At 55.3% G+C, this 56,387-nt stretch carries 54 protein-coding genes (2 of these 54 only partly in view); 30 read left to right on the top strand and 24 right to left on the bottom strand.

The window, feature by feature from the left end; translation table 11 throughout:
- Positions 1-570 carry the 5' portion of a ribonuclease PH gene (gene rph, locus AC5EFR_RS08375; RefSeq protein WP_493575393.1) on the bottom strand. The gene continues 144 nt to the left of window position 1, outside the view, so only the first 570 of its 714 coding nucleotides appear in the window; it begins with the start codon at positions 568-570; its stop codon lies beyond the left edge, outside the window.
- Between the two features lie 103 nt (positions 571-673).
- On the opposite strand from rph, the gene hrcA reads away from it, so the two are divergent.
- Together hrcA and AC5EFR_RS08365 are read left to right on the top strand one after the other, a co-directional pair.
- Positions 674-1,738: a heat-inducible transcriptional repressor HrcA gene (gene hrcA, locus AC5EFR_RS08370; RefSeq protein WP_493575392.1), complete on the top strand. Its 1,065-nt coding sequence runs from the start codon at positions 674-676 to the stop codon at positions 1,736-1,738.
- 9 nt (positions 1,739-1,747) lie between these two features.
- Positions 1,748-2,311, top strand: a complete 564-nt coding sequence (locus AC5EFR_RS08365; protein ID WP_493575391.1) for a nucleotide exchange factor GrpE — start codon at positions 1,748-1,750, stop codon at positions 2,309-2,311.
- Between the two features lie 34 nt (positions 2,312-2,345).
- Here the strand turns inward: AC5EFR_RS08365 and mutS are convergent, their stop codons facing one another.
- Positions 2,346-4,973, bottom strand: coding sequence for a DNA mismatch repair protein MutS (mutS, locus tag AC5EFR_RS08360; protein WP_493575425.1), 2,628 nt, complete (start codon positions 4,971-4,973; stop codon positions 2,346-2,348).
- A gap of 122 nt (positions 4,974-5,095) precedes the next feature.
- Between mutS and AC5EFR_RS08355 the strand changes: the two genes are divergently transcribed.
- Positions 5,096-7,351, top strand: coding sequence for an NADP-dependent malic enzyme (locus AC5EFR_RS08355; RefSeq protein WP_493575390.1), 2,256 nt, complete (start codon positions 5,096-5,098; stop codon positions 7,349-7,351).
- Between the two features lie 71 nt (positions 7,352-7,422).
- On the top strand, positions 7,423-8,286 hold the full coding sequence (locus AC5EFR_RS08350; RefSeq protein ID WP_493575389.1) for a ribokinase: 864 nt from the start codon (positions 7,423-7,425) through the stop codon (positions 8,284-8,286).
- A 16-nt stretch (positions 8,287-8,302) separates the two neighbouring features.
- On the opposite strand, the gene msrA is transcribed toward AC5EFR_RS08350, so the two are convergent.
- Positions 8,303-8,953 carry a peptide-methionine (S)-S-oxide reductase MsrA gene (gene msrA / locus AC5EFR_RS08345; RefSeq protein WP_493575388.1) on the bottom strand — a complete coding sequence of 217 codons (651 nt, stop codon included), beginning with the start codon at positions 8,951-8,953 and terminating at the stop codon, positions 8,303-8,305.
- 127 nt (positions 8,954-9,080) lie between these two features.
- Here msrA and AC5EFR_RS08340 point away from each other — a divergent pair, with 127 nt between their 5' ends.
- Both AC5EFR_RS08340 and AC5EFR_RS08335 read left to right on the top strand, forming a co-directional pair.
- Positions 9,081-9,977 (top strand): D-amino acid aminotransferase, encoded by an 897-nt coding sequence (locus tag AC5EFR_RS08340; RefSeq protein ID WP_493575387.1) that lies wholly within the window; start codon positions 9,081-9,083, stop codon positions 9,975-9,977.
- On the top strand, positions 9,974-10,669 hold the full coding sequence (locus AC5EFR_RS08335) for a sulfotransferase-like domain-containing protein (RefSeq protein ID WP_493575386.1): 696 nt from the start codon (positions 9,974-9,976) through the stop codon (positions 10,667-10,669). The genes AC5EFR_RS08340 and AC5EFR_RS08335 overlap by 4 nt, the downstream gene beginning before the upstream one ends.
- Here the strand turns inward: AC5EFR_RS08335 and AC5EFR_RS08330 are convergent.
- Together AC5EFR_RS08330 and AC5EFR_RS08325 are read right to left on the bottom strand one after the other, a co-directional pair.
- The gene (locus AC5EFR_RS08330) at positions 10,659-10,943 is read right to left on the bottom strand and encodes an SCP2 sterol-binding domain-containing protein (protein ID WP_299936375.1); all 285 of its coding nucleotides are present in this window, start codon (positions 10,941-10,943) and stop codon (positions 10,659-10,661) included. The two genes, AC5EFR_RS08335 and AC5EFR_RS08330, sit on opposite strands and share 11 nt — an antisense overlap.
- Before the next feature lie 135 nt (positions 10,944-11,078).
- On the bottom strand, positions 11,079-12,305 hold the full coding sequence (locus AC5EFR_RS08325) for an argininosuccinate synthase (RefSeq protein ID WP_493575385.1): 1,227 nt from the start codon (positions 12,303-12,305) through the stop codon (positions 11,079-11,081).
- Positions 12,306-12,431: 126 nt separating this feature from the next.
- On the opposite strand from AC5EFR_RS08325, the gene AC5EFR_RS08320 reads away from it, so the two are divergent.
- Both AC5EFR_RS08320 and ilvA read left to right on the top strand, forming a co-directional pair.
- A complete protein-coding gene (locus AC5EFR_RS08320; protein ID WP_493575384.1) occupies positions 12,432-13,193 on the top strand; it encodes a hypothetical protein in 762 nt (253 codons plus the stop codon).
- A gap of 36 nt (positions 13,194-13,229) precedes the next feature.
- On the top strand, positions 13,230-14,456 hold the full coding sequence (ilvA, locus tag AC5EFR_RS08315; RefSeq protein WP_493575383.1) for a threonine ammonia-lyase IlvA: 1,227 nt from the start codon (positions 13,230-13,232) through the stop codon (positions 14,454-14,456).
- Positions 14,457-14,481: 25 nt separating this feature from the next.
- On the opposite strand, the gene AC5EFR_RS08310 is transcribed toward ilvA, so the two are convergent.
- A complete protein-coding gene (locus tag AC5EFR_RS08310) occupies positions 14,482-14,817 on the bottom strand; it encodes an Hpt domain-containing protein (protein ID WP_493575382.1) in 336 nt (111 codons plus the stop codon).
- A 132-nt stretch (positions 14,818-14,949) separates the two neighbouring features.
- Between AC5EFR_RS08310 and AC5EFR_RS08305 the strand changes: the two genes are divergently transcribed.
- Complete coding sequence (locus AC5EFR_RS08305) at positions 14,950-16,257, top strand: PP2C family protein-serine/threonine phosphatase (RefSeq protein ID WP_493575381.1); 1,308 nt, start codon at positions 14,950-14,952, stop codon at positions 16,255-16,257.
- Here AC5EFR_RS08305 and AC5EFR_RS08300 read toward each other — a convergent pair.
- A complete protein-coding gene (locus AC5EFR_RS08300) occupies positions 16,254-16,685 on the bottom strand; it encodes an NUDIX hydrolase (protein ID WP_493575380.1) in 432 nt (143 codons plus the stop codon). The genes AC5EFR_RS08305 and AC5EFR_RS08300 overlap by 4 nt on opposite strands.
- A gap of 80 nt (positions 16,686-16,765) precedes the next feature.
- Between AC5EFR_RS08300 and hslO the strand changes: the two genes are divergently transcribed.
- The 9 genes from hslO (at position 16,766) to AC5EFR_RS08255 (ending at position 26,497) form a co-directional block, all read left to right on the top strand.
- On the top strand, positions 16,766-17,740 hold the full coding sequence (gene hslO / locus AC5EFR_RS08295; RefSeq protein WP_493575379.1) for an Hsp33 family molecular chaperone HslO: 975 nt from the start codon (positions 16,766-16,768) through the stop codon (positions 17,738-17,740).
- On the top strand, positions 17,727-18,329 hold the full coding sequence (locus tag AC5EFR_RS08290) for a CoA pyrophosphatase (RefSeq protein ID WP_493575424.1): 603 nt from the start codon (positions 17,727-17,729) through the stop codon (positions 18,327-18,329). Before hslO ends, AC5EFR_RS08290 begins: the two co-directional genes overlap by 14 nt.
- Positions 18,326-19,489 carry a CCA tRNA nucleotidyltransferase gene (locus AC5EFR_RS08285; protein ID WP_493575378.1) on the top strand — a complete coding sequence of 388 codons (1,164 nt, stop codon included), beginning with the start codon at positions 18,326-18,328 and terminating at the stop codon, positions 19,487-19,489. The genes AC5EFR_RS08290 and AC5EFR_RS08285 overlap by 4 nt, the downstream gene beginning before the upstream one ends.
- 165 nt (positions 19,490-19,654) lie before the next feature.
- Positions 19,655-21,532: an ABC transporter ATP-binding protein gene (locus tag AC5EFR_RS08280; RefSeq protein ID WP_493575377.1), complete on the top strand. Its 1,878-nt coding sequence runs from the start codon at positions 19,655-19,657 to the stop codon at positions 21,530-21,532.
- On the top strand, positions 21,529-23,364 hold the full coding sequence (locus AC5EFR_RS08275; RefSeq protein ID WP_493575376.1) for an ABC transporter ATP-binding protein: 1,836 nt from the start codon (positions 21,529-21,531) through the stop codon (positions 23,362-23,364). Before AC5EFR_RS08280 ends, AC5EFR_RS08275 begins: the two co-directional genes overlap by 4 nt.
- Positions 23,361-23,888, top strand: a complete 528-nt coding sequence (locus AC5EFR_RS08270; RefSeq protein ID WP_493575375.1) for a P-loop NTPase family protein — start codon at positions 23,361-23,363, stop codon at positions 23,886-23,888. The genes AC5EFR_RS08275 and AC5EFR_RS08270 overlap by 4 nt, the downstream gene beginning before the upstream one ends.
- Positions 23,889-23,895: 7 nt before the next feature.
- Entirely contained in the window at positions 23,896-25,125 is a 1,230-nt protein-coding gene (locus AC5EFR_RS08265; protein WP_493575374.1) for a class I SAM-dependent RNA methyltransferase, read from the top strand.
- Positions 25,126-25,141: 16 nt separating this feature from the next.
- The gene (locus tag AC5EFR_RS08260; RefSeq protein WP_493575373.1) at positions 25,142-25,933 is read left to right on the top strand and encodes an ion transporter; all 792 of its coding nucleotides are present in this window, start codon (positions 25,142-25,144) and stop codon (positions 25,931-25,933) included.
- A gap of 66 nt (positions 25,934-25,999) precedes the next feature.
- The gene (locus tag AC5EFR_RS08255) at positions 26,000-26,497 is read left to right on the top strand and encodes a L,D-transpeptidase family protein (protein WP_493575372.1); all 498 of its coding nucleotides are present in this window, start codon (positions 26,000-26,002) and stop codon (positions 26,495-26,497) included.
- A 24-nt stretch (positions 26,498-26,521) separates the two neighbouring features.
- Here the strand turns inward: AC5EFR_RS08255 and dalA are convergent, their stop codons facing one another.
- The gene (dalA, locus tag AC5EFR_RS08250) at positions 26,522-27,100 is read right to left on the bottom strand and encodes a divisome-associated lipoprotein DalA (RefSeq protein ID WP_493575371.1); all 579 of its coding nucleotides are present in this window, start codon (positions 27,098-27,100) and stop codon (positions 26,522-26,524) included.
- Between the two features lie 169 nt (positions 27,101-27,269).
- Between dalA and AC5EFR_RS08245 the strand changes: the two genes are divergently transcribed.
- The gene (locus tag AC5EFR_RS08245; protein ID WP_493575370.1) at positions 27,270-27,869 is read left to right on the top strand and encodes a L,D-transpeptidase; all 600 of its coding nucleotides are present in this window, start codon (positions 27,270-27,272) and stop codon (positions 27,867-27,869) included.
- 142 nt (positions 27,870-28,011) lie between these two features.
- On the top strand, positions 28,012-28,203 hold the full coding sequence (locus AC5EFR_RS08240; protein ID WP_493575369.1) for a ferrochelatase: 192 nt from the start codon (positions 28,012-28,014) through the stop codon (positions 28,201-28,203).
- A gap of 65 nt (positions 28,204-28,268) precedes the next feature.
- On the opposite strand, the gene hemH is transcribed toward AC5EFR_RS08240, so the two are convergent.
- Together hemH and AC5EFR_RS08230 are read right to left on the bottom strand one after the other, a co-directional pair.
- A complete protein-coding gene (gene hemH / locus AC5EFR_RS08235) occupies positions 28,269-29,306 on the bottom strand; it encodes a ferrochelatase (protein ID WP_493575368.1) in 1,038 nt (345 codons plus the stop codon).
- A gap of 54 nt (positions 29,307-29,360) precedes the next feature.
- A complete protein-coding gene (locus AC5EFR_RS08230; protein WP_493575367.1) occupies positions 29,361-30,185 on the bottom strand; it encodes a methyltransferase domain-containing protein in 825 nt (274 codons plus the stop codon).
- Between the two features lie 29 nt (positions 30,186-30,214).
- On the opposite strand from AC5EFR_RS08230, the gene AC5EFR_RS08225 reads away from it, so the two are divergent.
- From AC5EFR_RS08225 to AC5EFR_RS08210, 4 genes are read left to right on the top strand one after another with little or no spacing between them, the layout of a single operon-like run.
- Positions 30,215-30,928 carry a ComF family protein gene (locus AC5EFR_RS08225; protein ID WP_493575366.1) on the top strand — a complete coding sequence of 238 codons (714 nt, stop codon included), beginning with the start codon at positions 30,215-30,217 and terminating at the stop codon, positions 30,926-30,928.
- 38 nt (positions 30,929-30,966) lie between these two features.
- Entirely contained in the window at positions 30,967-31,224 is a 258-nt protein-coding gene (gene grxC / locus AC5EFR_RS08220; protein ID WP_299921909.1) for a glutaredoxin 3, read from the top strand.
- Positions 31,224-32,057: a carbon-nitrogen hydrolase family protein gene (locus AC5EFR_RS08215; protein WP_493575365.1), complete on the top strand. Its 834-nt coding sequence runs from the start codon at positions 31,224-31,226 to the stop codon at positions 32,055-32,057. Before grxC ends, AC5EFR_RS08215 begins: the two co-directional genes overlap by 1 nt.
- Positions 32,054-32,512, top strand: a complete 459-nt coding sequence (locus AC5EFR_RS08210; RefSeq protein ID WP_299921913.1) for a MarR family winged helix-turn-helix transcriptional regulator — start codon at positions 32,054-32,056, stop codon at positions 32,510-32,512. Before AC5EFR_RS08215 ends, AC5EFR_RS08210 begins: the two co-directional genes overlap by 4 nt.
- Positions 32,513-32,524: 12 nt before the next feature.
- On the opposite strand, the gene AC5EFR_RS08205 is transcribed toward AC5EFR_RS08210, so the two are convergent.
- Together AC5EFR_RS08205 and ubiG are read right to left on the bottom strand one after the other, a co-directional pair.
- Positions 32,525-32,842: a YciI family protein gene (locus tag AC5EFR_RS08205; protein ID WP_493575364.1), complete on the bottom strand. Its 318-nt coding sequence runs from the start codon at positions 32,840-32,842 to the stop codon at positions 32,525-32,527.
- A 17-nt stretch (positions 32,843-32,859) separates the two neighbouring features.
- Positions 32,860-33,609 (bottom strand): bifunctional 2-polyprenyl-6-hydroxyphenol methylase/3-demethylubiquinol 3-O-methyltransferase UbiG, encoded by a 750-nt coding sequence (gene ubiG / locus AC5EFR_RS08200; protein WP_493575363.1) that lies wholly within the window; start codon positions 33,607-33,609, stop codon positions 32,860-32,862.
- Between the two features lie 35 nt (positions 33,610-33,644).
- On the opposite strand from ubiG, the gene pip reads away from it, so the two are divergent.
- The 5 genes from pip (at position 33,645) to AC5EFR_RS08175 (ending at position 40,199) form a co-directional block, all read left to right on the top strand.
- A complete protein-coding gene (gene pip / locus AC5EFR_RS08195) occupies positions 33,645-34,622 on the top strand; it encodes a prolyl aminopeptidase (RefSeq protein WP_493575362.1) in 978 nt (325 codons plus the stop codon).
- Between the two features lie 101 nt (positions 34,623-34,723).
- Positions 34,724-35,719, top strand: coding sequence for an ABC transporter permease (locus AC5EFR_RS08190; RefSeq protein WP_493575361.1), 996 nt, complete (start codon positions 34,724-34,726; stop codon positions 35,717-35,719).
- A gap of 8 nt (positions 35,720-35,727) precedes the next feature.
- The gene (locus tag AC5EFR_RS08185) at positions 35,728-36,912 is read left to right on the top strand and encodes an ABC transporter permease (RefSeq protein ID WP_493575360.1); all 1,185 of its coding nucleotides are present in this window, start codon (positions 35,728-35,730) and stop codon (positions 36,910-36,912) included.
- A 4-nt stretch (positions 36,913-36,916) separates the two neighbouring features.
- On the top strand, positions 36,917-38,587 hold the full coding sequence (locus tag AC5EFR_RS08180) for an ABC transporter ATP-binding protein (protein WP_493575359.1): 1,671 nt from the start codon (positions 36,917-36,919) through the stop codon (positions 38,585-38,587).
- Positions 38,588-38,657: 70 nt separating this feature from the next.
- Positions 38,658-40,199: an ABC transporter substrate-binding protein gene (locus tag AC5EFR_RS08175; protein ID WP_493575358.1), complete on the top strand. Its 1,542-nt coding sequence runs from the start codon at positions 38,658-38,660 to the stop codon at positions 40,197-40,199.
- Between the two features lie 75 nt (positions 40,200-40,274).
- Here AC5EFR_RS08175 and AC5EFR_RS08170 read toward each other — a convergent pair whose 3' ends face one another.
- From AC5EFR_RS08170 to hslV, 4 genes are all read right to left on the bottom strand, one after another.
- A complete protein-coding gene (locus AC5EFR_RS08170) occupies positions 40,275-40,952 on the bottom strand; it encodes a D-lyxose/D-mannose family sugar isomerase (RefSeq protein ID WP_493575357.1) in 678 nt (225 codons plus the stop codon).
- Positions 40,953-41,113: 161 nt separating this feature from the next.
- Positions 41,114-42,421 (bottom strand): ATP-dependent protease ATPase subunit HslU, encoded by a 1,308-nt coding sequence (gene hslU / locus AC5EFR_RS08165; protein ID WP_493575356.1) that lies wholly within the window; start codon positions 42,419-42,421, stop codon positions 41,114-41,116.
- Positions 42,418-43,443 (bottom strand): aldo/keto reductase, encoded by a 1,026-nt coding sequence (locus tag AC5EFR_RS08160; RefSeq protein WP_493575355.1) that lies wholly within the window; start codon positions 43,441-43,443, stop codon positions 42,418-42,420. The genes hslU and AC5EFR_RS08160 overlap by 4 nt, the downstream gene beginning before the upstream one ends.
- Positions 43,444-43,448: 5 nt before the next feature.
- Positions 43,449-44,006 (bottom strand): ATP-dependent protease subunit HslV, encoded by a 558-nt coding sequence (hslV, locus tag AC5EFR_RS08155; protein ID WP_493575354.1) that lies wholly within the window; start codon positions 44,004-44,006, stop codon positions 43,449-43,451.
- A gap of 93 nt (positions 44,007-44,099) precedes the next feature.
- Here hslV and AC5EFR_RS08150 point away from each other — a divergent pair, with 93 nt between their 5' ends.
- Entirely contained in the window at positions 44,100-45,062 is a 963-nt protein-coding gene (locus tag AC5EFR_RS08150; protein ID WP_493575353.1) for a phosphotransferase, read from the top strand.
- Positions 45,063-45,171: 109 nt separating this feature from the next.
- Here the strand turns inward: AC5EFR_RS08150 and trxA are convergent, their stop codons facing one another.
- From trxA to regB, 8 genes are all read right to left on the bottom strand, one after another.
- Positions 45,172-45,492 carry a thioredoxin gene (gene trxA, locus AC5EFR_RS08145; RefSeq protein ID WP_431372987.1) on the bottom strand — a complete coding sequence of 107 codons (321 nt, stop codon included), beginning with the start codon at positions 45,490-45,492 and terminating at the stop codon, positions 45,172-45,174.
- 76 nt (positions 45,493-45,568) lie between these two features.
- Entirely contained in the window at positions 45,569-48,973 is a 3,405-nt protein-coding gene (gene addA, locus AC5EFR_RS08140) for a double-strand break repair helicase AddA (protein ID WP_493575352.1), read from the bottom strand.
- Positions 48,970-51,894, bottom strand: a complete 2,925-nt coding sequence (gene addB, locus AC5EFR_RS08135; protein WP_493575351.1) for a double-strand break repair protein AddB — start codon at positions 51,892-51,894, stop codon at positions 48,970-48,972. Before addB ends, addA begins: the two co-directional genes overlap by 4 nt.
- Positions 51,887-52,558, bottom strand: a complete 672-nt coding sequence (locus AC5EFR_RS08130) for a nucleotidyltransferase family protein (protein WP_493575350.1) — start codon at positions 52,556-52,558, stop codon at positions 51,887-51,889. The genes addB and AC5EFR_RS08130 overlap by 8 nt, the downstream gene beginning before the upstream one ends.
- Entirely contained in the window at positions 52,543-53,514 is a 972-nt protein-coding gene (locus tag AC5EFR_RS08125; RefSeq protein ID WP_493575349.1) for an aminoglycoside phosphotransferase family protein, read from the bottom strand. The genes AC5EFR_RS08130 and AC5EFR_RS08125 overlap by 16 nt, the downstream gene beginning before the upstream one ends.
- Entirely contained in the window at positions 53,511-53,984 is a 474-nt protein-coding gene (gene tsaE, locus AC5EFR_RS08120) for a tRNA (adenosine(37)-N6)-threonylcarbamoyltransferase complex ATPase subunit type 1 TsaE (RefSeq protein ID WP_493575348.1), read from the bottom strand. Before tsaE ends, AC5EFR_RS08125 begins: the two co-directional genes overlap by 4 nt.
- A 40-nt stretch (positions 53,985-54,024) precedes the next feature.
- Complete coding sequence (locus AC5EFR_RS08115; protein WP_493575347.1) at positions 54,025-55,539, bottom strand: PAS-domain containing protein; 1,515 nt, start codon at positions 55,537-55,539, stop codon at positions 54,025-54,027.
- Positions 55,540-55,629: 90 nt separating this feature from the next.
- Positions 55,630-56,387, bottom strand: the 3' portion of a protein-coding gene (gene regB / locus AC5EFR_RS08110) for a sensor histidine kinase RegB (protein ID WP_493575346.1). The gene runs 640 nt beyond the window's last position; 758 of the gene's 1,398 nt are visible here — the last part of the coding sequence; the start codon falls outside the window, past its right edge; its stop codon occupies positions 55,630-55,632.

Here is a 56,387-nt window from a genome sequence, read left to right as displayed (position 1 = left end):
GATAAAGTTGCCATCAACACCGGCTTCGCTGTCTTCAGGATAGTCGAGATCAAGCACCGGCTGACCGGCGTAGATACCGCAAGACACAGCCGCGACAGGGGAGATCAGAGGATCGGTGATAATATCGCCCGCTTTGATCAACTTGTTAACCGCCAAACGCAGGGCAACCCAACCGCCGGTGATCGACGCGCAACGCGTCCCGCCATCCGCTTGGATCACGTCACAATCAACGGTGATTTGACGCTCGCCAAGGGCAACACGATCAACACCAGCGCGCAGCGAGCGGCCAATTAGACGCTGGATTTCAACGGTGCGGCCACCTTGTTTGCCGGATGTGGCCTCGCGACGCATGCGCGACGAGGTCGAGCGAGGCAACATGCCGTATTCCGCGGTTACCCAACCAAGGCCAGAGCCTTTGATAAAGGGCGGTACGCGGGCCTCTAGCGACGCGGTGCAGAGCACATGTGTATCGCCCATACGGATCATGCAAGATCCTTCGGCGTGCTTTGTTACGTCCGTTTCGATTGAAACGGCGCGCATTTCGTTTAATTCTCTTCCCGACGGTCTCATGGCGATCCTCTAAGCTAAGTTGGGGCAGGGATAGACGTGCTGCCCCCATGGGCGCAACCCTGATCCGGCTTTGGTTGCTGTGCAGACAAAAGAAGAGGCGCGTATGAGCGAACCAAATGAAGTTTTGACCGATATGAATGAACGCTCTCGCGAGGTGTTTCGTTTGGTTGTCGAATCCTATCTTGAAACCGGGGGGCCAGTAGGATCGCGGACATTGACCCGCGCCTTGTCAGAAAAAGTATCTGCTGCCACCATTCGCAATGTGATGCAGGATCTGGAGTTTCTCGGCCTTCTTGATAGCCCACATGTCTCGGCCGGTCGTATTCCGACCCAGCAAGGGTTGCGCATGTTTGTTGATGGTCTGCTTGAGGTTCGCGACCTCGACATGCAAGACCGCGAGAAACTCGATGCGACGGCTGGAAGCAATGCGTCAGATGTGGGTGGTTTGTTGGATCAAGTCGGTGCCGCTTTGTCCGGTGTGACCCATGGTGCCTCTCTTGTTCTCACTCCGAAACAAGAAGCTCCGCTTAAACATATCGAATTTGTCAGCCTCGCCCAAGATCGGGCGTTGGTGGTCATTGTGTTTGCAGATGGTCAGGTCGAAAATCGTGTTTTCGCGCCACCTCCCGGTCAAACACCAAGTTCGATGCGAGAAGCAGCGAACTTCGTCAATTCCTGGATCGAAGGGCGCACCTTGTCCGAGCTGGGCAAAATCATGGAAGAGGAAATCACAAAACGCCGTCAGGAGCTGGATGCAAAAGCTGCGCAACTTGTCGAATCAGGTATCGCCGTGTGGGAAAGCCCGGATGACAAAACCGGCCGTCTCATCGTGCGTGGCCGGTCGAATCTTTTGGGCGATGACACCGCAGAAGAGCAGCTCGAACTGATCAAAACCCTGTTTGATGACTTGGAACGCAAGCAAGATATTGCTGAATTTCTTGAACTGACCGAACAGGGCGAAGGCGTTCGCATTTTTATTGGCTCAGAGAACAAACTTTTCTCACTTTCGGGTTCCTCTTTGGTGGTGTCTCCCTATATGAACGCTGATCGAAAGATCATTGGCGCTGTGGGCGTGATCGGCCCAACGCGTCTAAACTATGGCCGCATTGTTCCGATTGTGGACTACACGGCGCAACTGGTTGGGAAGCTGATAACCGACCGGAGTTAGAGGTAGAGAATGGCTGATCAGAATAACGACGATTTCCTCGACAACATTGACGAGGCAGAAGCGCAAGAAACGGCTTTTGAGACCGAAGAGATTGATGAGGTCGCAATGGCGGTTGAGCAAGTGGTTGCTGAGCGCGATGAATACAAAGACCGGTTTATGCGGGCTTTGGCCGATGCGGAAAACGCCCGCAAGCGTGCCGACAAAGATCGCCGCGAGGCCAACATGTATGGTGGCACGCGCATCGCCCGCGATTTGATCCCGGTTTATGATAACCTGAATCGCGCTTTGGCAGCCGCCAAAGAAGCCGAAGGCGAAGCCTCTGCTGCACTGATTGAAGGTGTTGAACTGACCCTAAAAGAGTTGCTGAGCGTGTTTGAACGCCACGGCGTGAAACGCCTATCTCCCGAAGTGGGTGACCGTTTCGATCCCCAGCTTCACGAAGCGATGTTCGAGGCACCACTTCCCGGAACCAAAGCGGGCGACATCATTCAGGTGTCCGCAGAGGGGTTCATGCTGCATGATCGTTTGCTGCGCGCTGCTCAGGTCGGTGTTAGCTCGATGCCTGCAAGCTAAACGGGCTTCATTTTGGAATAGGGAAGGGCGGGGTTTACCCCGCCTTTTCTTTGAGTAATGCCTTGAGATCGTAGATTGCCTGAAGCGCCTCGCGCGGTGTCATCTCGTCGGGCAAGAGATCGGCAACCTTGTCTTCGACCTCGGATGGGCCCGTTTGCACCGCCATAGGCTCCGGAGCTGCGGCAACAGCAAACAGAGGTAGATCGTCGATAAGCGCCTTTGGTGAGGTGCGATCCCGTTCGCCGGCTTCCAAGGCTTCAAGAACTGAACGGGCGCGTTTGATCACCGGCTGTGGAAGGCCCGCCAATTGCGCAACTTGAACACCATAAGACCGATCGGCGGCACCATCCCGAACCTCGTGCAAAAAGATGACCTCGCCGTCCCATTCTTTGACAGCAACCGTTGCGTTTTTCACGCCGGTCAATTTCCCGGCAAGGGCGGTCATCTCGTGATAATGCGTGGCGAACAAACCCCTTACGCAGTTTACTTCATGCAAGTGTTCAAGAGTGGCCCACGCGATAGACAAGCCATCATAAGTGGCCGTGCCGCGCCCAATTTCGTCCAAGATTACGAGAGCGCGGTCATCAGCTTGGTTCAAAATCGCAGCGGTTTCGACCATTTCGACCATAAAGGTCGACCGCCCACGGGCGAGGTCGTCACTTGCTCCCACGCGCGAAAATACTTGACTAACAATGCCAATATGGGCCGACCGCGCGGGAACATAGCTGCCCATTTGTGCCAGCAATGCGATCAAGGCATTTTGCCTGAGGTAGGTTGATTTACCGGCCATGTTCGGTCCGGTGAGCAGGGTTACAGAGGCTGTTTCTCCGGGTGCTGACAACGCACAATCATTGGCGATGAACACATCCCCGGCGGATTTCAGCGCGGCTTCGACAACCGGGTGGCGCCCGCCTTCGATGTGGAACGCGCGGCTGTCGTCGACCTTGGGCATACACCAATCCCGTTGGCGCGCCAGTTCGGCCAATCCTAGCGACAAATCGAACTCTGCAAGGGCTAGAGAAAGGTCCGACAGGGCCGGAGCAGACTCTATTACAGCACCTTTCAGGCTTTCATAGAGCCGCTTTTCAATCGCCAAAGCTTCGGCACCGGCGTTGAGGATACGTGTTTCCAGTTCCGACAGCTCTACAGTCGTAAATCGAACCTGATTGGCTGTGGTTTGCCGGTGGATGAACAGCTCAGACAGCGGAGGATTCAGCATTTTCTGCGCATGAAGCGCGGTTGTCTCAACAAAATACCCTAACACATTGTTGTGTTTTATTTTTAGGGAGTTGATACCGCTTTCATCGGCATATTTCGCCTGAAGCCCCGCAATCACACCGCGCCCTTTGTCGCGAAGCTCGCGTTCACTATCAAGCTGCTCGTTATAGCCAGAGGCGATGAACCCACCGTCGCGGGCCAACAACGGCGGATCGGCAATAAGAGCCTCATCAAGAAGGGTGAGCAGGTCTTGGTGACCCCGTAGATCGGCAAGTGATTGCTTTAGCAACTCTGGCAAATCGGCCCGATCCAAGCGTTCAGAAATGGCTTCGGCCTGACCAATGCCATTGCGGATGCTCGCAAGGTCACGGGGACCACCGCGATCAAGCGCCAAGCGTGATAGGGCGCGATCCAGATCCGGAACTTGACGCAAAGCGTCACGAACCCCATCCGCAGCAACGGATTCAGTGCCCCAACGAATAGCTTCGTGACGGGCGTGAATGACATCTAGTTCGCGCGACGGCGACGAAAGCCGGCGCTCCAACAACCGCGCTCCGGCTGATGTGACCGTCATATCGACCACCGAAAGGAGTGAGCCAGCGCGGCCACCTTGCATGCTTCGGGTCAACTCAAGATTCCGCCGCGTTGCTGCATCAATAGACATCAAGCGCGACACCGCCTCTTGCCGTGGCGGGCGCAGCATCGGCATTTGGCCTTTTTGCGTGATGTCGAGGTAGTCGGCCAAGGCGCCCATGGCGCTTAGTTCGGCGCGTGCAAATGACCCGAATCCGGCCAAAGTCTTGACGTTGAACACTGAGCAAAGGCGGTCTTGGGCTGCTGAACTGTCAAAGGACGCATTGCCCAACACGGTAACCTCGATGCCAAGGTCATTGAAAACCTCGCGTAGGTCTTCTTCGACCGTCTCGGATGTCAATAATTCGGACGGTGCCAAGCGCGCGAGCTCAGCCCCGATCCGTGATTGACCAACAGGCATCACGTGAAACGTCCCAGTCGAAATATCGGACCATGACAACGCCCATTCGTCTCTAACCCGGCCTAAAGCGGCTAGAAAGTTGTGACGCCGCGCTTCCAAAAGATTGTCTTCTGTCAAGGTTCCGGGCGTGACCAATCGCACAACTTCACGCCGGACAACCGATTTTGCCCCGCGTTTTTTGGCCTGTTCGGGTGTTTCCATCTGCTCGCCAACGGCAACGCGAAACCCCTTGCGGATGAGGGTGAGGAAATACCCCTGTGCCGCATGGTGAGGGACACCGCACATTGGTATCTCTTCACCGTTATGCTTTCCGCGTTTGGTCAGCGCGATATCAAGTGCCTCGGATGCAGCGACAGCATCGTCAAAGAACAATTCGTAAAAGTCACCCATGCGATAGAACAACAAAGCATCGGGATACCCGGCCTTGATTTCCAAATATTGCGCCATCATGGGCGTCACGGTACTTTTATTTCCTTTGTTAGCGCTCACTGCACTTTCCCTTGTCGTTCTGCCGTGACATTAAGCTGGCTGAGTCTCGGGTAAAACCCGCAAATTTATACCGGTAGGAAGACATGTCCAAACCCAAGTTTACCCGCGAAGAAGCGCTGGCATTTCACATTGACCCAACTCCGGGCAAATGGGAGGTGCAAGCCACCGTCCCAATGACAACACAGCGCGACCTGTCCTTGGCATATAGTCCTGGTGTTGCCGTACCCTGTGAGGAAATCGCCGCCAACCCTGAAACTGCCTATGACTATACGAACAAGGGTAACCTTGTGGCCGTAATTTCAAACGGTACGGCCGTTTTGGGTCTTGGCAACCTTGGTGCTCTTGGCTCGAAACCGGTGATGGAGGGCAAATCTGTTCTCTTCAAACGTTTTGCCGATGTGAATTCCATCGATATTGAGCTGGACACCGAAGACCCGGATGAGTTCTGCAAAGCTGTGCGCCTTATGGGCCCGACTTTTGGTGGCATCAATCTCGAAGACATCAAGGCGCCCGAGTGTTTTATCATCGAGCAGCGCCTGAAAGAGGAAATGGACATTCCCGTCTTTCATGATGACCAGCACGGGACTGCGGTTATTTGTGCGGCTGGTTTGCTGAATGCGCTGAAAATTTCCGGGAAAAAAATCGAAGACGTAAAGATCGTTCTTAACGGCGCGGGCGCGGCGGGCATCGCTTGTATCGAGCTGTTGAAATCTATGGGTGCGCGGCACGACAATTGTATTGTTTGTGACACCAAAGGGGTCATTTACCAGGGTCGCACCGAAGGGATGAACCAATGGAAATCCGCCCACGCGGTTGCAACTGAACATCGTACCCTCGAAGACGCGATGGTTGGTGCGGACGTGTTCCTTGGTGTGTCGGCCAAAGGTGCCGTGACACAGGACATGGTCAAGGCGATGGGTGACAATCCGGTCATTTTCGCCATGGCAAACCCCGATCCAGAGATCACACCAGAAGAAGCGCACGAAGTGCGTGTGGATGCGATCGTTGCCACGGGCCGAAGCGATTACCCCAATCAGGTAAATAACGTTCTAGGTTTCCCATACCTGTTCCGTGGCGCGCTAGACATTCACGCCCGCGCCATCAATGACGAGATGAAGATCGCTTGCGCCCAAGCTTTGGCTGATTTGGCGCGCGAAGATGTGCCCGATGAGGTGGCGTTGGCGTATGGCAAAAGCCTGACCTTTGGTCGTGATTACATCATCCCGACTCCCTTTGATCCGAGACTAATCCACCGCATCCCGCCCGCAGTCGCGCGGGCAGGCATGGAAACAGGTGCTGCGCGACGTCCAATTATCGACATTGATGCCTATGAAGAAGGGCTGAAATCGCGGATGGATCCGACCGCGTCGATTCTGCGGTCTATCAACACGCGTGCCCGTGCGGCACAGGCTAGAATGATCTTCGCCGAAGGGGATGACCCAAGGGTGCTTCGCGCAGCGGTGATGTATCAGCGCTCCGGGCTTGGCAAAGCTTTGGTTGTTGGACGAGAAGACGACGTAAAAGCCAAACTTGAAGCAGCCGGCCTTGGCGACGCTGTTCGTGAGCTTGAAGTCGTGAACGCCAAAAACACCCCGCATCTGCAGACATACAAGGACTTCTTGTATGATCGCTTGCAGCGCAAAGGGTTTGACCGTCAGGATGTGCACCGTATGGCGGCGCGTGATCGACATGTTTTTGCGTCGCTGATGCTAGAACACGGGCATGGCGATGGTTTGATTACCGGGGCAACCCGCAAATCCGCGCATGTGATGCAGTTGATTAACCATGTGTTTGATGCCGACGCCGAACATGGTGCGGCTGGCGTCACAGCGCTTTTGCACAAGGGCCGGATTGTCATGATCGCGGATACGCTTGTGCATGAATGGCCGGATGAAAATGACCTTGCCAATATTGCGGAACGCGCGGCTGATGTTGCTAAACACCTTGGGTTAGAGCCTCGTGTCGCCTTTGTAAGCTTCTCAACCTTTGGCTATCCGGTTTCGGAGCGGGCCGAGAAAATGCACCTTGCTCCGGCAGTCTTGGATCAACGCGGCGTTGATTTCGAATACGAAGGTGAAATGACCGTAGATGTTGCGCTTAACCCCACTGCGCAAGAGGCCTATCCGTTCCAACGCCTGACCGGTCCCGCCAATATTCTGGTTGTTCCGGCCCGGCACTCGGCGTCGATTTCGGTGAAATTGATGCAGGAAATGGCGGGTGCGACGGTTATCGGCCCAATCTTGGCTGGCGTCGACAAGTCGATCCAGATTTGCTCCACCAGCATGACGGCCAATGACATTCTCAATATGGCGGTCTTGTCTGCTTGTAAAGTCGGCTAAGCAAGGAAAGTGCATTGCGCATGGTGGAGGTTTCTTCCACCATGCCCTTTCTGTGAAGAAAGGGCAGCGCCATGACGATCTACAACCTCGGCTCTATCAACATTGATCTAGTGTATCGCGTTCCGCATCTACCTGGTGCGGGCGAAACTTTGGCGTCAACGGGGTATAACAAGGGCCTTGGCGGCAAAGGGGCCAATATGTCTGTCGCGGTCACACGCGCCCAAAGCCAATGCGTGCATATTGGTGCAGTTGGGGCGGACGGGATTTGGGCCAAAAATCGGCTGATTAACTACGGCGTGATAGGCGATCATATCACCGAGTCAAAGGAGGCCACAGGGCACGCAATAATTGCGGTCGACGCCGCCGGTGAAAACATGATCATTCTGCATCCCGGTGCAAATCATGCCTTGTTAGAGACTGATATTGCTTTGGCTCTGTCTACTGCAAAACTCGGCGACACCTTTCTTTTTCAAAATGAAACGAATGGCTTAGAACACGGGGTTAAACTTGCACGTGAACTTGGCTTGCGTATTGCTCATGCAGCGGCCCCGTTTGAGGCGGACGCCGTCATTCCGGTCCTTCCGTTTCTCGATCTATTGGTTCTGAACGAAGTCGAGGCAGAGCAATTGCAATCCGCAACGGGGCAGGCGCTTGCCGAATTGCCAGTTGCGGATGTGGTGGTGACGCTTGGGGCCAAGGGATGTCGTTGGCATTCCGGCCCAAACACCCGCGCATTTCCGGCGATTTCGGTCACCCCAATCGACACAACGGGGGCAGGGGATACATTCACCGGCTATTTGATTGCGGCCCTTGATCAAGGGATGTCGATGGATCAGGCCATTGAACTGGCTGGCAAGGCCGGTGCATTGATGGTGACCCGACTTGGAACGGCGGACGTCATTCCGACGCTCCAAGACGTACAAGAGGCATTTTAAGCCATGTTAGAGCCTTTTATCCTGCGAAAGGTGCGGCCGAACCCCAAAGCTCTTTGACCCGTTGGTCACGGCCACAGGATTCGCGATACTTCTTGTAAGCATCCTTTTGCTTGATCGGACCAAAGCGGGTCAAAACGCGTTTGGTGCCCTTGTAGTAATCCTGATGATAACCTTCGGCGTCATAGAACTTCTTCGCAGGCAAAATTGGGGTCACAATTGTACGCCCCAATGCCTTGGCAGCGGCGGCCTTAGCCGCCTCTGCATCGGCTTTTTGGGCAGGGTTAGAGAAAAAAATGGCGGTGCGATAGCTTTCTCCGCGATCACAGAACTGGCCGGTTGCATCCGTAGGGTCGACCGATCGGAAAAACAGATCGTATAGCTTGCGTTGTGAGACCTGAGAGGCGTTGAATTTAATTCGAACCGCCTCGTAGTGTCCGCTCCCGCCGCGTGTGACTTGTTTGTAGTTCGGGTTGGCGACGTGGCCACCGGTGTAGCCGGATACGGCACCCGTAACTCCCTTAACCGATTCAAAATCGGATTCGACGCACCAAAAGCACCCTCCGGCAACGATGATTTCATCCGCCATGGCACGGTTGGCCTGAGCGGTAAAACCGAGCGTCATGAGAGCCATGAGGGCGAGGGGCTGAGCACGATTAAACAAGCGCATGTGTATCTCCTTTTGACGACAGCCTGCATAAAAGCGAGACACCAGACAATGCACTGTCATGTGATCTCACCAACAGGTGAGCGGGTGTGAAGCTTGCAAAGCCAAATCCCGCCGATAGGGTGTGCCTATGACAGACGTATCAACACATCAGGCGCAAGAAGATGCGCGCAATGACACCATCCAAATTTGGGTGAATGGCACATTGAAAACCCGCGCCGACGCAACGGTTAGCGTTTTTGATTCCGGCTTTATGCTCGGCGATGGCATATGGGAGGGGTTGCGGCTCTATAATGGGCGCTGGGCGTTTCTAGACGAACACATGGATCGGTTGTTTGAGGCGGCCAAGGCCATTGACCTTGATATTGGGATGGACCGGGCGGCCGTGATCGACGCGCTGGAACAAACGCGTCTAGCAAACGGGATGGAAAGCGATGCTCATGCCCGCTTGATGGTAACGCGGGGTGTGAAAACGCGGCCCTTCCAACATCCGTCGCTGAGCCAGCAAGGCCCGACTGTGGTCATTATCATGGAGCATTCGCGCCCGTCGATCCCGCGCCCGCTGAAGCTCGCCACAGTTCCTCATATTCGCGGCCTGCCAATGACGCAGGATCCAAAGTTGAATTCCCATTCGAAATTGAACTGCATTCTTGCCTGTATCGCCGCCGGAAAGGCCGGGGCGGACGAAGCGCTGATGCTGGATATCAATGGATTCGTGAACACCACTAATGCCTGCAACTTCTTCATCGTGCGCAAAGGCGCGGTTTGGACAAGCACCGGGGATTACTGCATGAACGGTATTACCCGTCAAAAGGTGATCGACCTATGTCGCGCCAACGACATTCCGGTGTTCGAACGCAACTATAGTTTGGTCGACACTTACGGGGCAGATGAGGCTTTTTTAACCGGGACTTTTGGGGCGCAAACCCCGATTTCCGAAATTGACGGTCGTCGGATTGGCACAGGCGAAGCGGGGCCAATGACGCTGCGTTTACGCGCTCTATATAAGGATCTTGTCGAACCATGAAAATCGCAATGTGGAGCGGGCCGCGCAACCTTTCGTCGGCGATGATGTATGCCTTTGGCAATCGGGCGGATTTCGCCGCTTGGGATGAGCCCTTTTATGCGCCCTATCTGAAACGCACCGGAATTGATCACCCAATGCGCGACGAGATCATCGTCGCACATGACGCCGATCCAGTCTCTGTTGCAGCCAAATGTGCCGGATCTGTACCAGACGGAAAACCGCATTGGTACCTGAAGCACATGGGTATTCATATGGATGAAACGCCGCTGGGCTGGGCCAAGGATTGCGTGAATATCCACCTGATCCGCCATCCTGCTCGGGTCATCGCGTCCTATGCGGCAAAGCGTGAAAACCCGACATTGCATGATATTGGCTTTGCTCAGCAGGTTGAGATATTCGAACGATTTCCCGGCCCAGTGGTCGACAGCGCCGACATTCGCGAAAACCCAGAGCGCATGTTGCGCAAGCTTTGCGGTGCCATTGATTTGGATTTTGATCCGGCAATGCTATCTTGGGCCGCGGGGCCCCGCGATTTCGATGGCATCTGGGCCGCGCATTGGTACGGCGCCGTCCATCAAAGCACCGGTTTTGCCGGGGCAGAGGGGCCTTTGCCGGTTCTAGAAGGGCAAGCTGCGGATTTATGTGCTGCTGCTATGCCCTTTTATGAAAAATTGGCCGCTCTCAAGCTTTGAGTAAATCAGCCAATTTCATTGCCACAGCCGGATTGCCGCTGATCTTGATCTTGCCCATCATGACGGCGGTCATTGGGTTCAAATTGCCTGACAGAAGCTTGATCAGATTGTCGGATGACAGTTTCAGCGTGCAATCTGTGTCCTGTTCCTGATCGCTTGCTGTGCCATCCGCCAAAACGATGACCCCGTCCTCGCCGCAATCGAACTTCAACGAGCCTTCAAAGCTCTTGGTTTCTAGCCCTTGCTGAAGGCGCGGTAGCAGGTCTTGTAACATCTCATCCCCCTTGGTTTCCCAAACCGGTAGAGGGCGCGCTTGACCCAATCAAGGGTAACGTAAGGTCTTACGCTGCGGCACAAAAAACGCCCCGAGGTTTCCCCCGAGGCGCGTTTGTTTCACGTTAAACAGGCCTTAGCCTTTCAAGCGACGACTCCGAGCAGCCAGCAGTTTCAAACGCAGGGCGTTCAACTGGATAAAGCCAGCGGCGTCTTTCTGATCATAGGCACCTGCGTCATCCTCAAACGTCACGTGCTCTTCGGAGTAAAGCGAATGATCAGAGGCGCGCGCCACGGTAAAGGCAGAACCTTTGTACAGTTTGAGCGTCACAGTCCCGGTTACATGTTCCTGCGACTTATCAATCGCGGCCTGAAGCATTTCGCGCTCGGGCGAATACCAGAACCCGTTGTAAATCAGCTCGGCGTAGCGTGGCATCAGGCTATCCTTGAGATGGCCTGCGCCGCTGTCCAATGTGATCTGTTCGATACCGCGATGCGCTTCGAGAAGGATCGTGCCGCCGGGTGTTTCATAGATACCGCGGGATTTCATGCCAACAAAACGGTTTTCAACAAAATCAAGACGCCCGATCCCGTGCTTACGGCCATAGTCGTTCAGCTGGGTCAGAATGGTCGCTGGCGACATCGCTACGCCATTGATGCTAACCGCGTCGCCTTTTTCGAAGCCGATTTCGATGATCTCTGGTGTGTCTGGCGCATCTTCTGGGGCGACCGTGCGCTGATACACATATTCAGGGGCCTGATCGGCTGGGTCTTCAAGAACTTTGCCTTCGGACGAGGTGTGCAGCAGGTTTGCATCAACCGAAAACGGCGCTTCGCCGCGCTTGTCTTTGGCAATCGGAATCTGGTTCTTCTCGGCAAAGTCGAGCAGGGACGTGCGTGAGTTCAGATCCCATTCACGCCATGGCGCGATGCATTTGATGTCAGGGTTGAGCGCATAGGCGGCCAGTTCGAACCGAACCTGATCGTTACCCTTACCGGTTGCGCCGTGGGCAACAGCGTCAGCGCCGGTTTCTTCGGCGATCTCAACCAAACGCTTAGAGATCAGCGGGCGGGCAATCGACGTGCCCAGCAAGTACAGACCTTCGTAAACGGCATTGGCACGGAACATCGGGAAAACGAAGTCACGCACAAACTCTTCGCGCACATCTTCGATAAAGATGTTCTCAGGCTTGATGCCCAGCATTTCGGCTTTGGCGCGCGCTGGCTCAAGCTCTTCGCCCTGACCAAGGTCGGCGGTAAATGTCACAACTTCGCAGCCATATTCAGTCTGCAGCCATTTGAGAATGATCGAGGTATCAAGGCCGCCGGAATAGGCCAGCACAACTTTCTTGGGCGCGGTCATGGAACTGTCCTTTAATGGGATTTTTCGCGGGTTATCCGGTTTTCGCCTCCGGGGCAAGGCTGACAGGTTGACAGAATGCTGCGGCGTGTTAGCCATTTGCCAAATATTTCAAAGAGTGAGGCTGCCATGAAGGGCTGGTTGATTTTTAAACATTCGTTTTCGATGGTTCTGCGCAATTGGCAAGAGGCGGTAAAAATAGGGCTTCTTCCGGTGTTGATGATCGTTGGCTTGGCCATGCTCGTGCTGCGCGGAGCAGCATTTGAATTGATACAGGGCACAAACCCCGAGGACATGGAGCATGTCTTTATGCAACCGGGTTTGATCGGCGGATTCATTGCCGTTTGGTTGTTCGCTTTGTTTGCCTTGCTATCCGTGGTCGTAAATTGGCACCGCTTTGTTTTGCTTGAAGAATATCCCGAAAATTGGATTCCGAAAATTAGGGCAAATGTTGTGTTGGGGTATTTGGGTCGGATTATTCTTATCGCAATTCTGTCCTTGGTTTTGATGATTCCCCTCGGGCTTGTCGCCGGAATGATGATGGCGATACCCGGTCTCGGCTGGATTGCTCTGATCGCGGCCTATCTGTGTGTTGCGATTGTGATGTATCGGGTCATCGCAATTTTGCCCGCCGCGGCGATTGGAGAGCCAATAACTCTTGGTCAAGCTTTTGAATCAACAAGAGGGTCGAACATGGATATTTTTGTGCTGATGCTTGTGTCTTTTGGGGTGAATATTGTGTTCCAACTGGCTGTTGGTGCTGTTGCAGTGGTCTCGCCGATCTTAAGTGGGTTGCTGTCGATTCCGGTGTCTTTGGCACTGGCCTTGGTCAATGTCAGCGTTCTGACAACGTTTTACGGTCACTATATTCAAGGTCGTCCGATTGACTGACTTGCGCGCGGGCGGCGTCTGCGGCACTCATCGTGAATGAGTGATTTTCAGGACAAAGCCCGCCAAGCCACAGACGCGATGCGCGATGTGTTTCCCGCAACGCCACTATTGCGCAACGATCACCTGTCTCATCGGTTTGACGCCGATATTTGGTTGAAACGCGAAGACATGAGCCCGGTGCGCAGTTACAAGTTGCGCGGCGCGTTGAATGCAATGCGCAAACAACAGGACAAAGGGCTGTTTGTCTGCGCCAGCGCGGGAAATCATGCTCAGGGCGTCGCCTATATGTGCAAGCATTTTGATGTGCGCGGTGTGATTTTCATGCCTGTCACAACCCCACAGCAAAAGATCCAAAAGACCGGGATGTTTGGCGGGGAAAATGTCGAAATTCGCCTAGTTGGGGACTATTTTGATGATTGCTTATCGGCGGCTCAGGCGTTTTGTGCATCCGAAGGCGGACATTTTTTGTCACCCTTCGACGATGAAGATGTGATCGAAGGTCAGGCCAGTGTCGCGGTTGAAATTGAGCAACAGCTTGGTCGTGTTCCTGATCATATGGTTATCCCGGTCGGCGGCGGTGGTCTAAGCTCCGGTGTGCTGAGCTATTTTGGTACTCAGACTCAGTATACATTTGTCGAACCGTCTGGTGGGGCATGTTTGCGCGCAGCGTTGCAGGCCGGAAAACCGGTTGCCCTTCCAAAGGTTGATACCTTTGCGGATGGCGCGGCGGTTGCCCGAATTGGTGAAAAGACTTTTGCCATTCTCAAAGGGGTTGGCCTGGCCAATAGCCTGACCATTCCAGAAGACCGGCTTTGCACCACGATGATTGAAATGCTCAATGTCGAAGGCATTGTTTTGGAACCAGCCGGTGCCCTGTCGATCGATGCATTGCAAGATTTGGGCCAAGCGATTCGCGGTAGAAGCGTTGTATGTGTGGTGTCGGGCGGAAACTTTGATTTTGAACGACTGCCTGAGGTCAAAGAGCGTGCCCAGAGGTATTCCGGGGTCAAAAAATATTTTATTTTACGGCTACCGCAACGGCCGGGCGCTCTCAAAGATTTCCTAAACTTGCTGGGTCCGAATGATGACATCGCGCGTTTTGAATATCTGAAAAAATCAGCCCGGAACTTCGGGTCTGTCTTGATCGGGATTGAGACCAGCGAACCAGAACAATTTACCCGCCTGTTTGAGCGGCTCGACACAAATGGGTTTACCTACCAGGACATCACGGAGGACGAGATCCTGGCGCAGTTTGTCATTTGATTTCTGTCCTGTTGGGCAACGTTGATCAGGCTGCCAAACGTCCGGGTAAATCCGCCTGAAACTGAACCCTCGAAGTTTCAAATGTGTCTCTGATTTCTGCCGGGCTAACAACCTCGGGTCGGCCGGTTGATGCGGCCTTCTCACCTTTTAGACAAAGCTGGGCGAGGCTTTCGAACCCAAGGTTCAAAGCGGCACCCTTGAGAAAATGCATCTGTTCTTCGGCAATGACTGAATCCGTTGCGCCATTTTCAAAAATGGAAATGGCGCTTTCCACTTCTTCCAAAAACAGGTCGACAACTTCTCCAAAATCTTCGGCTCCGATCTCTTCAACCAGTTCTTCTACGCGTGACCAATCGATCATAGGGCACCTCCTGAATAAGAAATTACAGGCCAGAAAGTGAACAAGTCGTTTCTGTTACAAATGCATTCAGTTGCATTTTAGATTTCAGTCACCGTTAAGGGTCTGAGGGTACCACCAAGCTGTGATTAATCCATGCGCAAGGGAATCGCCGTGCAACCTGACCCTGTCAACATACCAGCTACACAAACGGGCGCCGTCCGTGTGGTACTGATCGTTGATGATAGCAGACTGCAATTGCGGATCATGACCGCAATGCTTAGCCGTATGGGATTTGAGGTTCTTTCGACCGATTCCGGCGCGGAAGCCTTGGAGATTTGTGCCAAGCAAAAACCTGATTTGGTCTTGTCCGACTGGATGATGCCGGAAATGGATGGCCTTGAGCTTTGCCGTCGCTTTCGAGAAATGAAAAGCGAAAGCTATGGGTATTTCATTCTGTTGACGTCCAAAAGCGAAAAGGGGGATGTCGCTGAGGGCTTAGACGCTGGTGCCGATGATTTCCTAACCAAGCCTGTTAATTCTCATGAACTTCGCGCTCGTATCAACGCTGGTGCACGGGTTCTATCAATGGAACGTCAGCTTTCGGACAAAAACCGCCAAGTATCCGAAGCGTTGAATGAGCTTCAGGAAATTCATGAGGCGATCGACAAAGATTTACGTCAGGCACGGACAATTCAGCAATCATTGGTGCCCGAACGCGTCTGTGAAATTGCCACGTCTCGGGTCAGTTTGCTTTTGCGCCCTTGTGGCCATGTTGGTGGCGATCTTGTTGGGATGTTTCGTCCGGGTTACGATCGACTAGGGTTATATAATATTGATGTTTCTGGACACGGGATTACCTCTGCGATGGTGACTGCCCGTGTGGCTGGGTATCTTTCTAGTAACTTTCCGGATCAAAACGTCGCACTCGAAAAACGTTTTGATCGTTTTTATGCCATGCGTGAACCGGCTGAAACTGCCTGTTTGCTCAACCAGCGCTTGGTTGCTGATCCGGGTGTCGAGGAATACCTCACGATGGCTTATATTGCCACCGATTTGCAAACTGGTCGGGTGCGCATGGTTCAGGCTGGGCATTCGCCGCCAATGGTGCTCCGGGCCAATGGTGATGTTGAGTTTTTCGGAAATGGCGGTTTGCCCATCGGTCTTGTTGACCATGTCGACTATGAACAGCATGAGTTTCAGATGCATTCCGGCGACATGCTCCTTCTTTACTCCGACGGCTTTACCGAAGCGGTGATGAAAGATGGTGAGATGCTGGGCGAAGAAGGGCTTGCCCGGCTTTTCAAAGAGGCATCCAAATGCGGCCAAGGGCCAGATTTAGTCGAAGATATGTTTTGGCGTCTTACCTCAGAAATGGAAGATTCATCGAAACTCGGTGACGATGTTTCGGCGGCATTGCTTGAGTTTGATATTCTGAGCGAACGGGTTGAGAACCCGTCTTAACGGCAAAACTTTTGGACAAAAAACGCATCGCCCGCGTTTTCAAGATTTGAGATGGCGTCACTAATAGTATGCCAAACTGCTGTATGATCCGGTTCAGGGGGGGGCTCTAACTGCGTGATCGGTGCGGCACAGAAAATGGTACATAATTTTTCTGCCCAAAGATCATACTCAGGCATATAGGTAAATCGACGATAGGCTCCCAATCGCGTGATGCGCCCAATGCGCCACCCAGTCTCTTCGTACACCTCACGGTGTAGCGCAGCAATTGGATGTTCCCCGGAATCAATGCCGCCTCCTGGCAGTTGCAGCTCTGGTCCGGGGGCTTGTTCCGTCAATAGTAGGCGACCGGCTTTGGGCAAAATTGCGTATACGCCGGGGCGGATTCTGTATCGCCGCCCGGTTTCGGGCGGGGTTCCAAAACGCATCATCGCGACTAACCCCTTTGCGTTTGCCTTGATCGTCCCTATATGGCTGCGATATGCCAGTCTCCGGCAGATAAGGAAACCCCATGAGCATAGGCAACAAAATCGCTTGGGACGACACCGTCCTGCCCTTTCAGCTTGATCGCACCGACATGCGTGGCCGCGTGGCCCGATTGGATGGCGTGCTTTCTGGCGTTCTGAAACAACACGAATACCCGGAACCGGTTGAGGCGTTGGTCGCTGAAATGGCGTTACTGACGGCGTTGATCGGGCAAACCATTGATCTGCGCTGGAAACTGTCCCTTCAGGTTCAAACAAAAGGTGCGGTGCGTATGATTGCCACCGATTATTATGCGGCGGAAAAAGAAGGCGAAACGGCGCGTATCCGTGCCTATGCCAGCTTTGATGCCGATCGTTTGACCGATGACGCACCGTTTGAACAGTTGGGCGCCGGTTACTTTGCGATTCTGATTGATCAGGGCAATGGCACCAAACCGTACCAGGGAATTACCGACCTGACGGGTGACAGCCTTGCTGAATGCGCAACCGCCTATTTTGCCCAATCGGAACAATTGCCGACTAGGTTCTCATTGTCCTTTGGCAAATCCCAAGAACCGGGCGTGCCCGAACATTGGCGCGCTGGGGGAATCATGTTGCAACACATGCCCAAGGCGTCGCCTCTGATGAAAGGTGCGGAAAACGTCAAGGTGGTGGCCGAAGCGACAAGCGCCGAGATGGAAGAGAATTGGAACCGTGTCAATTTCCATTTGGATACGGTTGAAGAGCTGGAAATGATTGGGCCAAGTGTGACGCCAACCCAATTGCTCCTTCGATTGTTCCACGAGGAAGAGCCGAGGGTTTTTGATGCTCAACAGGTTAAATTCGGGTGCACATGCTCTGAGGATCGCGTGCGCCAAAGCCTGTCGATCTATTCGGCCAAGGACATCAAGACAATGACGACCGAAGAAGGCACTGTTACGGCGGATTGCCAGTTTTGCTCAACCCATTATGTTCTCGACCCAAAGACAGTTGGGTTCGAAGCAAAAAATGACGGTGCATGACCAAGTAAACACGTTGAAGATGGCGCTGGGCACGGGCTCTGCGCCATCTTCTGATTTTGATTTGAACCCGGATGTGGTCTTGCCCATGGGGCGCAAGCTTCGTCCCGCCGGTGTTCTGGCGGCTTTTCAGGTTGGGCCACGGGGGCTTGACTTGATCCTGACCAAGCGGTCCTCGCGGCTTAAACACCATCCCGGACAAATTGCCTTTCCGGGGGGCAAGGTGGATGACGGCGATGCCGATGTCATCGCCGCCGCCCTTAGAGAAGCCGACGAAGAAATCGGTCTTTGTCCAACAAACGTTGAGGTGTTGGGCACGTTACCGGGCCATGAAACCGTCACGGGGTTTGACGTCACGCCGGTGATCGGATTGGTCAAAGCCAAATTTGATCCGGTGCCAGAACCGGGTGAAGTTGACGAAGTCTTCTCTGTGCCCTTCACACATGTCGCCAACCCAGGCCTGTTTTCGGTGCAATACCGGCGCTGGCAAGGGCGTCGTCGGCATTATTATACCGTGCCATTTGGTCCCTATTATATTTGGGGTGCGACGGCTCGAATCCTGCGTGGATTGGCGGATCGGATCGCCGAATGACGGTTGCCACGGGAGAATGGCTGACGGCTCCCGGTGCCCAACAGGTACTGGGGTTGCTCGAAACCGCTGGGTTTCAGGCTTACGCCGTTGGCGGCTGCGTGCGAAATGCTCTTTTGAATGAACCTGTGGCGGATGTTGATATTTCGACCGACGCTCGCCCTGAAACAGTCTCTAGCCTTGCAAAAACTGCTGGTCTCAAGGTTGTCCCAACCGGGATCGAACATGGTACCGTGACTGTTGTCGCCGATGGGATTGGTTACGAAATCACCACTTTCCGAGCGGATGTTGAAACCGATGGCCGTCGCGCCGTTGTTCGGTTTTCTGATGACATCGCAGAAGACGCGCGCCGCCGCGATTTCACGATGAACGCGCTTTATGCGAACCGGCACGGTAGGGTTTTGGACCCGTTGGGTGGGGTGCCTGATTTGTTTGCTCGGCGGTTGCGATTTATCGAGGATGCAGAGCGGCGCATCAAAGAAGACTATCTTCGAATTCTGCGATTTTTTCGGTTTTTCGCGTGGTACGGTGATCCGTCCCAAGGGATGGATGCCGATGCGCTTGCCGCAATTGCCGGAAATATAGATGGGCTTTTACAACTGTCTCGGGAACGGGTTGGCACCGAGCTTATCAAACTATTGACTGCTACCGACCCAGTTATGGCCGTGGCCGTGATGGAGCAGACCGGGGTTTTGAACGCTGTGCTGCCCGGTGCGGTTTCAAAACCACTGGGTCCTTTGATCGTCAACGAAACAAGTCTGAATTTGCTGCCAGATGGTCTTCGGCGTTTGGCTGTTTTGGGATATTTTGACGGACCGGCTTTGCGGTTGTCCAAGGTCAAACAAAGGCAACTTGCGCAGTATCAGAGCCTAATGTCGAGTGTCGAGAGCCCAATTGAAATGGCTTATCGGCACGGGGTTTCAACCGCTCTTGACGTGATTGCTCTGCGTGCGTCGAGTATGGAGCACCCCGCTTGTTCTCCCGGCCTGCAAGTGCTCAAATCAGCGTCGGAGCAGCGGTTTCCTGTCAAAGCAAAAGACTTGATGACCGATTTTTCCGGGGCGCACCTTGGCCAAAAGCTGAAAGAGCTTGAAGAACGTTGGATTGCATCTGATTTCAGCTTGGACAAGGACGCTTTGTTGGCGATGCGCAACGAGGGGTGACAAATGTATCTTTCTGCGCTATCAGGGGGCGGACCTTAGGAGGATAGATGATGGATCGAGACAGGATTTTTACCAGCTTTAGCTGAGCCTGTCTGCGTTTGTGGTCCGGCTTAGCCAGACCCGCACCACCATCATGATTACCGCTCTATTTCCGAGGGCCCCCCTATGTTCCGTTATTTCGAAAACCTTGTAGATCCCTATTGCGACTACGCCCAAGACGACACTCCACCCCGGCGCGTTCTGCCCTTTCTCATGTCTTACAGCCGACCGTTTTACCGGCTCTTTGCTGCTGCTTCGATCCTGTCAATCTTTGTTGCCGCCGTTGAAATCGGTTTGATCTGGGCGATGGGTTGGGTTGTTGACATCCTCTCCGGTGATCCGGCAGAGGTTTGGCAAGCCCATGGCACGCATCTACTTTTGCTCGCCGTGTTCGTTTTGACCCTTCGCCCGGCCATTCAGGCGCTTGATGTGTTATTGCTTAACAATGCGGTGCTGCCCAATTTGGGAACGCTCATCCGATGGCGGGCGCATAAACATGTTTTGCGTCAATCCGTTGGTTGGTTTGAAAATGATTTCGCGGGGCGGATATCTAACCGTATCATGCAAACCCCTCCCGCCGCCGGTGAGGCTGTGTTTCAAGTCTTTGACGCGATTACCTTTTCAATCGCTTATGTGGTTGGTGCCTTGGTTATGTTGGGCGACGCAGATCCGCGTTTGATGGTGCCTTTGCTTGCGTGGTTGGTGCTCTATGGTCTGTTGCTGCGTTGGACTGTGATCCGCGTCGGAAGCGCATCCAAAGCGTCATCAGATGCGCGTAGCAAGGTCACCGGCCGTGTCGTCGATGCCTATACCAACATTCACTCGGTCAAGATGTTCTCGCATCACGAGAATGAGCTGGACTACGCAAAAGAGTCGATCGAGGCTTCGCGGCAAACCTTCTTTCATGAAATGCGCCTCTATACCTTTATGGACGTCGCATTGGTTACGCTGAACGGTTTGCTGATTGTTGGTGTTGTCGGCTGGGCCTTTTCGCTTTGGATGCAGGGCGAGGTGTCTGCTGGTGTGGTGGCTGCGACGACTGCGTTGGCGCTGCGTTTGAATGGGATGACCGGTTGGATCATGTGGGCGCTGACAACGTTTTTCCGCGAACTTGGTGTCGTGGCCGAAGGCATGGAGACGATTGCCCAACCGATTGATCTTGTTGATGCACCGGATGCGCGGCCTCTTGATCTGATTGATGGGAAAATCGAAATACAGTCTCTAACACACCACTATGGGCGTGACTCCGGTGGGCTTGAGGATGTGTCTCTTACCATCCATCCGGGCGAAAAGATCGGGTTGGTTGGGCGGTCAGGGGCCGGTAAATCAACTTTGGTCAAGCTGTTGCTGCGGTTCTACGATGCTGAAAAAGGCGCGATCCTTATCGACGGACAGGATATTTCCCAAGTCACCCAAGATAGTTTGCGTGCCCAAATCGGGATGGTCCAACAGGACAGCTCGCTGTTGCACCGTTCGGTGCGTGACAACATCCTTTATGGCCGCCCCAATGCGACCGAAGCCGAAATGCTCAAGGCGACACAACAAGCCCAAGCTCATGACTTCATCCTGGAACTAGAAGACCCAGAAGGGCGCAAAGGCTATGACGCCCATGTTGGTGAGCGTGGCGTGAAACTGTCTGGCGGTCAGCGTCAGCGGATTACACTGGCGCGGGTTGTTTTGAAAAACGCTCCGATCTTGATGTTGGATGAGGCCACGAGTGCGCTTGATAGTGAGGTCGAGGCCGCAATTCAGGAAACCCTATATGGGATGATGCAAGGCAAAACCGTTATTGCCATTGCGCATCGCCTAAGCACCATCGCCCAAATGGATCGCATACTGGTCATGGATAAGGGGAAAATCGTCGAGCAAGGCAGCCATGACGTGCTTTTGGCGCAAGGTGGATTATATGCGAGTTTCTGGGCGCGGCAGTCGGGCGGGTTTTTAGACCCGGATGAGCCGGCGGATGGGTCTGAAAAAACCAAAAAGACAAGGGCAGCGGAATGAACGTAAAAGATTTGATCAAGCCGTTTCAACGCGATGAAAGGCCACCGCCAACAACCCTGATGGCGTTCATTCGGTGGGCGTTGAAAGGCGCTTGGCCGATGATTGTTGTGGCGGCGATTCTGTCCGGGACTGCCGGCGCAATGGAAGCGGTCACCGCCTATTTTATGGGGTCGGTTGTGGACCGCGCCGTTGAACTTGGGCCGCAAGCGTTTTTTAGTGTCCAAAACGTCGGATTTTTGCTCGCTGTCACCGGGTTCTTTTTGATCGTTCGCCCGATCACTTTTGGGCTGTCATCGGTGGCCAACAACTACGTGGTGATGCCGAACATCCCGCCTTTGGTGCTGTCGAAACTCAACCGCTGGACTCTCGGGCAATCGGTTAGCTTCTTTGACAATGATTTCGCCGGTCGGATTGCCCAAAAACAGATGCAAACGGCGACCTCACTGACAATGGTGGTTTCCGAAACCATTAGTGCGATAGTCTTTGCCTTTGCGTCTTTGGTGGGGTCACTGCTGTTGCTTGCGACCATCGACTACCGCGTTTTGATCGTTTTTGCGGTGTGGTTGGTGGCTTATTTTGCCCTGATCCGGTGGTATCTGCCGCGTATTCGCACTCGTTCGGCGGCGCGGGCTGGGGCGCGAGCCAATGTCAGCGGTCAGGTTGTGGATACGATCACCAATATCAAAACCGTGAAACTCTTTGCCTCTGATCGTCACGAAGAACTTGCGGCGCAGGATGCCATGGTCGGTTTGCGGGAAAAATCGCTGGCCTTTGGGGCTTTGTCGGCCAGCTTCCGGTTCTTTCTGATGATCTTGGCCGGGGCATTGCCGGTGATCTTGGCCGGGGCATCGTTGCTTTTGTGGCGCAATGGATTGGCCACAACCGGGGACGTGGTGGCCACGGCAGCGGTCGCGGTGCGCGTGTCGCAAATGACCGGCTGGGTCAGTTTCACCTTGATGGGGCTTTATGCCAATGTCGGCGAAGTTGAAAACGGCATGAAAACCCTTGCCCCGGCTATTCGGGTCGAGGATCAGCCCAACGCCCAAGCGCTTGCTGTTGCCAAAGGTGAGATCGACTTTGATCAGGTGACCTTTGCCTATGGCGGTGAAACTGGCGGTGTCAAAGACATCAAGCTAACTGTGAAACCCGGCGAAAAGCTGGCTGTGGTAGGCGCATCAGGGGCGGGAAAATCGACGCTGGTTTCACTGTTGCTCCGGCTGTTTGACCGTGAAACAGGGTCTATTTCCATTGACGGTCAAGACATCGCAGAGATCAGCCAAGACAGCCTTCGCGACGCGATTGGAATGGTCACCCAAGAAACCGCGATGTTTAACCGATCCGCGATGGAAAACATCCGATATGGCCGCCCAGAAGCCACAGACGAAGAGGTGTTCGAAGCTGCGCGGCGCGCCTCGGCGCATGAGTTCATTCTTGAGCTAAAAGATCACGAGGGACGTGGCGGTTACGATGCGCGTCTCGGCGAGCGAGGCGTCAAACTCTCCGGTGGTCAGCGACAACGCATCGCCTTGGCCCGTGCCATCCTTAAAGATGCGCCGATCTTGGTGCTGGACGAGGCCACCAGCGCCCTTGATTCAGAAGTCGAAGCCGAAATTCAGGAGGCCTTGACCGAGGTGATGCAGGGCAAAACCGTGTTGGCCATCGCCCACCGCTTGTCGACCATCGCGCAGATGGATCGCATTGTTGTGCTGGAACAGGGTCACATTGTGGAACAAGGGCCGCACGATCTTTTGTTGGCGCAAAATGGCCTTTATGCGCGCTTTTGGGCCCGTCAATCGGGTGGGTTTCTTGATCCGCAACAAGCGGCCGAATGAAACGCGTCATGATTGTGGGCCAGCCGGGAGCAGGAAAATCTTGGCTGGCGCGGGCGCTCGGGGAACGGACGGGCCTGCCTGTTCAGCATATCGATCTGATCCATTGGCAACCGGGTTGGCAGGAACGTCCCAAGACCGAAAAGCTGACACTGATCCATCAGGCCGAAATGCGGGACAGCTGGATTATCGAAGGTGGCTTGTCTGCAACCTACAAGCACCGCCTGGCGCGGGCTGATACACTGATCATTCTGGATTTCACTCTGTGGTTTCGGGCGTGGCGGGTGTTTGTGCGCACGCTCAAAGACTATGGGCGAAGCCGGGCGGACCTTCCTGAGGACTGTCCGGAACGGTTTAGCTATGAGTTCTGGAAGTGGATTTGGGACACGCGCCATACCGGGCGGGCGCAGAACCTTGCCCTCATTGAACAAGCAAGGCCGGATGTGGCGGTTTTTCACCTGTGCTACCGGCACCAAGTGGCGTCGTTTGTAAAAAACCTCGACCTGCCCGACAATTCAGGGCAATAGGCAGCGCATGCAGCGTTTGATCATTGAAAGATTGGGGCACAAGGGCGACGGGATCGCTTTGGACCCTGCCATTGGCCAGATTTTCGTCCCCGGCGTTTTGCCCGGCGAAGAAGTCGACGGCATTGTTGAGGGCGGCATCATGACCGCGCCCAAAATTGTCACGCCATCAGATCAGCGGGTCAAAGCGCCGTGCCGTCATTCAAAATCCTGCGGCGGGTGTCAGCTCCAACACGCGCATGATGATTTTGCCAGCAACTGGAAAACCGACGTGGTTCGGCGCGCGCTTGTTGCGCAGGGGCTTGAGACCGACATTCGCCCATGTATCACTTCCGCCCCCCAAACCCGTCGCCGCGCGTCGTTTTCCGCGAAACGCACCAAAAAGGGCGCGCTTGCGGGGTTCCACAAAAAGGGGTCGAATGTTGTCATCGCCGTGCCCGATTGCCAGTTGGTGTCACCGGCGATTGCTGCGTCCCTGCCTTTGGTCGAAGAGCTTGCCGTCTTGGGCGCAAGCCGCAAGGGCGAGATTTCGGTTCTTGTCACCGAAAGCCTCTCGGGGCTTGATGTCTCGGTAACCGGCGGCAAACCGGTTGATACACCGCTGCGCGAGGCGCTGGGCGGGTTGGCGCGCAAATACAATCTGGCGCGTGTGACATGGGATGACGAAGCCCTAACCCGTTTGCCTCCAATCCAACGGTTTGGCACCGCCGATGTGACACCGCCCCCCGGTGCGTTCTTGCAAGCCACGCCAGATGGCGAAGCGGCGCTTTTGTCATCGGTGCGAGAGGCGCTAGGCCCGGTGAAATACGTCGCCGATCTCTTCGCAGGATGCGGCACCTTTGCCCTTCCTCTGGCCCAAGATTCCCGCGTTCATGCGGTCGAAGGTGACAAGGCGATGACTGCTGCGCTTGATCACGGTTGGCGCAATGCGCAGGGGTTAAAGCAAGTCACTCACGAAGCGCGCGACCTGTTCCGAAACCCGTTATTACCGGATGAGTTGGACAAGTTCGACGGCATCGTCATCGACCCGCCGCGTGCCGGTGCCGAGGCGCAGGTGGAACAATTATCACGTTGCAAAACCCCGCGTATCGCCTTTGTGTCCTGCAATCCGGTGACATTCGCCCGCGATGCAGCGCGTCTTGTTGCCAATGGGTATCGGTTGAACTGGGTGCAGGTGGTTGATCAATTCCGCTGGTCTACCCATGTCGAACTGGCTGCGGAATTTGAATACACCGTCTAAGAGATAGGGAAAACTGATGGGCCTGCGCAAACGCCTTGGCGATTTTCTAGATGAACCCCGGACTCAATACGCAATCATTGCGGTTATTTTGCTCAATGCGGTTGTGCTTGGGATGGAAACGTCCGAGCCATTGATGGCGCGTTGGGGTGGGATCATCACCTTTATCGACAAGCTGTGTCTTGCGATTTTCGTTTTTGAGATTGTGATCAAACTGATCGCGCGTGGTTGGCGGTTCTTCCTGAATGGTTGGAACCTCTTTGATTTTGTGATCGTTGGGATTTCCTTGGTTCCAGCTGGGCAAAGCGTATCTGTACTGCGGGCGTTGCGTATCTTGCGAGTGATGCGTGTGATTTCCGCTGCCCCGCGTTTGCGGCGCGTTGTCGAAGGCTTCATCACCGCGTTGCCTGGCATGGGCAGTGTGTTTTTACTGATGGCGATCATCTTTTACATCGGCGCTGTTATTGCGACCCGGCTCTTTGGGGAAGCTTTCCCCGAATGGTTCGGGACCTTGGGGTCATCTGCCTATTCCTTGTTCCAAATCATGACCTTGGAAAGCTGGTCGATGGGCATTGTTCGCCCAGTGATGGAAGTGTTCCCCTACGCTTGGGTGTTCTTTGTCCCGTTTATCATTGTGACGACCTTTGCGGTTGTGAACCTGTTGGTCGGTTTGATCGTGAACTCGATGCAGGATGCGCACGCTGAAGAGGATACTTTGAAAACGGATGCTTACCGCGATCAAGTGCTGGAACGGCTATTGGCAATCGAACGCCAATTGGCCAAACGTGATCAAAACACCCCAAAGCGATGACATAATCGTGCGCTGTTCGAAGGCGTCAAAATGCTGTAGGCTGCCAAGAAAAATCGAGGCAGTGTAATGCGGTTTATCAAGTTCTTCATGGTGCTGATACTGGCGCTGGGCGTATCTGGGTGTGCGTCAAAATTCAAAACCTATAACGGGCCCGAAGTGACGCATGTGATCGTCAACAAGGGCGAGCGTCGTATGTTCTTGATGCACAAAAACAAAGTACTCAAGGACTATCGGTTTGGGCTGGGCTTTGCCCCCGTGGGCGACAAGAAAGTGCGCGGAGACGGTAAGACGCCCGAAGGCGATTACTTCATTGATCGTCGCAACCCCAATAGTAAATTCTACCTCAGCATTGGGATTTCCTATCCCAACCCACGAGACGTGGCCGAGGCCAAGGCGCTTGGCCGATCACCGGGCGGGGATATTTTCATTCATGGCCGACCCAACAATCGCAAGCGGCGCCCCGGACGGGATTGGACCGCTGGCTGTATTACGGTTACCAACAGTCAGATGCGCGATATCTATGCCATGGTCAAAAACGGGACGCCGATCCGGATCAATCCGTAATCGGCGTTAAATCAACCTGACAGCTTATCCGGTTGACGTATTTGTGTTTTGGGGTGCCGAGGCGACACCGGGGATCGGGGCCAAATTGGGCGCGCCCAAGACCATGGTCCACCAGATTTTGCCGCTGCTTTCCTGATGCCAGGCAAAGCCGAGATCCTGGGCCGTCGGATCAAGAATAACCGAGCGTGTTGAGGATTCTTCCATCCAGGCTGACAAGGTTTGCAGCTCGGTTTCATAGGTCTCAGAGATTGTTTCACCGGCCAAGCGACCTTGGTATCCAACGCGTTGAACCCGATCGATTGGAGATGAGCCATCAGACCCAAAGTGCCATGGGCGGTTTTGCACCGACATGTCACGCGAATGTGTGGCTGCCGCCGCATTGAGCTGGGCATTCATCTGTAGGGTGCCAACACCGGCCGCCTGTCGCAATGCATTAACAGAGTCCAGTATTCTGAACTGAATGCGATTCGCAGCACCGGGACCAATGCGGTAAATCTTGGTTTTTGGACGTCCATCCGCCCCAAGCGGCGCTTGCTGAGGGGTGCCGCCACAGCTTGCGAGGGCTATGGCCGAGGACAAGGCAAGAAAGGCGCGACGGTTCATAAGGCTGCTCCTAAATCATTCTGTTGAGGCAATCTTTAACGACTCCAGCGTTGCCAATCAAACCCACATCGGCGTGAGCACGCCTGTTAACAAGTGTTTGAATTGCGACTGAGGCTTTCACGCCATATTATGGTCCCCAAATGTATTGGGTCTAAGAGGAGCTTGGACAATGAAAAAGCAGGCAGGACAAAGCCTAAGTCGCCGTGCCTTTATGGCTGGCACTGCCGCTGCTATTGGAACTCCGGCATTGGCTCAGGATGTTGATGGTCATGGCACGGTTGAAATTGAAAGAGACGTGTCATCAATTGTACGCCGGAACATTTCCAGCTTTCGGACGTTGGATTGGCAGCCGTATTTTGACAACCTGACAAATGGGGCCATCCTTGTCGATCTGTCGTCACGGGCGCTGCATTATTGGGAAGAATCAGGAACTTACCACCTGTATCCATCTTCGGTTCCCTTGACAGAAGACCTGACACGTCGCGGTCGAACTTCGGTGGTCCGCAAGGTCGAAGGCCCGTCATGGCGCCCGACACCGTCGATGCGCAAACGCAACCCTGAATGGCCGGAATTCGTTGGGCCGGGCCCGGATAATCCACTTGGGACACACGCGCTCTACCTTAGCTGGACCTATTACCGAATCCACGGCACACATGACACGCGCAAGATTGGTCGTCGTTCTTCGAATGGGTGCATTGGCCTTTACAACGAGCATATTGCACAGCTTTTCGGCATGGCCAAAGTTGGCACGCAAGTGTTGCTTATTTGACGACACTGTGGCGCTGCTAGAGAGCGCAGCTTTGGACACAATTGCATTTTCCGAGATTTGCTGTTTAGACAGACTTACGAGGAAAGTCTTGGGAGCTTGTTGAGCAACATCTGATTCAACAAGCGAATATCTGGAGAAGAACATGAAAAAAATCGCACTCGCCGTCGCATTCGCTGCCGCTGCTTCTACCGCAATGGCCGGTTCCTACGCCAAGGATGACGTTGTCATGGAGCCTGTTGTTGTTGTTGAAGAAACAGCTCAATCCTCTTCGGCTGCTGGCATCGTAATTCCGCTGATGCTGATCGCCATCCTGGCCGCTGCATCCGCAAGCTAAGTAGTTTCTAAACTACCGAATTGAAAGGCGGCGCGACGGTGCCGCCTTTTTCTTTTGGGGGACTATTATTTGATCCACCCACCAAGGTTTTCACTGATCACCTGACAAAGCGCGTCGATATGCTCGGGGTTGTCATTGAGGCACGGGATATAGCTGAACACTTCGCCACCGGCATGTTCAAAGCTTTCACAAATTTCTTCGTTGATCTCTTCAAGCGTTTCAATGCAATCGGCCGAAAAGGCCGGGGCAATCACGGCAATCCGCTTTTTCCCTTGTTTTGCCAATTCGGCAACATGCTCAACCGTGTAGGGCCGTAGCCATTCTTCGTTTCCGAAAACCGATTGGAAAGTGGTCACAATCTTTTCCTGATCCCAGCCCAGACGTTCACGCAACAAACGCGACGCTTTCTGACACTGGCAATGATAGGGGTCACCTTCGCGTAAGTACCGCTGAGGCATGCCGTGATAAGACACAACCAAAACATCCGGTTCGTGATCCAATTTAGCATAGCCCTCTTCGACCGACTTGGCCAAGGCGTCGATATAGGCGGGATGCTCAAAATAGGGGTCGATTGTACGGGCGGTGGGCTGGCGTTTTTGCTCCATCAGCGCGCGGAAGAATTCGTCATTTGCGGTGGCAGAGGTCGCACCGGCGTAATGCGGGTAAAGTGGCACAAAAAGAATGCGCGTGCAGCCGGCCTTGACCATCGCATCCACCTTGGATTTGGTCGACGGATTGCCGTAACGCATGCAAAAATCGACCATGACCTGATCGCCATATTGCTCAGCCAGCTTTTCAGAAATCGCTGCCGTCTGATCCCGTGTGATGGTCATCAACGGGCTTTCATCCTTTTCGGTGTTCCAGATCGAGCGATAGGCCTCGCCCGAGGTAAACGGGCGTTTAGATAGGATAATCAGCTGAAGAAGCGGTTGCCATTTCCATTTTGGAAAATCGATAACCCGTTGATCCGACAGAAATTCGTTTAGATAGCGGCGCATCGACCAATAGTCGGTTGCGTCGGGTGTGCCTAGGTTCGCCACCAGGATTCCGACCTTTTGTTTTGGAAAGGTAGGGTGGTCAGCGGGTTTGATCATATCGGGCATTTTGGGTCCTCGGCCTTGGCGTCACACTCGTAAGTATCGTTTGAAACGGCTGCGTCAATCTTTGAGAGGTTTTTCAACGGTTCCAAGCGCATCAGCGAGGCGTTGCGCCGCAGATCCGGGGCGCAATGGTTTGGGTTGGCTATCGTCTGGTGACCAGCCGGTCAGCGTGATCATGTCAAAGGTTGCGGGAATACGGCCGTCCTCTGTTCCGAACTCTTCTATGTATAGCTGAATTGCCCGCAAAAGCACCGCGCGGCGTGTCGGGTGACGCAAGCGGCTGTGCAACGCATTGGTTTCCCCCATCGCGCGCAGCTCGTGCATCAAATGCAAAGGGCTTTGGTAGCTGGCGGTCAATGGCACGCCGTCGGCCACAGGAAGGGTCAAGCCAGCCCGTTGAAGCAATCCGCCAAGGTCCCGAATCTCGCCCATAGGCGCGACGCGGGGTGCAAGACCGCCGGACACCTCGGATTCCGCTTGTCCCAAAGCGGCGCGCAATTCGTGCAATGTTTGCCCGCCAAATGTCAGCCCAAGGAAAAGCCCATCCGGACGCAATGCGCGGCGGCATTGGATCAACTGCCCAACAGGATCGTCGGCCCAGTGCAGCGCGAGGGCGTGAATAACCAAATCATGCGTGCCCTCTTTTAGGTCAAGCATCTCGTCATCGGTGACAATGCGTGCCTTGGGGAACACAGGTCGCCAAACCTGCGCAAAAGGTGTGACGATCGCCACATCCGTAAACTCTCTGTTAACCATCAAGAGCCGATCCTGCACTTCGTCCAGTGCGGTTTCGTGCAGAAACAGCGCGGGTTCACGCCCCAATGCGCGGGTGCGATTGCGGTTCAGGGCGTGGCGGTCGGTCAGGCGCGGTGTTTGTGACATGAAAGGCAGATAGAATGTGGGCGACCGGGATGCAAACCTTAGTGCAATTGATGTACCCGCCACGATGCTTGTCCTGTGGCGGTTTGGTCGAAACGGATTTCGGATTGTGTAGCGCGTGTTGGCGCGACACACCGTTTATTGCCGGGCTTAGCTGTGACCAATGCGGCGTTCCGCTTCCGGGACAATCGGACCGGATTGAACATTGCGATGAATGTTTGACCGTTGAACGCCCATGGTCGCGTGGACGCGCCGCGATTGAATACAAAGACAAGGGGCGGCGTTTGGTTTTGGCGTTCAAACACGGGGATCGTCAGGATATTGCCAAACCCGCCGCCAAATGGATGGCGCGGGTCACACGGGATTTGGTTCAGGACGACATGATTATTGTCCCGGTGCCTTTGCATCTTCATCGACATTTGTCGCGTCGATACAACCAATCGGCGCTTTTGGCCGAAGCTTTGGCCGACGAATTGAGCCTTGATTGGTGTCCAGATGCGCTTCAACGTCCACGCCCAACCCCAACCCTTGACGGAAAATCGCCGTCAGAGCGGTTTGAAACGGTATCCGGGCGTATCACCGTTTCGGCGGATCGTGAGGACTTGCTACGTGATCGACCGGTCTTAATTGTCGATGATGTGCTGACCTCGGGGGCCACATTGTCCGCCGCATCCGAGGCCTGTTGGGCGGCTGGTGCCTCTCAGGTTTTCGTGAGCGTTATGGCACGCGTTGCCAAAGGACCCTAACTGCCCTTAGAACATGCATACAGTTCTAAGGAATGCCCATGCAATCTGTCGAAATCTACACATCGCCGCTTTGCGGTTTTTGCCACGCGGCCAAACGTCTTTTGAAAAAGAAAGGCGTGTCGTTTTCCGAAGTTGATATTTTGGTCGAATCACATCGCCGTTCGGAAATGATGGATCGTGCCGGTGGCCGTCACACTGTTCCGCAAATCTTTATTGGCGACACCCATGTGGGTGGCTGCGATGATCTCTATGAGCTTGAACAAGCGGGCAAGCTTGATCGGTTGCTGGAGGGATAATGCGCGTCGCCATCTTGCAGATGAGTTCCTCGGATGATCCCGAAGAGAACATGACAAATGTCCGCGCCATGTTGCGCGCGGCCAAGGATCAGGGGGCAGAGTTCGCTTTGACCCCTGAGGTCACCAATGTCCTTAGCTTTTCGCGCCAGCGACAAGAGGCAGTTGTGGTGTCCGAAGCCGAGGATGTTGTTCTGCAAGCAATGCGGGATGAAGCGAAGGATCTGGGGATGTGGGTGTTGGCCGGGTCATTGGCTCTGCGTTCCGATCCGCCGGAAACCCGTTTCGCCAATCGCTCTGTTTTGATTGATCCTCAAGGGGGCATTTCGGCACGCTACGACAAGATTCACATGTTTGATGTGCAGGTCAGCGCCGAAGAAACTTATCGTGAATCCGCCGGTTTTGCCCCCGGCGATCGCGCTGTTTTGGCGCGAACGGATATTGGAAACATCGGGCTGACCATCTGTTACGACGTGCGTTTTGGCTACCTTCACCGTGAGTTGGCCAAGGCGGGTGCCCATATCATCACTGCCCCGGCGGCGTTTTCACCCGGCACCGGCCCGGCGCATTGGCAACCACTGCTGCAAGCCCGCGCAATTGAAACCGGCTGCTACGTTCTGGCTCCGGCGCAAACCGGGCAACACAAGGCGTCGATGGGCAAATCCCGGTCGACTTATGGTCATTCTTTGGTCGTTTCGCCCTGGGGCGAGGTTTTGTTGGACGCCGGGACCGAACCGGGCGTGTATTGCGTTGATATTGATTTGGACAAGGTTGACGAGGCCCGGCGCAAGGTGCCCTCTTTGACCCATGATCGCACATTTGAGGCCCCAAAATGAGCAGTTCCGAAGGCGCATTGGCAATTTCCCTGATCAGCGAGCTTTTGACCGCTGATCAGTTGTTGCGCGCGCGTTTGGGCAAGGTGCTGCCCAATAAAATGGAACTCTCGCACTTCTCTGTGCTCAACCTATTGACCCGCGGCGGCGAAAAAACCCCGGCGCAATTGGCGCGGGCCTTTCACTTGACCCGTGGGGCCATGACCAACACATTGGGCAAGCTTGAGATTGCCGGTTACGTCCATATTCGGCCCGATTGGGACGATGCGCGACGCAAGCTGGTTTCGATAAGTCCGGCGGGCCGATCCGCCCGTGACGCCGCCCTTGCCGCGATTGTGCCGATGCTCGACACGATGATGAGCGAGCTGGGCGAAGACAAGGTGCGCGCAGCCTTGCCAGTGCTGCGCGAATTGCGCTTACGTCTGGACGAAGACGAAAAAGGTGACAAGGTGGGGTGACCCGCCAACCTTCTACTTCAAAATATCCGCCACATTGGCCGCCTTGAATTCAGTGATCTGAAGCGCCACGACACCGGCGATGGTAAAGGGATCTTGTGCCATCAGGGCTTCGATTTCGGAGCGTTCCGCGCCAATGGCGATGATCATCCCACCGGTACGCGGCACTTTGGCCCCCGAGGCCAAAAACCGCCCCTCGGCATAACCTTTGGCGATAAACGCCATATGGGCGTCTATATGCGGCTCGACCTCGCTCAGGGGGACATTATAGGTAATGTCAATGGCAAAGAGATTGTGACCCTCAGGGATAGCAGGCTCGGGGTTAACAGACATGGACAGGCCTTTTTGCTTTACGCTTGTTTGATCGCGGCGGTGACATAGTTCACCGAAAGATCCCGATCCGAGATGCTCCAGCGCCACGTTACCGGGTTAAAGACGTACCCTTTGCGATCGACCGGCGTCAAACCCGCCTTGCTGATTAGGTCATATAGTTCATCCGGTGTGATGAATTTCTGCCATTCATGGGTGCCTTTGGGGAGCCAGCGCATCACATATTCCGCCCCGACAATCGCCACGGCAAAGCTTTTGGGATTGCGGTTGATGGTGGAACACAAATGTAGCCCGCCGGGTTTCAGTAACTGTTGGCAGGCGGTTAGATAGGCCTGCGGATCGGCGACATGTTCGACCACTTCCATGTTGATCACCACGTCAAATTGCTCACCCGCGGCGGCCATATCTTCGGCGGTGGTGTGGCGGTAATCAATGTCCAACCCGGATTGACGGGCGTGGGTTTGAGCGACGGGAATATTGCCACCGGCGGCGTCCACCCCAATCACGGTGGCCCCAAGCCGCGCCATGGGTTCGCACAGCAACCCGCCGCCACAGCCGATATCGAGAATGCGCAGCCCGTCAAAGGGGTGATTGGCCGTGAGATCACGGTCAAACTCACCGACAATCTGGGTGGTAATGTAATCAAGCCGCACAGGATTCATCATGTGCAAGGGTTTGAACTTGCCATGCGGGTCCCACCATTCGGCGGACATTGCCTCGAATTTGGCAACTTCGGATGCATCAACGGTGGTCACCATAACTTTCCCCATGGTCTTTTCCCTGCGCTGCACAATATAGTTGGGTTATGGACAAGTTCACGGGCCAAAAGCGCGCAGTGCAGTATCTTTATCCCCCGCTCGACCCCTTTGATCAGCGTATGATGGAGGTTGGTGACGGGCACCAGATTTATGTTGAGCAAAGCGGCAACCCCGACGGTGTGCCGGTTATTGTCTTGCATGGTGGGCCCGGCGGCGGCTGTAGCCCGGCGATGCGGCGCTATTTTGACCCGAATGTCTATCGCGTTGTTCTGTTTGATCAGCGTGGTTGTGGGAAATCGCGCCCGCATGCCAGCGTCAAAGACAATACGACTTGGCATCTTGTGGCCGATATCGAACGTATTCGTGACGCGCTAGAAATAGAAGAGTTCATCGTGTTTGGCGGCAGCTGGGGGGCAACCCTTGCGCTGATCTACGCCATCAGCCACCCGGACCGGGTGGCTCACCTCGTTTTGCGAGGGGTGTTCTTGTCATCGCAAGCCGAACTCGATTGGTTCTATGGTGGCGGCGCGGGTCAGTTTTGGCCAGAGCCGTGGGCGCGGTTTCGCGATATGATCCCAGAAGACGAGCGCGGTGATATGATTGCCGCCTATCACAAACGCTTGTTTAGCGGTGACCTGGTTCAGGAAATCAAATTTGCTCAGGCGTGGTCGGTCTGGGAAAATGCGCTGGCCTCTGTCTATTCCAATGGCCAAGGGGGCGAACCACCCGGTGATTACGCCCGTGCCTTTGCCCGGCTTGAGAACCACTATTTCGTCAACAAGGGTTTCCTTGTTTGTGATGGTTGGATTCTAAAAAATGTCGACAAAATCAAACACATACCTGGTGTGATCGTTCAAGGGCGCTATGACATGATCTGTCCACCGCAACGGGCGTGGGAATTGGCCAAAGCATGGCCAGAGGCGGATTTGCGGATGATTCGAAATGCCGGTCATGCGCTATCAGAACCCGGAATCAGTAGCGAACTCGTGTCCGCGATGGACCGTATAGCGGCCCAGTTGGATTAACTGTCTGACGGTTTTCCGACATTTAGGTTCGCTTTTGAACCCTTTACATGAGACACCTAGTCGCTAACCTGAATATATAGCAATAAAAGCCGACAGGGATCTTGAACTCAGTTCTAAAAATCATAGCGCAGCGCCTAGCACTAGGCTTGTTGACGCTCTTCATCGTTTCGATAGTTATCTTCGCAGCGGTGAACTTGTTACCGGGGGATTTTGCACAGGCCATTTTGGGCCAAGGTGCAACGCCTGAGGCGGTTGAGGCGATCCGAACGGATCTTGGTCTCGATCAACACCCGGTGAAACGATACATGCAATGGTTGGGGGGCGCACTTCAGGGCGACCTAGGCAACTCATTCGCACAGGCGAACTTTGCCAGCTTCGTAGGGGACGATAGCGGCGTTCGCACATCAGTTGCCCAGCAAATCGCGCCAAGATTTGCAAACACGATGTTCCTTGCGGGGGTCACAGCCGCGATTGCTGTTCCTTTTGCCGTGACTTTGGGCATTTTGGCCGCGCTCTACCGGAACTCGGTATTCGACCGTGCGACCAACATCTTGACGCTTAGCTCAATCTCTTCGCCGGAATTCTTTTTGGCCTATGTTTTGATCCTGTTCCTCGCAGTTCTGAACCCGTGGCTGCCGTCTTTGTCCAACATCTATGACGGCATGGCATTAAACGAACGGATTGAGAAAACCTTGCTTCCGGCTTTGACGCTGACCCTTGTTGTGACCGCACATATGATGCGCATGACCCGCGCGGCGATCATTAACTTGCTGGCCTCTCCCTATATCGAGATGGCGCGTCTTAAGGGCATCAACCCAATGCGGGTGATTGTGAAACATGCGCTGCCCAATGCGCTTGCTCCGATCATTAACGTGATCGCGTTGAACCTTGCCTATCTGATCACCGGCGTTGTCGTTGTCGAAGTGGTGTTCGTCTATCCCGGAATTGGTCAGCTGTTCGTTGATAGCGTGAAAATCCGCGATATCCCGGTTGTTCAGGCATGCTGTCTGATCTTTGCGGCGGCATATATCTTGCTGAACCTGACGGCGGATATCCTGTCGATCGTTTCCAACCCACGTCTGAGGCATCCGAAATGAGCGGCTTGATGACAATATTGATCGCGCTGGCCGTGATCGCTGCTCTGGGCTATGCGTTCCGCTTGGCCGGGCAGAAACTCACCAACAACGCGCCCAAGTTCCGCGATATGCCTTATGCGGTGGCCTTTGGTTACGTGCTGGGGCTTGCGGTCATCCTTTGGGCGGTTTGGACTTATATCAAAGCGCAATTCCTTCTCCCCGAAGCGGAGGCAAACAAATACTTCTACTTTGTTGTCGCCATCCACGCCTTCATCATTTTCTCGGTTGCGGCTTGGGTGTTCCGGTTTTTTGGGCGCGCGGTTGGAACGGCTGGAACACGTAAATTGTTCCGCCAGATGCCGTTGACTGCCTCGTTTGGGGTGCTGGTGATCCTTGTCTACGCGATCTTGGCGATTTTTGCCGGTGTTTTGGCCCCGCATGGCCAAGAAGACGTGTTCGCACAAGCCAACGTTGTTCCGGGTGGGAATCCGGCGCTGGGCGGTGATCCGGCCTTTCCTTTGGGCACCGACCAAATCGGCCGCGATATCTTGTCCCGTCTGATCTATGGCGCGCAAAACACCGTTGGGATTGCCTTTGTCACCACGCTGATCGCGTTCTTTGTGGGGGGAAGTCTTGGCTTCTTGGCTGCGACCTTGCGAGGACTGTTTGATCAGGTGCTAAGCCGCACCGTTGATGTTTTGATGGCCATCCCGGCGTTGATCTTTGCGCTCTTGCTGATCACGGTGGCATCCGCTTGGGTGACCGGCTGGGGTTTGACCGTTGCGATGGTTTTGATCATGGCCTTGATTGATAGCACCCGTGTGTTCCGGTTGGCCCGCGCGGTTGGCATGAACATCGTGGTGATGGATTATATCGAGGCGGCTAAGCTGCGCGGTGAAAACCTGTCCTACATCGTGTTTCGTGAAATCCTACCCAATGCCACGGCGCCTTTGCTGGCGGAATTTGGTCTGCGCTTTTGCTTTGTCTTCCTAACGATCTCCTCACTGAGCTTCCTCGGTGTGGGTATTCAGCCGCCGCTGGCGGATTGGGGGACCATGGTCAAAGACATGTCATCCTTTATCAACTACGCCGCCTTTGCGCCGCAGGTTTCCGCAGCGCCTCTTTTGGCAGCGGGGGCAATTGCACTGTTAACCGTCGCGGTAAATTTTGTGGTGGATTGGATGCTGCATCGCAGCTCAGGGCTAAAGGAATAATCTCATGAGCAATGATGCATTCAAAGACGCCGAAACCCTTGTCGAAATGAAGGGAATCTGGATGGAGGGCCGATCCGATGAGGATTGGCACCCCATTATCAACGGTGTTGATTTGACCCTCCGCAAAGGCGAAGTCCTTGGCTTAATTGGTGAATCCGGGGCGGGGAAATCCACCCTTGGGTTGGCCTCGATGGGGTTTTGCCGTGACGGCGTGCGTATCTCCAAAGGCTCGGTCATGTTTGACGGGATTGATCTTTTGGCGGCCTCTTCCGAGGAAAAACGCCAGTTGCTCGGCAAGCGGATCGCTTATGTGGCTCAATCCGCCGCGGCGAGCTTTAACCCCGCTCATCGTCTGATTGATCAGCACAGCGAAGCGCCCATTCAACACGGCGTCATGTCCAAAGAGGAGAGCGAAGCCGATGGGATGGAGCTTTATCGCAAGCTGCGCCTGCCCAACCCGGATGAAATCGGCTTTCGTTACCCGCATCAGGTCTCTGGCGGTCAGCTTCAGCGCGCGATGACCGCGATGGCGATGGCCTGTCGTCCTGATCTGATCATCTTTGATGAACCGACCACGGCGCTTGACGTGACCACCCAGATCGAGGTTTTGGCCTCGATCCGTGAGATTGTCGAGGAATTCGACACCGCCGCGATCTACATCACCCACGACCTCGCAGTTGTGGCTCAGATGGCCGACACGATTAAAGTGCTGCTCAAAGGGGATGAGGTCGAAGAGGCCGAAACCCGCGAAATGCTATCGAATCCGACACAGGACTATACCAAAAGCTTATGGGCGGTACGTGAATTCCAACGTCCGTCCAAACCGGCGGTTCACACCGGGTCCACCCCGGTTATTTCGGTAAAAAACGTGACGGCCGCCTATGGCAAGGTCGACGTCTTGCATGATGTCAGCTTTGATATTCACGAAGGCCGCACGGTGGCTGTTGTGGGGGAATCCGGGTCGGGTAAGTCGACAACGGCACGCTGTATCACCGGGCTTTTGCCGCCGCGGATTGGATCGATCGAATTGGGCGGCGCAACTTTGCCGCTGGACTATCGCAAACGCGACCGGTCTCAGCTGCAGAAAATTCAGATGATTTACCAGATGGCGGATACGGCGCTTAACCCGCGCCAAACCGTTGGGGATATCATTGGCCGCCCTGTTGAGTTTTATACCGGCCTAACGGGCAAAGCACGGCGCAAGCGTGTCGAAGAGCTGATGGATCAGATCGAACTGCCTGCGTCGCAATTCATCGACCGTTTGCCATCGGAAATGTCCGGTGGTCAAAAACAGCGGGTCGGTATCGCCCGGTCGCTGGCGGCGGAACCTGAGTTTATTATCTGTGATGAGGTCACCTCGGCCTTGGATCAGCTGGTGGCCGAAGGTATTTTGCGGCTTTTGGCGGATTTGCAGGACAAGCTTAACCTAAGCTACATGTTCATCACTCACGATCTGGCAACGGTAAAATCCATTGCAGATGAGGTGGTTGTAATGAAAGATGGCCATGTTGTGGAGCAGGGGCCCAAAACAGAAATGTTTACGCCTCCGCATCATGCCTACACGGATCTTTTGCTAAGCTCGGTACCCGAAATGGACCCGGATTGGCTGACAAACCTGCTCAAGGAACGCGGAGTTGATAACATCGGCGACGCTGCAGTTGGTAAGATGACATAAGAATCACCCATAAAAGGGTGCAGGAATCGGCGGGGGACACACCGCCAATGAACAACAAGGGAGACGATACATGAACAATATCAGCAGACGCGGTCTTTTGGCCTCGGGTGCCGCGGCGGGCGTTTTGGCCGCAACAGGCATGCCGGTTCGCGCTCAGCAAAAAGGCGGCACCTTGCGCCTTGGTCTTGCGGGTGCCAACACATCTGATAGCTGGGACGCACGAACCCATTCCGACAGCTTCATGATCATGGCTGCGCATGGTGCCGTATTTGATACGCTGACCGAAGTCGCCGCCAACGGTGAACTGGTCGGCGAATTGGCCGAAAGCTGGGAAGCGACCCCGGACGCCAAGACCTGGACGTTCAAACTGAAAACCGGCGTGACCTTCCACAACGGCAAGGCATTCGGTGCCGATGACGTTATCGAATCGCTGAACATGCACGTCGCAGAAGGCGCGAAATCGGCGGCCAAACCGATCGTTTCCGCCATCACCGAGATGAAGAAGCTGGGTGAGCACGAAGTTCAGATGACGCTCAAGGCCGGCAACGCCGACTTCCCGTTCTTGCTGTCTGATTACCATATTTGTATCTACCCTGCGGGTCAGGTCGAAGAGGCGATCGCCAAAGGTATCGGTACAGGCATGTACAAGGTCGAAGCGTTCGACCCAGGTGTGCGCACACTTTTGAGCCGTGTCGACAGCCACTACAAAGATGGCAAAGCGGGCTGGTTTGACAGTGTTGAGATGATTGCGATCAACGATGCCTCTGCGCGGATGAACGCTCTGATGACGGGTCAGGTTGACGCTGTGAATCGCGTTGATTTCAAAACGGAATCGCTTCTCAAAGCCAACCCAATGGTCAATGTGTTTGAGGTGACAGGAAACCAACACTACACATTCCCAATGCTGACCGGGCTATCACCTTTTGACAACCTCAAGGTTCGTCAGGCGCTCAAACATTCGATCAACCGTCAGGAAATGGTCAACAAGGTTCTTCAAGGTCACGGTGCGGTTGCGAACGATATTCCAATCGGTCCCGCAAACCAGTATTTCGCCAGCGATCTTGAGATGAACGAATACGATCCTGACAAAGCCAAAGGTCTTATCAAAGAGGCCGGCCTAGACGGTCTTCAGGTTGACCTGTCTGCCTCTGACGCGGCCTTTGCTGGCGCGGTAGATGCGGCGCTCCTGTATCAAGCCTCGGCCAAAGCTGCTGGCATCGACATCAATGTTGTTCAGGAACCTGCTGATGGGTACTGGTCCAATGTTTGGCTCAAGAAAGCTTGGTGTGCGTGTTACTGGTCCGGTCGTGCGACCGAGGATTGGATGTTCTCGACTGCCTATGAATCGGGTGTGCCTTGGAACGATACCGGTTGGGAAAACGCACGCTTCCAAGAGCTGCTGCTAAGTGCACGAGCCGAATTGGATAGCGCCAAGCGTAAGGATCAGTATCACGAGATGCAGATGCTGATGTCGAAAGAGGGCGGAACAGTTATCCCGATGTACGCCAACTATGTTGACGCGCATTCGAACAAGCTGACCAACTCGGGGACCATTGGTAACGTCTTCCAGATGGACAGCTCGCGGATGATTGAACGCTGGTGGTTCGCGTAAACTTTTTGCCAATGAACAAAAGAAAGCCCCGTCAATTTGGCGGGGCTTTTTGTTTGTTTGGTTAGAACGCTTTGGCTAAAGGTGCGTGTCGTAATCCGACACCAGCAAATGCAGCGGCGCTTCGTCCTCGTCGATATTGGAAAACCGGCCAATAGGCTGTTCAAAGATGTTGTCGGTCAGATCGTCGTTCACCGTCGAAACCTCACCAATCAAAACATCACCATCTTCGCCCCAAAATGCGTGCCACGTATTGGGGAAAAGCGTCACTGATTCACCCGGATCCAGCTTAAGCAATCCACCTGCGTCCAGTTTACGCATCATGCCGTCAACCATGACATTTACATCCGCACTGCGGTCGATGTTTCCAGCACCATCGGCACTAAACAGTTCCAGCACCAGCTTGCCACCACCGCGGTTAATGATGTCCTCAACTTTCACGTCATGGCGATGCATTGGGCTTAGCTGTTTTTCGCGTGAAATCATGATCTTTTCCGCATATAGCATCGCGGATTTTTGCCCCAAATCCTCGTTCAACCCATTGCGGGTCGTGAAAAGAAACAGGCCCATTTCGTCGAATTTTTCGGCACCGTAATCGGTGATGTCCCAGCCCATACGGCGCGCTTTGATTTGATCGTGTTCGGCCGATTTCAATCCCTCTGGGGAGAGGTATGCAAAAGGCGGCATCACATAGCCAAAGGAGCGAATGAAGGCGTCGCCTTCGCGTAGGATTTCATTGATACGGGAACGTTTCATCAGAGCCTCTCAGCAAAATGTTTGCGCCAACATAGCAAAGGAAAAGGCTTGGGATAGAGCTAAGATGCCCCCTGCAGAAGTTTATTTGGCAAGATGAAAACAAGGGCCCCTTTTCAGCTTGCTCGGTAAACTCCGGGGTATGGGGGGATTACCCCCCATTATTAGAGAACGTAGCGGCTGAGGTCTGTTGATTGGGTCAACTCACCCAAGTGCTTTTCAACAAAGGCCTCATCGACGGTGACTTCGGACCCCGCTTGGTCCGGAGCCTCAAAACTCAACTCCTCAAACACCCGTTCAAGCACAGTATACAGCCGTCGCGCGCCAATGTTTTCAACCGATTGGTTCACATCAGCGGCGATTTTGGCAAGCGCCTTGATCCCACCTTCGGTAAAGCTCACCGTGACCTCTTCGGTCGCCATAAGCGCCGTGTATTGCAGGGTGAGCGCATTGTCGGTTTCGGTCAAAATCCGCACGAAATCTTCTTCGGTGAGCGCCCGCAGGTTCACGCGGATTGGCAAACGACCCTGAAGTTCGGGTAGCAAGTCCGACGGTTTGGCGATGTGGAAGGCACCCGAGGCGATGAACAGGATATGGTCGGTTTTGACCGCGCCATGTTTGGTGCTGACGGTTGTGCCTTCGATCAAAGGCAGCAAATCGCGCTGCACCCCTTCACGGGACACATCCCCACCCCGCGCCTCTTGGCGGGCGGCGACTTTGTCGATCTCATCCAAAAAGACGATTCCGTTTTGCTCAACCGCTTCTAGCGCGGCTGTCTTGACCTGTTCGTCGTCCAAAAGCTTGTCGGCTTCTTCGGCGATCAAAATCTCATAACTCGCGGCGACGGTCATTTTCTTGCGGGTTGTGCGTCCGCCCATGGCTTTGCCAAACAGATCGCCAAGGTTCATCATCCCCATGCCACCGCCGGGCTGGCCGGGGATGTCCATCATCGGAAACGGCGATGCGGTGTCGGCAATGTCGAGCTCAATCTCGGTGTTGTCCAACTCCCCGGTTTTCAACTTGCGACGGAACATATCGCGGGTGGCGTCGCGGGCGTCTTTCCCGGCGATGGCCTCGATCACACGTTCCTCGGCGGCCTCATGGGCGCGGGCCTTGACGTCTTCGCGCATGTACTCGCGCACCTGAATGATGGCGGCATCCACCAGATCGCGAATGATCTGTTCGACATCGCGGCCGACATAACCCACTTCGGTAAATTTGGTTGCCTCCACTTTGATGAACGGAGCTTTGGCCAGCTTGGCCAAACGGCGGCTGATCTCGGTTTTACCAACGCCAGTGGGGCCAATCATCAGGATATTTTTCGGATATACTTCGTCGCGCAGGTCATCCGACAGCTGCTTGCGGCGCCAACGGTTGCGCAGCGCGACGGCAACGGCGCGTTTGGCGTCTGATTGACCGATAATGAAACGGTCGAGTTCCGAGACAATCTCGCGGGGGGTCATATCGGTCATGACAGGGCTTTCGTGTAAATTTCGTCAGTCATCATATCGTCGAACCATTCGGGGTAACGACGGGTCGGGGCGGCGGCGGCATCAATGGCGGCCATCTGGTCGGTGCTTAGTGCAATACCATTGGCGGCCAAGGAGGCCTCTAGTTGGCTTTGCTTGCTGGCCCCGACAATCACCGTGTGATCGCGACGCTTGTGCAATATCCACGCCAGAGCGACCTGCGCCGGGGTGGCGTCATGCGCCTTGGCCGCGTCACTCAAAGCTGCAAGAGCAACCTCGGCTTGTTCGCGCGAGATTTGCAGGAAATCCCCCTCGGCCAAGCGCCCTTCGGTATCATCAAGCTTGTTGAGGTCATATTTGCCGGTCAACAAACCACCGGCAAGCGGCGACCACGCCATCAATCCAAGGCCAAGCTCAGCGCCCATGCGCAACACATCCACTTCGATGTCGCGGGCGACGGCATTGTAAAGGTACTGACCGGTGACAAACTGATCAAACCCATTGGCACGCTGCATTTCGACCGCTTGCGCAACCTTCCACGCGGGCCAGTTCGACACGCCGATATAGCGCACTTTGCCGGCGTCGATAACACGTTGCAGGGTGCTTAGCGTTTCTTCAAGCGGGGTGGTGAAATCGGTTTTGTGCAGCACCAAAAGGTCGATCCAATCGGTGTCGAGGCGCGTCAAACACCCGTCAACCGACGACAAAATGTGACCCCGCGATAGCCCGGCATCGGTCATGCGCTCGCTTTGGCGAAAGCCAAGCTTGGCGCAAACCACCGCGTCGTTCCGTTTTCCCTTGAGCGTTTTGCCAAGGATATCCTCGGCCTCACCATTGGAATACCCGTCGGCGGTGTCAAAGAAGTTCACGCCCGCATCTAACGCTGTATCAACCATGCGCTGCGCATCATCCAAACCGGTTTTGGCAACGCCGGGAATCCAATCGGACCCGTGGGTGAATGTCATCGTCCCAAGCGCAAGACGCGACACGACAAGCCCGGATTTACCAAGGCGCGTATAGCTCATGTCGCTCACGCTTTGATGCTTTCGACGGTTAGCCTGCCGTTGGTGTAAACGCATATATCGGCTGCGATGGCCATGGATTGGCGCGCGACCTCTTCGGCCGATTTGTCAGTGTCCATCATCGCGCGGGCAGCGGCGAGGGCAAAGTTTCCGCCTGATCCAATCGCCGCAACATCATGTTCCGGTTCCAAGACATCCCCGGCACCGGTGATCACCAAAAGGTGGCTGCCGTCGGTGACAATCAGCATGGCTTCGAGCTTTTGCAGATACTTGTCGGTGCGCCAATCTTTGGCCAATTCAACCGAGGCCCGCTGCAATTGCCCCGGTGTGGCTTCTAGCTTGGCCTCAAGCCGTTCGAGCAAAGTAAAGGCATCGGCGGTTGATCCGGCAAAGCCGCACACTACGTCATAGCCACCGGGGCTTAGGCGGCGGACTTTGCGGGCGGTGCCCTTGATCACGGTTTGGCCAAGGCTAACCTGACCGTCACCTGCAATCACAACCTGCCCGTCTTTGCGCACACCGACAATCGTGGTGCCGTGCCATCCGGGAAATTCGCTCTCTGCCATTCTAAATTCCTTTCCTGTCACGCCCATATGGGGGCTGGACATATCCCCAGCAAGGCGCCCCATTGGGGATAGCGGAACGTTCGGGGAAATGGAATGGATCAGCTGAGCAAACAGGCGATGCAGATATGGCCGGGATTGGCCAAACAAATGGGGGTGGCGCGTGGGGCGTTGCGGGTTGAACCGCTTGCTCAGCGCGAAGATGACCGCGTGACGATGGTCGTGCTGAAACTCGTTGATCCCGCTGGCTGGCCTTTGGTGCTAAAGCAGCAAATACGGCCCGTGGATGCGCAGGGGTTCGCAGAGGCCATGCAGGGGCATATGGGGGCCTATGAGGCGTTTCCCGAGGGTGTGCCTGAGCTGTTGGCCGTAGATTTCGATGCCCAAGCCTGTGTCATGGAATTTGTCAGCGGAACGCCTTTGGCCACGGTGCTAGAAGGAGTTCCGATTGAGGCCCAGGCCGGGATCATGCGGCAAGTCGGGGTTTGGATGAGTGGATTTCATCGGGCAACCTTGGGCGAAACACGGGTGTTCCAACCCAAATACACCCTTGGCTATCTGGGTGAGGTGAGTGACGAGGTTCGAACTGGTAAACGCAAGGTCGCGGATACCCGGCGGTTTTTGGCCTGTGCGGATACGTTGTGTGGTCGTCAGGCCTTGTTTGAGGGTCGAAAAACCAAAGCGGCACAGACCCATGGCGATTTGCACATGCGCAATGTGATGATGGGCGAACAGGTCAAAGGGATCGATTTTTCCGCCGGTCGTGTTGTCCCTGTTGGCCATGACATTGGCAGATTATTGTCGGATTACGCGATCCTACGCGCGCCCCATGATGAAATCCGCCCCGGCGAGGTTCTTCCGATCACGGTGCGGGATGCGTTTTTTGACGGCTACGGATTGGTAGGCCCCGAAGATCCGTCGGTCCAGTTGTTGGTTCGGCATCGGATATTAGCGGAATGGTGGGGATTGCCAGATCGACCAGAGGGCCGCAGCGTCGCGCAGGAACTGCGTTGGCAAGGGATATCATCACTGGTTGAACGCGTGTTTCCCGGACGCTAGAGGTCTGCGTCTTATGGCGGCCAAAGTCACCCCGAAATGTATTTGACGGGGTGAAAGCACAAAAAAGGCCCCGCCGAAAAGCGAGGCCGGGATTCTTTGGTCAAAAGCCTTAGATGCTTTCGTTGATCCAGCTTTGCAGCGCGGCCTTTGGGGCGGCACCGGCGCGGTTGGAAATCGGAGCGCCATCTTTGAAGATGAACAGCGCCGGAATACCGCGCACGCCCATGGCGGCGGCGGTGTTTGGGTTGTTGTCTACGTCAACTTTGACGATTTTAACTTTGTCGCCATATTCGGCAGACAGCTCTTCCAATGCGGGGCCGATCTGCTTGCAAGGGCCACACCATTCAGCCCAGAAATCGACTACTACTGGGACATCGGAATTTTTGACTTCTGCGTCAAAGGTGGCGTCGGTGACAGCGACGGTGGCCATGGGTCTCTCCTTGGGTTTAGGCGGCATTAAGCGGCGCCTGACAGGTAGCGGAAGGTAGGTAGGGGGGCAAGAGTCGTCAAGGTGTCGAAGTGCGACCAAGTGCTTGTGTCACGAGATCGTGCGGTAGCGGCATGTAGTGGTTTGTGGCCGTCCAAATCAACCCGGTCTCAACCTCGTGATCCGGGAAAATTTGGGCCAAAGCAGCGGCATAGGCCCCCATTTGGCGCAGCAAACCTTCGGGGGTTTCCGCAACGGAACCCGGCACGGTTCGGTTGGATTTGAAGTCAACGGCGATGACTTTTTTGTCACGCACAAGCAGTCGATCAATGATTCCGTGAATGCGCCCGATGTCGGGAATCTTGGCGGTGATCGGAACCTCGGCCAAGGTGCCGGGCGCGAAAAAGGGGGCGAGTGATGCTGTGGTCAACACGGTCAGCGCTTCGGTCAGGATGCTGGGCAATATGTCCGAAATACCCGGTGTTTTGTACTCATTGCCCAACTGCTCCAAAAGCTGCTCGCCACGGCGTGGGCGCTGATCTTCGGGCAGCGGCGCGAGATGCTCCAAAAGGCTATGCAAGATTGATCCGCGGGCTTTGGCCAATTCCTCGGTGTCACCACCCGCACCTGCCAGCGCCTTGGCACCACCAAGATCAGAGGGGGATCGTGTTTCAAGCGCGGCGTGTGGTTGCGGGGCGGGGTGTTCAAACACGTCAGGCAGCGGCGTCTTGGAAACGGCTGGTTTGTCCACATGGGTCAAGGTGAGGTGCGACCAATCGGGATTGCCGATTTGGCGGCCTGTGCCGGTGCCAAACTCACCAAAGTCATAGTCGACATCAACCGCGCCCGAAGCCTCCATCCCGCGTTGCACCTGTTTGTACCAAACGTCCTCTTCTTTTCCCAAGTTGCCAGAGGCGGCGACGACCAGCCATTTCTCGGCGCGAGTCAGGCCGACATAAAGCAAGCGGTCGCGTTCTTGACGTTCCTTTTCCTCGCGCGCGGCGATGGCGTCGCGGTGCCGGGTGGGACGGGTGGCTGCGCTTTGCTTCCAGAGCGCGCCATGTTCATCGTTCAAAATCGCATCGCGCAGGTCGCGGCGTGGGGCGGCGCAATCAGGCATGATGACAATCGGGGCCTCAAGCCCCTTGGAGCCATGCACCGTCATCACCCGAAGGGTTTCACCGGCGCTGTCTGGGGCGCGTTTGATTTCGAGATTGTCACTCTGGGCCCATTGCAAGAACCCGGTGAGCGAGGGCACAGAGGATTGCTCATAGCTGAGCGCCTGACCCAGCAGGGCGTTGATGCCATCCTCGGCCTCGGGACCAAGGCGGCCAATCAAACGGCGACGCCCAAGGTGACGGGTCAGAATGCGATCAATCAGATCATAGGGGCGCAGGAAGTCGGTTTGACCACGAAGATCATCCAGAACGGCCATCGCCTTGGGGAATTCATCGCGGCGATCACGTAGGCTTTCCCAGAGGTATTTGCCGCCGCGCCGATGGGCGAGGTCAAAGAGCTGCTGTTCTGAAAATCCAAACAGGGGCGAGCGTAAAGCCGTGGCCAATGCGAGATCATCCTCAGGGGTTGAAAGATAATTCAACAGGGCCAGAATATCGCGCACGGCCAGTTCAGACATGACCTTGAGCCGGTCAGAGCCAGCGATAGGCAGGCCTTCTTGTTTGCAGGCGCGGATGATTTCCTTGAACAACCGCGATCGTCCGCGCACGAGGATCAGGAAATCACCGGCATGAACGGGGCGGGCTTCATAGTCGCCGCTAAACCCTTTTTCGATGGGGAGAGGCGTTTCCGCCTCGATCGTCGTGCGAATAAAATGGGCGACGCGTTTGGCAAGAATGACGGTGTGATGGGTGCTGCCGATCCGATCAAGCGGCTCGAACCATGCGCCATCGGGGTCTTCTTTAACCTCTTGCACCAAGGGCCAAAGATCGACACGACCGGGCATGCGATCTTTGAAGGCGACGTGTTTTTGATCGGTGGTAAAGCCCGATGAAATCGCCCCGTCAAAGGTATTGTCCGCCAATCGCAAAATCGGCTCGGCCGAGCGGAAACTGTGTTCAAGGATCATCGAATGAAGCGGCGCGTCGGTGGCAAGTAAGCGGTCCTGAAACTCATCTCGCATCCGGTCAAACTCGGACGGATCGGCACCCTGAAACGAATAAATCGACTGTTTTTTATCACCGACAACAAAGATGGTACGGCGCACATCGGTGCGGGCCCCTTCACCGCTGGTAAATTCTTGGGCTAGGCGTTCAATCACCTGCCATTGCACGGGGCTGGTGTCTTGGGCCTCGTCGACAAGGATGTGGTCGATGCCGCCATCTAGACGGTAAAGCACCCAAGCCGCCACCGCCGGATCAGAGAGCAAATCGCGCGCGCGGGTGATCAGATCGTCAAAATCGAGCCATCCGCGGCGGGTTTTTTCCGCCTCATACGCCGGAAGGAAGGCATGGGCGAACTTGTGCAAGGCGATGTCGCGCTGGGCGGCGGCGAGGGCGAGGCGTTTGTCGCGCGCGTCTTCAACCCGGCGCATCAGGTCTTCGAGCTGATCCATATGCGGGAGAAGAACGCCTTCGCGCACAGGTTTGGTCGGGAAGCTGCCGATTTTGGCGGTGAAGGGCTCCTTGGCACCGGACCCAGTCAACAGGGTCGATTCCAGAATTTGCAGCGCCTCAAGGCCGGGTTCCTTGATCGCCGAAAGCTTGATCGCCGCCTTTTCGTTGTTGCCGCCGGTCGGCATCAATGTGTCGATCACTGTTCTTAACAACGGCATCTCGTTTCCGAGAAACACGGAGTCGAGCAGGCTCTGAGGCGTCAGACCATTGGGCAGGTCATAGGCGGCGCGAATGTCATCGGCGGTTCGATGCGTGGCAAAGGCTTCGCGGTGGCGGCAGAGTTCGGCCAAAAGAGTTTCGGTGTCGTCACCCGAAATAAACGGCACGATTCCCTGAACCAGATAGGCCTGATCTCCGTCTGACATGCGGTCAAGGATATCGGCGCGCAGCAGTTCGGCGGAGCGATCCTCCATTTCCTTGAATTGCGGGCTAACCTGCGCCTCAAGAGGAAAGCGCCGCAATAGCGATGAGCAAAAAGAGTGAATGGTCTGAATGCGCAACCCGCCGGGGGTTTCGATGGCGCGGGCAAAGAGGGTGCGGGCATCGCGCAGGAAGTCTTGGGTCAGGTCAGTTTCGACCCCAAGATCGCCCAACTCGCGCCTCAGATCACCGTCTTCAAGCATCGCCCAGCCGCCCAATCGTTTGAAAAGACGGTTCTGCATCTCGGTGGCGGCGGCCTTGGTATAGGTCAGGCAGAGGATGTGTTCGGGCAAGACCCCATCCAGCAAAAGCCGGGCAACCCGGTCGGTCAACACGCGGGTTTTGCCAGAGCCAGCATTGGCAGCAAGCCAGGTAGAGTTGCCGGGGCGGGCGGCATCAACCTGCCGTTGGGTGGCGAGATCGCGGATCATGTCAGGGTCTCGCTTTCGGCTTGGTCGGTGACATCCCATTCGCCAAAGCGCGACAGGTGGTCATAATCGGCAATATCCGTGTCCTTCATCAAAGCCCGGCGGGCCGTGAACCCCTTGTCCGGGTCGAGATAAGCGGTGATGAGTTGGGTGAACTCCTCCCAAACTTTTTCTGGGTCCATCTCCTCAAGCGGGGCGGGCACCTCTTTGGGATCGCCGGGTTTCAGAGAGACAAACGCCGCCCTTTCAACGAAACGCGGATCAAGACCGTCAAACCCGCCTTTGATAAGCATCGCGGCTTCGAGCAGGAGCTGTTTGTCAAAATGCTCTTGCTCTTTTTTGGTCGGGGCAGTGCCGGTTTTGTAGTCGTAGATATGCGCTCCACCGCGGGTATCGATATCGATCCGGTCGGCCGTTCCTTTGAGGGTAAAGCCCAAGGCCGGGATGTCGGCCTTGCCGCGCACCTCGTATTTGGCGGGGCTGGCGATGGATTGGCGGGCCGTTTCGGATTCGACAAACCAATCAGCGATTTGCGCCATGCGCGATAGCCATAGTTGGCGGATGGTCGGAAAGGGCACCTTGTCGGGATCGCCGATCAGGGCGTTTGCCTTGGTGTTCAGCGCGTCCGGCGTCATCAAGGTCGGGTCGGCGGTCGCGTCTTTGACAAAATGCTCCAACACTTCATGGAGCAAAATCCCCCGCATCAAGGCATCAGGCGCGCGCATTAACGGATCAAGGGCGCGCAGGCGCAGGCTATGGCGCGCATAAATCGCATAGGGATCGCGGACCAAACGTTTGATTTCGGTCACCGAAAGCGCGCGTGGCCGGGCTTCGAGCGGCGGGGCGGGTGACGGGCGCGTTGCGGGAGGGCTCGGCAAAGGCGTTTCGGCGGCTTCGGTAAGCGCTAGCCAATAGGCCCCTCGCATACGCATGGTTTTCAACGCCTCGGGGCCAAAGCGTAGGGGAAGGCCGGTCATCAGGTTGGTCAAACGGTTGACCCAACGCGACGGCACGGTTTCCGCCTCATCCGATTTGAGTGACCGGGTAAGCCAAACCTCCTGCGCGGCGGCGGCTTGTTGGAAGTCATGGGCCGACAGGCCAATGCGCCGATCCGGTAGCAGCAACCCGGCATCCGCCCGCATTTTCCGGTTTAGCCAAGGGTCCGCACCGGGAAGCTCGGGCCAACTGCCTTCGTTGAGACCGGCAAGGATGAGGAGATCAGCCCCCATAACCCGCGCCTCAAGCGTGCCCCAGATTAGGATATGGGGATGGGGCTTGTCGCGGTCGCGCACCTCACCCTTGGCAATGACAGCGCCGAACAGATCGTTGAAATCGCGCGCGTCCATATCGGCACCGTACCCCGCCTCGGTGCGCAATTCGTCAATGATCTGAGTGAGCTTGCGTCCGGCATTTTCCTGCCAAAGCGTGCCGGGGCCATCGTCTTCGGACCCACCGGCGATGGCTTCGGCCATGGTGATGGTGTCATCAACCCAGGTGCTCAGAGGCAAAAGCCCGTGTCGTTGTAAGTCACAAAACCGGGTGGCGACCCAGTCAGCCCAAACCGGTTGCTCCTTGGCCACACCCCAAGCGCGGATCAGGTCGGCGCGGGGAAAAGGCCAGCCCTTTTTGCGAATGTGCAGTTCGAGATTACGGGTGTTTTGCAGATGTTGACCGCGCCCCGCACCGGTATGGGTTAGCGGATGTTTAAGCAGGGTCAGCAGGGTTTCGGCGCTAAGAGGTTGCGAAAACAGCGCCGCAACATGCCGTAAAAACCGCCCCGGAGGGGTAAGTTGGGCGGGAACACCGGCGCTGTCGTCGGGCAAAATTCCCCAGCGGTCCAAAGTTGACGTGACCTGTCGCGTTAACATCCGGTCAGGTGTGATCAAAGCGGCGGTTGTCCCATCTTCTGCGGCCTGTCGCAGACGCAGGGCAATGGCAAGCGCTTCGTCGCGCAAGGACGGAGCATCAACCATGGTCATTTTGGCGGTGGTGACGCGCAAATCGGGAAGGTCCGGGCCTTCGCTCATCCATTGATGGGTGACGGGGGCAGGGCGCAACGCCAGAGAAATCAGCCGGTTGCGATCAGGGTCGGGGGCCGGAGTAGGATCCCACAGCTCAACATCTTGCGGGGCAAGGTCGAGCTGCTGCATCAGTCGGGAAAAGCGAAACTGTGGGTGATCTTCGCTGGACAGAGGTTCATCCAAACGGTCCCAAACCGCTTGCGGCATGTCGAAATCAAAACCGGGCAGGATGACGGCCCCTTGGGGCAAGGTGGCGACGGCGCGCATGAATTCGGCGGTGGTACCACGAGAGCCAGTCGACCCGGCAACGATGATCGGGTGTTGGGGGGGCGTGTCCTGCCATTGCGCAAGCCGCAATTGCATGGCCAACCGGTTAAAAGCGGGGGAGTCGGGGGTGCCTTCGTCTTGAAAATAATGCTGAACGATTTTCAGAAAACTAAGTGCGCGTTCCCAATGGCCGGATTGATCGCTGACATCCAGCGCGGCGATGGTTTCGGGGGCAACACCTTCGCCTTGCATCTCTTCCATCAGGCTCGACAGGCTATCGGCCAGATCAAAAAGCGCACTGCGCGGGGCAAGATCAGGTTGCGAATCCAAAAGCTTGGAGATTAGGCCGGTGAGTTCTAGCCGCCTGCGCAGCGCGGGTTCCGGCTCAGGCAATTGCGCCCGAATGATTGGGTCCGCGAGGTCGGTCACCATGCGAATTTGTGGCAGCAAACTTGCCGGTCCGGTATCGAAAATGCCGCGCAACCGGCGCGACATGCGTTCGGTGCCGACATAAAGTTCGGTTTGGGCCAGTTCGATTTGAGAGGCAGCGCGGGCCTGAAGACCCGCCACAAGCGATTTGGCGAAATCAACACCGGGTGGTAGGGCAAATAAACGAGGGCCAGAACCGTTAAACACGTTGCAACATCTCCTCAGCGAGCTGAATGCCCTCGGGGTGGCCAACATCACACCATTTTCCGGGGTAGGAAAGGCCGCATAACCGGCCGTGGCTTGCCATTTTGTTCCACAAAAGGTTGAGCGAGAACACCGTATCAGGAATATCCGACAGCCCGTCCGTCTTGATGATTTGGGCACCGGTGTAAACCAGGTCACCCTTGCGATGCAGTTGCCCCTCATCAGAGAGGTGAAAATCACCGCCGCCCTTGCGCCCAACCGCGTTTTGCAGCGGTACGCAGAGCAAAAGCGCGTCCATTTTGTCCGGGTTCCAGGCTTGTGTCAGAAGGTCCAAACCATTGGGGCCGGACCAAACCGCATCCGTATTCAGTGTGAAAACCGGATCAGGGCCAAGTAGCGGCATGGCGTGTCGCAAACCACCGCCGGTGTCCAAGACGTCGGGTGTTTCATGTGAGACAATGAGATCTTTGTCCTTGGCATAGTCTTCGATTTGGTCGGCATGATAATGCGCGTTGACGACACGGGTCGGAATGGACGCGGTTAGGCCCAATGCGTGATCAAGAAGCGGCTTTCCCGCCACCGGGATAAGCGGCTTGGGGCAGTTTTTGGTCAGTGCGCCCATACGCGTGCCAAATCCGGCGGCAAAAAGCATTACGGCGTTGGGCATAGGGATTTCAACCTTTGTAAGACGTCTGGCGTCGGAGGTGGCAAAGCCTTGTCCAGGATGGATTTGATCGGGGCCAAGGCGGGATGTTGCAGGTCGGTTTGCAGATGCGCCCAAACCCGCGGAATCAGGTCAACGTAGTGAGGTTTGCCGCGAGTCGCCGCCAGTCGGGCAAAAACGCCGAGAATACGCAGGTTGCGTTGAGCCCCCAGCACGCTCAGTGATGTGCGAAAACCGGTTTCACCCTGCGATGAATTGGCAAGATAATGATCGATACAGGCCTTGGCAGTGGCGGGGCGCACATCGCGGCGGGCGTCTTCGATCAGGGAGATCAGATCATAGGCGCGATGGCCAACCAAAGCATCCTGAAAATCGAGAAGGCCCGCTTTGGCCGCGCCTTTGCGGTCAGCCAGCCAGAGAATGTTTTCGGCATGATAGTCACGCATAATCATAATGTTATCCGGCGCGCCGTGTTTTTCCAGAATCGTGATAAATGCCGTGATTGCTTGGTCGCGATAGGCTGAACCGTCCGCGCCCGCCCCGGCGGCGTAGCAGTCAAACGCCAAATCCGTCATCTGAGCTAGCGTTTGCGGCGACGCGATGGGGATGTCGGGCGGGGCCGGATGCTTGTGCAACTCCAACAGCGCATCAACAGCGGTTAGATACAGGGTTTTCTCCGTGTCAGGATCAGAGGACAGGTTGGCAATTAATCCATCGCCCAAGTCTTCTAGCAACAACAACCCCGGCGCTTGCGCCAAAATCAGAGGGGCACTGAGGCCCAGACCGGTCAGGTGGCGAGATAGCCGGGCAAAAAGATCCACGTCCCCGTCAGGGTCTTGCATCAAAATCGCCGATTTCCCGGTTAGGGATAGGCGTTGATATTGGCGGGTGGACGCATCGCCGGCCAAAGGTTTGGCGCTGGCGTGACCCCAACCGGCTTGATCCAGAAATTTCATCATGACATCAATCCGGTCATCAATTTGGTCCACCGGGGGGCCGACCACGTGACGGTTAGATCGCGCCGGTCATCTTGATAACTATCTGACAAGGTTAAGTGAAGGGCGTCTTGTGGGGTGAGCTCCTCGAGCTTGTCCGGCCACTCCACAAGGCAGATAGCCGTCTCAAACGCGTCGGTGAGACCAAGTTCAACACAGTCATCCGCCGAGCCCAAGCGATAGAGATCGGTGTGCCAAACCTCGCCGGCGGGGGTGTCGTAGACCTGAACCAAGGTGAAAGTGGGCGAGGGCACGTCCTCGGGCGGGTCTTGCAAGGATTGGATCAAGCTACGGGCGAAATGGGTTTTTCCGGCCCCAATCCCGCCCTCTAGCAACAAAACGTCGCCGGGCTTTAACGCGGATGCCAAGCTGCGCGCCAAATCGGTTGTTGCCTCGGGCGCGGAAAGGATGGTTGTGATGCGATGCGTGGTCATGGCGCGAAGATACCCTGCCACACCCGCGCTGCAAGGGCGATCAGCTGTTGATGATCTGAGACTGGTCTTCTTTGATCAAGGCAGGTTCTTCTATAGTGAATTTGACCATGGTTGCCCCCGCCGCGACGGGTTCAATATGGCATTGAACCGCTTCACCGGTTGTGAGGGTGAGCTGGGCTGTCCATGCGCTTCGGTCCCTTAGGGTCAACACAAATTCGCGCAGGTCTGACCAAATTGGGCTGGGTTCACAGGCGGCTTGCCAGTCTTTGGTTGCGTCAACGATCGTGATTTCAGCAAAGGCGCTGTCCGGGTCACATTTCCACTGTTTGCGATATGCCGAATTGCTGAAAGTGAGCACGCCAAGCCGTGAAAAAACCGCCACGGAGTCGCTAAAACAATCAATAACCGATTGGGTCAATTCGAGTTCTGACCGAAAACGCCGGGTCAGGGAAATTTCGGCACTGATATCTTCGATCAAAAAGGCCACGGCCCCATCTGGGTGAGGTCGACCGGTGATTTTGTAGGTTAATCCCGACGGCAAAGTCCACGTTTCACAATACCTGTCCTCGCGGGCAGCGGAGACAACATTGGTGAGCTTTTCCTTCCAGGTGGAATAGTTTTTGGGCTCGGGCATCATGCGGTTTTCGCGCATATGGTCGAAAAAGCTAAGCAAGTTGGGTTTGGAACTCAGGAAATCCACCGGGAGATGGGTGAGATCAACCAGCGCCGGGTTAAACAAAACCAAGCGCCGCTCGCGGTCAAATACCGCCAATCCGATTGGTAAATGGGCAAAGGTTTTGGTCAGCGTTTGGACGAAATTGCGCTGAGCCATCTCCGCCTCGACAAGGTTATCAATGCTGCACGCGAAGTGCATCCAGCCAAAGTTGTATGGCTGCGAGCTCACTTCGTACCAACGCCGGCTGCCGTCATCGCAAGGAAGGCTAACACGAGATGAACGTGGGCTGTTGGTTGTCGGCGGTGCCAGTTCGAACGGGCAATCCCGCCCGACCGTGTTGCCAGTGTCTTTGCAGATTTTCGCATAAGACGGGTTATGCCAAATCACGGCACCCTTTTGATCCATTTCCCAAATTGGATTTGGTGACGTTTCAATCGCCGCTTCAAGTCTTTGATTTCGTGACTCTTTTCTTCGATATTCGAAGGCTTGTTCGGCAGAAAGAGGCTGGCTTTGAATCTCAAGGCGCACCGAATCTTTTTGTTGGGTCAAAGTCAGGGTTGTTTCATCATCGTTCTCTGCAAAAAACGTTGAAGTCGCATCAGGCGGGGAGTCGGGAAACTCTGGAAATTGTTCAGAAAGGTCTTCTTTGATCTCTGCCCATGTTAAGCCATTCAAAAAAGCCCGATCAAGGACGTCAGCCGCGCTTTCCGTGCTATCAACCACGACGCCATTCTGGAACAGGATCGCGATTTGTGAGGAAACAGGGCCAAAACTCAGAACCGCTTTCGGCTTGAAAACGTACCACGACAGGATTGCGGCACCGGCCAAAACGGCAAGCCCCGCGCCGATCCCGACACCGATAGCCATTATTTCGTTCACGATCCCCGGCCTTTCAACAAATTGGCTCTCTCTCATACATCAATACTGGTTAACAGCGAGTTAAGGTATATGCTGCAACTATAAGTAGAGTCAAATCTTGATTGGCTGGTTTTCTCCCACACCCATTCCATGCTCTGGCGGAATGGGAACGATCAAGGCCCGAGGCCAGACGACCTCGACTATAGCACCTTTGCGCTGACCGCTGCTTCGGTCCGATTGATAGGGATCAGAGGCATTGGCAAAACTAAGTTCCGCGCCGGTTCGCTCCAGCAATGTTTTGGCGATAAACAGGCCTAAACCCATGCCTTCATACTCTGGACGGGCCCTTTTTTCACCTTCGCTTCGGCGCCGACGCATGAATGGGTCGCCGATCCGGCCGATCAAATGTGGCGGGAAACCACGCCCGTCATCAACGATCCTGATCGAGATGATGTCTTCGGTCCAAAGGGCTTCGATCCAGACAGATGTCCGAGCAAAATCAACGGCGTTTTGTACGAGATTACGCAACCCATGGATGATCTCGGGTTGTCTGAGGATCTGGGGTTGGGCGTTTTCGCCCCCAGGACCGGGGCCATCTTCTATTAATATTTCTTTTCCCCGATCCTGATGTGGTTCGGCTGCCTCACGAATAACTTCTATCAATGGGGCCTGGCGCATGTGCAAATCGTCTTTGCCGGCCCGCCCCATAGAGCGCAAAATGTCACGACACCGATCTGCCTGCTCGCGGATCAATTCGGCGTCCTCTTTTAACTCCGGTCGGTCTTCCAACTCATCAACCAGCTCAGAGGATGTTAGTTTGATTGTCGCCAAAGGTGTGCCCAACTCATGCGCTGCCGCGGCCACGACGC

The organism is Pelagimonas sp., assembly GCF_058892305.1.
Note: the sequence above shows the minus strand (reverse complement) of the source record. Positions and strands in the feature narration are given on the sequence as shown.

What these genes read in the sequence shown, in the direction of transcription:
- dalA (WP_493575371.1), bottom strand. Translation starts at nt 27,100, where the DNA reads ATGAACCGTCGCGCCTTTCTTGCCTTGTCCTCGGCCATAGCCCTCGCA.
- AC5EFR_RS08240 (WP_493575369.1), top strand. Translation starts at nt 28,012, where the DNA reads ATGAAAAAAATCGCACTCGCCGTCGCATTCGCTGCCGCTGCTTCTACC.
- AC5EFR_RS08170 (WP_493575357.1), bottom strand. Translation starts at nt 40,952, where the DNA reads ATGAAACGTTCCCGTATCAATGAAATCCTACGCGAAGGCGACGCCTTC.
- AC5EFR_RS08215 (WP_493575365.1), top strand. Translation starts at nt 31,224, where the DNA reads ATGCGCGTCGCCATCTTGCAGATGAGTTCCTCGGATGATCCCGAAGAG.
- AC5EFR_RS08180 (WP_493575359.1), top strand. Translation starts at nt 36,917, where the DNA reads ATGAGCAATGATGCATTCAAAGACGCCGAAACCCTTGTCGAAATGAAG.
- AC5EFR_RS08125 (WP_493575349.1), bottom strand. Translation starts at nt 53,514, where the DNA reads ATGATGAAATTTCTGGATCAAGCCGGTTGGGGTCACGCCAGCGCCAAA.
- AC5EFR_RS08355 (WP_493575390.1), top strand. Translation starts at nt 5,096, where the DNA reads ATGTCCAAACCCAAGTTTACCCGCGAAGAAGCGCTGGCATTTCACATT.
- hemH (WP_493575368.1), bottom strand. Translation starts at nt 29,306, where the DNA reads ATGCCCGATATGATCAAACCCGCTGACCACCCTACCTTTCCAAAACAA.
- hslU (WP_493575356.1), bottom strand. Translation starts at nt 42,421, where the DNA reads ATGACCGATATGACCCCCCGCGAGATTGTCTCGGAACTCGACCGTTTC.
- AC5EFR_RS08150 (WP_493575353.1), top strand. Translation starts at nt 44,100, where the DNA reads ATGGATCAGCTGAGCAAACAGGCGATGCAGATATGGCCGGGATTGGCC.
- AC5EFR_RS08245 (WP_493575370.1), top strand. Translation starts at nt 27,270, where the DNA reads ATGAAAAAGCAGGCAGGACAAAGCCTAAGTCGCCGTGCCTTTATGGCT.
- AC5EFR_RS08340 (WP_493575387.1), top strand. Translation starts at nt 9,081, where the DNA reads ATGACAGACGTATCAACACATCAGGCGCAAGAAGATGCGCGCAATGAC.
- AC5EFR_RS08275 (WP_493575376.1), top strand. Translation starts at nt 21,529, where the DNA reads ATGAACGTAAAAGATTTGATCAAGCCGTTTCAACGCGATGAAAGGCCA.
- grxC (WP_299921909.1), top strand. Translation starts at nt 30,967, where the DNA reads ATGCAATCTGTCGAAATCTACACATCGCCGCTTTGCGGTTTTTGCCAC.
- AC5EFR_RS08320 (WP_493575384.1), top strand. Translation starts at nt 12,432, where the DNA reads ATGAAGGGCTGGTTGATTTTTAAACATTCGTTTTCGATGGTTCTGCGC.
- hslO (WP_493575379.1), top strand. Translation starts at nt 16,766, where the DNA reads ATGAGCATAGGCAACAAAATCGCTTGGGACGACACCGTCCTGCCCTTT.
- AC5EFR_RS08160 (WP_493575355.1), bottom strand. Translation starts at nt 43,443, where the DNA reads ATGAGCTATACGCGCCTTGGTAAATCCGGGCTTGTCGTGTCGCGTCTT.
- AC5EFR_RS08175 (WP_493575358.1), top strand. Translation starts at nt 38,658, where the DNA reads ATGAACAATATCAGCAGACGCGGTCTTTTGGCCTCGGGTGCCGCGGCG.
- hslV (WP_493575354.1), bottom strand. Translation starts at nt 44,006, where the DNA reads ATGGCAGAGAGCGAATTTCCCGGATGGCACGGCACCACGATTGTCGGT.
- addA (WP_493575352.1), bottom strand. Translation starts at nt 48,973, where the DNA reads ATGATCCGCGATCTCGCCACCCAACGGCAGGTTGATGCCGCCCGCCCC.
- AC5EFR_RS08350 (WP_493575389.1), top strand. Translation starts at nt 7,423, where the DNA reads ATGACGATCTACAACCTCGGCTCTATCAACATTGATCTAGTGTATCGC.
- AC5EFR_RS08280 (WP_493575377.1), top strand. Translation starts at nt 19,655, where the DNA reads ATGTTCCGTTATTTCGAAAACCTTGTAGATCCCTATTGCGACTACGCC.
- AC5EFR_RS08290 (WP_493575424.1), top strand. Translation starts at nt 17,727, where the DNA reads ATGACGGTGCATGACCAAGTAAACACGTTGAAGATGGCGCTGGGCACG.
- mutS (WP_493575425.1), bottom strand. Translation starts at nt 4,973, where the DNA reads ATGATGGCGCAATATTTGGAAATCAAGGCCGGGTATCCCGATGCTTTG.
- AC5EFR_RS08225 (WP_493575366.1), top strand. Translation starts at nt 30,215, where the DNA reads ATGCAAACCTTAGTGCAATTGATGTACCCGCCACGATGCTTGTCCTGT.
- tsaE (WP_493575348.1), bottom strand. Translation starts at nt 53,984, where the DNA reads ATGACCACGCATCGCATCACAACCATCCTTTCCGCGCCCGAGGCAACA.
- AC5EFR_RS08330 (WP_299936375.1), bottom strand. Translation starts at nt 10,943, where the DNA reads ATGTTACAAGACCTGCTACCGCGCCTTCAGCAAGGGCTAGAAACCAAG.
- AC5EFR_RS08270 (WP_493575375.1), top strand. Translation starts at nt 23,361, where the DNA reads ATGAAACGCGTCATGATTGTGGGCCAGCCGGGAGCAGGAAAATCTTGG.
- AC5EFR_RS08205 (WP_493575364.1), bottom strand. Translation starts at nt 32,842, where the DNA reads ATGTCTGTTAACCCCGAGCCTGCTATCCCTGAGGGTCACAATCTCTTT.
- ilvA (WP_493575383.1), top strand. Translation starts at nt 13,230, where the DNA reads ATGAGTGATTTTCAGGACAAAGCCCGCCAAGCCACAGACGCGATGCGC.
- AC5EFR_RS08210 (WP_299921913.1), top strand. Translation starts at nt 32,054, where the DNA reads ATGAGCAGTTCCGAAGGCGCATTGGCAATTTCCCTGATCAGCGAGCTT.
- msrA (WP_493575388.1), bottom strand. Translation starts at nt 8,953, where the DNA reads ATGCGCTTGTTTAATCGTGCTCAGCCCCTCGCCCTCATGGCTCTCATG.
- AC5EFR_RS08365 (WP_493575391.1), top strand. Translation starts at nt 1,748, where the DNA reads ATGGCTGATCAGAATAACGACGATTTCCTCGACAACATTGACGAGGCA.
- AC5EFR_RS08305 (WP_493575381.1), top strand. Translation starts at nt 14,950, where the DNA reads ATGCGCAAGGGAATCGCCGTGCAACCTGACCCTGTCAACATACCAGCT.
- AC5EFR_RS08255 (WP_493575372.1), top strand. Translation starts at nt 26,000, where the DNA reads ATGCGGTTTATCAAGTTCTTCATGGTGCTGATACTGGCGCTGGGCGTA.
- AC5EFR_RS08300 (WP_493575380.1), bottom strand. Translation starts at nt 16,685, where the DNA reads ATGATGCGTTTTGGAACCCCGCCCGAAACCGGGCGGCGATACAGAATC.
- hrcA (WP_493575392.1), top strand. Translation starts at nt 674, where the DNA reads ATGAGCGAACCAAATGAAGTTTTGACCGATATGAATGAACGCTCTCGC.
- pip (WP_493575362.1), top strand. Translation starts at nt 33,645, where the DNA reads ATGGACAAGTTCACGGGCCAAAAGCGCGCAGTGCAGTATCTTTATCCC.
- ubiG (WP_493575363.1), bottom strand. Translation starts at nt 33,609, where the DNA reads ATGGGGAAAGTTATGGTGACCACCGTTGATGCATCCGAAGTTGCCAAA.
- AC5EFR_RS08230 (WP_493575367.1), bottom strand. Translation starts at nt 30,185, where the DNA reads ATGTCACAAACACCGCGCCTGACCGACCGCCACGCCCTGAACCGCAAT.
- trxA (WP_431372987.1), bottom strand. Translation starts at nt 45,492, where the DNA reads ATGGCCACCGTCGCTGTCACCGACGCCACCTTTGACGCAGAAGTCAAA.
- AC5EFR_RS08335 (WP_493575386.1), top strand. Translation starts at nt 9,974, where the DNA reads ATGAAAATCGCAATGTGGAGCGGGCCGCGCAACCTTTCGTCGGCGATG.
- AC5EFR_RS08260 (WP_493575373.1), top strand. Translation starts at nt 25,142, where the DNA reads ATGGGCCTGCGCAAACGCCTTGGCGATTTTCTAGATGAACCCCGGACT.
- AC5EFR_RS08325 (WP_493575385.1), bottom strand. Translation starts at nt 12,305, where the DNA reads ATGACCGCGCCCAAGAAAGTTGTGCTGGCCTATTCCGGCGGCCTTGAT.
- AC5EFR_RS08130 (WP_493575350.1), bottom strand. Translation starts at nt 52,558, where the DNA reads ATGCCCAACGCCGTAATGCTTTTTGCCGCCGGATTTGGCACGCGTATG.
- AC5EFR_RS08285 (WP_493575378.1), top strand. Translation starts at nt 18,326, where the DNA reads ATGACGGTTGCCACGGGAGAATGGCTGACGGCTCCCGGTGCCCAACAG.
- AC5EFR_RS08265 (WP_493575374.1), top strand. Translation starts at nt 23,896, where the DNA reads ATGCAGCGTTTGATCATTGAAAGATTGGGGCACAAGGGCGACGGGATC.
- AC5EFR_RS08185 (WP_493575360.1), top strand. Translation starts at nt 35,728, where the DNA reads ATGACAATATTGATCGCGCTGGCCGTGATCGCTGCTCTGGGCTATGCG.
- AC5EFR_RS08310 (WP_493575382.1), bottom strand. Translation starts at nt 14,817, where the DNA reads ATGATCGATTGGTCACGCGTAGAAGAACTGGTTGAAGAGATCGGAGCC.